This window comes from Dermabacter sp. HFH0086 (genome assembly GCF_000413375.1).
Classification (GTDB): Bacteria; Actinomycetota; Actinomycetes; order Actinomycetales; family Dermabacteraceae; genus Dermabacter; species Dermabacter hominis.
In genome coordinates this window covers 1,469,844-1,527,014 of sequence record NZ_KE340308.1, presented here as the reverse complement: position 1 = coordinate 1,527,014, position 57,171 = coordinate 1,469,844, and the positions used below count along the sequence as shown (strand labels likewise).

Below are 57,171 nucleotides of genomic sequence, written 5' to 3'. Positions count from 1 at the left end.
GTAGTTCACGAGAGCCGCGTAGTAGTAAAACCAGCGTTTCGGATCTTTTTCGACTCCGCGATAGTTGAGCGGATTCTTGACGCGCCTCGCTTTGAGTACGCGCTTGAGGATCGCGCGCGATTCGGGATCGCGGGTGTAGTGCTTGACGAGGGCCACCGGCACCACGGTGTAGAGCGTTTCTGGCTGGTCCTGAACAATCTCCCCCGTCTCTCCGAGGGCATCGAGGATGTGCTCGTTGACGTAGTAGGTGACGGGGTTGTGGCCGGCTGCGGTGATGTAGTAGTTCGATCGGCCAAGTCGGGGGTTAAGCTCAAAGAACACGGTTCGGCCCGTTCGCGGATCATACTTGAGGTCGAAGTTCGCGTAGCCGGTCCAACCGAGTTCACTCACAATTTTTTGGGCCTGTGCCACGGCTTCGCGATTGACGCCCGAAACGATCGCTGCGGGATTACCAATGGCGCCGGGAGTGTGCTCCTCGAGCAGCGTCCGCCCCCACGAGGCAAATCGGATACGGGAGTTACGGTCGCAATAGGCGGTGAGGATGCGCATGTTTTGATCGTCGCCGGGAATGAGGTCCTGAACGATGATCGCCTTGCGGTAGCCGGCCCCGTGGATCTTGGCAAAGAGTGAACGAAGATCCTGTTCGTTCGCTACCGTGTGGACCTTGGATTTCCCAACAAAACTCGTTCGCTTCCATGCCGAAACGTCGGCTGGTTTCGCGATTACGGGGTAGTTAAAGGGGAGGTCGAATGATTCAGGCACCCCCGCTGCGAGGTCGACGATCACCGTTTCGGGGTGGTCAACACCGAGCTTTTCGCACAGGCGCGTGAAGTTGTTCTTCTCGGTGCCGGCCTCGAACGCCTCGAGGCCCACGTACGGCACGATCCACGCGGGATCCATTGCTCCCAGCTCATCGCGGACACGGATGATGGATTTGACCGTGGCATCGGCGGAACCCAAAAGGATGACCTGAGCGTTCGGCCGCTCAGCCCCGATTTTCTCGGCAATTGCTGTGAGCGACGGTGCGAGCACGCCAGGGTCCATGGGATCCTCGCACAGCACGTTGTCGATAATCGCGCTCCTCGCGATCTGCCATCCAAGTTTCGCGCTCACAACGATCGACTTGACCCCGTACGCCTCGTGAAAGGCTCGCGCGAGTGAGTATGCGCCGATGTCACCCCCGACGATGACCGGTTGTATATCGAGCGCGGCCGCCGCTTCCGGCGAATTTTCCGTGTGCACCATAGCCGCGACTATATCGAGCCTCAAGCCCTCAGTTGCGTTCCCGCGCGCGTGACTTCGCGCAACTGAGGCTTTTCTCCCCGCACGCAATTCCGGGAAAACTCCGGGATGGCGTTCACCGCCCCGAAACACAGGGCACATAGTCTCGAGGTGCGAAGCGTTGTGGCCATGCGCCCGCCTGCGGGTTTGCGGGCCTCGCTTGCCGGCGGGGCCTCAGCCCCGTGGCTCGAGCAATATCAGTCTCGAGGATGATTGAGTCGATCCTCCAGACCGATGCGTCCACAGGCCTCCGCGACTCACGATGGAGACATGATGATGCACAGAAGTGAACGAGCACCCCTCAAGGTCCTCATTACAACCGACTGGTACGAGCCGGTTGTCAACGGGGTCGTGACGAGCGTTCTCACGCTCAAAAAGCAACTCGAGATGCTCGGGTGCGACGTACGAGTGCTGACTCTCGCAGAGTCCCTACGGTCGTCGTCGCGCGATGGCGTGTATCGCCTCGCATCGCTCAACGCTTCCATGTTTTACGATCACGCCCGCATTTCTGTGCTCCCCAACCGGAAGATCCGCCGGGAGATCGAGCAGTGGCACCCGGATGTTATTCATTCGCAGTGCGAGTTCTCGACCTTCCTATGGGCCAGAACGATCGCCAAGGCGCTCGACATCCCGATCGTGCACACCTATCACACGATTTACGAGGATTACACCCACTACTACGCGCCCACGAAAACCATGGGCAAGAAGATGATCACGGCCTTCTCGAAGAAGTTTTGCGAGCAGGTCAGTGCGGTGATCACGCCGACGGCAAAGGTCGAGAGGCTTCTTCGCGGCTACGGCGTCACACAGCCCATCGCCGTGATCCCCACGGGTCTCGATCTCTCGCGTTTCCACGCCGCTGAGACGAACGAGGACCTCGAGCGCAGCCGCGAGATTCGCCGCGAGCTTGGTATCGCTGAAGGCACGAAAGTTCTCCTGTCGGTGTGCCGTCTTGCGAAAGAAAAGAGCGTCGACGACGTGCTGCGCCACCTTGCAAAGGCCCGCCCCGCCGAAACCGTTTTCGTGCTGGTCGGTGACGGCCCGTCACGTAACGAACTCGAGGACCTCGTCGACCACCTCGGGATCAGGGATATGGTGCGTTTCGCGGGTTTCCGCGCTCCCGAGGAAGTCGCCGACTACTACCGCATGGCAGATCTCTTTGTTTCTGCCTCGCTCAGCGAAACCCAGGGCCTCACGTTCATCGAGGCCATGGCATGTGGAGTCCCGCTCCTGTGCCGCAAGGATGACTCGCTCGACGGCGTGATCCTCGAAGGTAAAACTGGTTACACCTACGGGGACTCGACCCAGTTCGCCGCGCGCCTTGCCGACATCCTCGAAGACGATGCGCTGCGTGCCCGCATGGCAGCCTGCGCCGCCAAGCGCGCCGCCACAGTTTTCTCGGCGGAAGCTTTTGGACGATCCGCCAAAGAGGTCTACGAAAAGGTGCTCGCAAGCGTCGGAACCGGGCGCCGCCGCAGCCCGCTGAGCCTGAAGATTTCCACCCACCGCGAGAGCGTTACAAAGACGCCTCACCCCACGACCAATGGAGAAGAGCGCCTGGCCGCATGAGTGCACACGAGGACACCACGACCGCACCGACCGAAGACTCCTCGCCAGCGTTCCCGGGGGCCGAGAAACTTCCGTTCACTCCTACGGAACGTTCACGCACCAATATCGCTCCCGCGATCGAACCGCGTGAGGGGATGAGTGCGAAAGAGCACCATCAGTCGCGCTTCGGTGAGCACACCGCCGAACGCGTCACCGCCCACAAGAAGGCCATTCAGATCGCGGTCAAGGTCATGCCGTTCGTAGGGCTCGCGTTCTCGATCGGCCTCGTTGCGTGGGGTATCAAGACCGGCACGCTCGAGTCCCTCGATTCTCTTCAGGCGTACATCGACTCGCTCGGGATCTGGGGACCGATAGGTTTTATGGCAGCGAGCTTCGCCTCGGTGATGTTTCCCATCATCCCTGCCGGTCTCCTCGTGATCGCTGCTCCGATCCTGTTCGGGCCGATCGAGGGCACAATCTATAACTGGCTCGCGGTGTGCGCCGGCTCGCTCACCAATTTTATTGTGGCGCGCCAGGTGGGCATGGCTCTCATCGAGGCAATGTTTAGCGAGAAGACGATCGAAAAGTACCTCGGGTGGACGCGAAAATCCGGTTTCACGACATTATTCGCAGCTGCGATCGTGCTGCCCATCGCCCCGGATGACCTCCTCTGCTACCTCGCGGGCACGACGAAAATGAAGTTCTCGACGTACACGTGGATCATCCTCCTGGGTAAGATCCCCACCCTCGTGGCATACGGGCTCGGCATTAGCGCGCTCGTGACCAATCTCCTCCCCTGGTAAGAGGGCACGTACATGGCGAAACCACGCATTCACGCATTTTCAAAAGCCGACTCCGTCGCGGGCCAGGGGGTGGGAAGCGCCTATCTTGAGCAGGTTGCACTCATCAGCGCAGAGCTCGGCGACGAATTCGACATCAACCCGCGAGCCCGCCTCGGAAGCTTCGGCGACATCAACCATTTCCATTCCATCAATCCGGAGTATCGCGCTGCGATCCCCCTCGCCAAGCGGCGTGGGGCGACGCTCGCCCACGTGCACTTTATTCCGGAGACCGTCGATGATTCGATCGCGATGCCGAAGCCGGCGCGCTGGGCGTTCTACCGCTACATGCTGAACTTCTACCGCGCTACGGATACGCTCGTCACGGTCAATCCCTGGTTCATCACAGCGCTCGAAAGCACATACGGATTCGATCCGTCCCGCATTACTTTTATCCCGAATTTCGTCTCGGAGGAACAGTTCCATCCTCTCGAGAGAAACGAGAGCATCGCCCAACGACGACGGGCCTGGGGCGCAGACGACACTCGCTTCGTGGTCATGTGCGCAGGCCAGCTGCAAACCCGCAAGGGATTCTTTGATCTTCTCGACGTTGCACGCGCAATGCCTGAGGTGCTCTTCGTGTGGGCCGGGGATTTTTCTTTCGGTCGCATCACGAGCGGCTACGAACAAATCAAAAAGGCAAAAGAGAATCTCCCCGCGAACGTCAAGCTCATTGGACTTGTGCCGCGCGAGGAGATGAATGAGTGCTTCAACGCCGCGGATGCATTTTTCCTGCCAAGCTACGAGGAGCTCTTTCCCATGACGATTCTCGAAGCCATGGCAACCGACACCCCCATCGTGGTTCGGGACCTCGTGTACTACGAAGGCGTGCTGTTCGATCACGCGACGCGCGTTCAGGCCGGGCGCGGCGAGATCGACGGGTTCGTCGAGGCCCTCACGAGGCTGAAGGACTCCCCCACCGTTTACGCGAAAGCCCAGCAGGCCGCGCGCGAAGGCGCCGCCCGCTATTCGAGGGCGTCGGTCGCCGAGCAGTGGCGCGAGTTCTACCGGAGCCAGCTCACGCGTTAGCGCGGACCTTCGGGTCTCCACACGACAAGCGCACCCGCTTGGCGGCGACGCGGCCGCTGACCGCGGCGCATCGCTTCGACTTCACCGGTTTGCGAGGTCGCGAAGATCCTCGTGTCGCGCTTGCGCTGTGCGTCGCGTTCCTCGGTCAGTTCGTCGAGTTGCGCGCGCAGCCGCTCCACTTCGTTTTGAAGCTCAAAGATGCGCTTGATACCCGCGAGGTTGATGCCTTCCTCTTGCGAGAGGGCTTGGACTTGCCTCAACTGCGCGATGTTCCATGCGCTGTAGCGTCGCCCGCGCCCGCTCGTACGCTGCGGCGACACAATCCCAAGCCGATCGTAGGTGCGTAGGGTTTGCGGGTGCATCCCCGTAAGCTCGGCCGCGACCGAGATGACGAAGACTCCCGCGTGCTCATCGAAACGTGACGGTGCCATGTCTCCTCCTTCTCGTGGCCGTCGGTCGTGGTGCTACCGGGTGGCGTTCTCCGCAAAATCCGCCCGGGGGTCGAACTCGCTCGTCGCCTCGGCGAAGTCGCGAAGGGCGCGCTCGGCGGTTTCACTGAGCGTATCGGGAAGCGCAATCGTAAGCGTCACGAGCAGATCACCCGTGCCCTTCTTGGCCCGTACGCCCTTCCCTTTGGCACGCAGGGTGCGCCCGGATGGAGTGCCGGCGGGCACCTTGAGCTTCACGTTTGAGCCATCGATAAGGGGCACGCTTATGGTCGTGCCGAACGCGGCTTCGGCGGCGGTGACAGGGACGTTTACCCGCAGGTTAATCCCGTCCATGGTGTAAAGCGGGTGGGGTGCAACCTTCGCGGTCAGCATGAGGTCTCCGGGGGCGCCACCGTTCGCCGACGCTTGCCCTTTGCCCCTGAGCCGAATCTTCTGTCCGTCGTGAACGCCCGCGGGAATACGGGTAGTGATGTTCCGACCGCCCGCGCTAAACGACACCTCGGTTCCGAGCACTGCGTCGCGGAAGCTGAGCTTAACGCTTGCGCTCACGTCGGCGCCTTTTTGAGGTGCTTGGCGCCCAAAGCCGCCGTTCGGCGAGAAGCCTGCACGGCCCTGACCCCCGCCGAAGCCGCCTCCGCCAAACATTCCCATGAGGTCTTCGATGTTGACGCCGCCCGCGCCACCACCGAAACCACCGCCGGTAAAGGCACCGAAGAGGTCCTCAAATCCGCCGCCGGCTGCACCACCGGGGCCCGAGGCGAAGCGCGCACTGCCCGCGCCCATCGCGCGGATCGCGTCGTACTGCTTGCGCTGCTCCGCGTCGCTCAGGATCGAGTAGGCCTCGCCCACTTCCTTGAAGCGTTCTTCCGCCGCGGCATCCCCGGGATGCCTGTCCGGATGCAGCTCCTTCGCCTTCTTGCGATAGGCCTTCTTGATTTCTGCTGCGGAGGCGTCCTGGGAGACGCCGAGGATCTTATAAAAGTCCTTGCTCAGCCATTCCTGCTGGCTCATGGTGTCTCCTCGTCAAAAGTTTGAATCTATGGAGCGAGGCGGCGGTGCGTGTGCCCGCCGCCTCGCGGTGTGCTGGTGGCGTCGGCCCGCCCCGTTCCACTGTCACGTGTCGGGAGGGGCCGACGTTTGCCCTGCCTTAGTTGGGGCCGACCGTGCCCACGCGCGCCGGGCGCAGGACACGTTCCCCCATCATGTAGCCCGGCTGCATGATGACCTCAAGGCTCGTCGCCTCGACATCACCGCTGCTTGAGTGCATGAGTGCCTCGTGCTTTTCGGGGTCGAACTCTTCGCCGACCTCGCCGTAGCGAACGAGACCGTGCGCACCGAGTGCTTCCTCGAGTTTGCTCGTGATCGAGGCAAACGGCGTGCCCTCGGCGATATCCCCGTGCTGCCGAGCGAGCTCGATGTCGTCGAGGACGCTAAGCAGCGATGTGAGGACCTTTGCGACGGCCTGCTGCTGACCCACGACGGCGCTCTGTTCGATGCGCCTGCGCGAGTTCACGTATTCGGCCTGGTCGCGCTTGAGCTGCTCTTCGAGCTCGTTCACTTTCGCTTTGAGGGCTTCGGTCTCGGCGACAGCACTCTCGTAGAGGGCTCCGGCCTCGGCGGAGAGATCGTCGACCTCGGCGCTCTCGGGCGTTTCAGTGCTGTTCGCGCCCGCCGCGTCGGGCGCAGGAGTTTCCTCCGGCGCGCCGTCGGTTGGCTGCTCGTTCATGTCTGGCTCCTCGCCTTTCGTGGACGTGCGCTTATCGGTGAACGTGAACGGTTTGTCGTTCTCGCTCACTTGTCGTCCTCATCGTCAACGATCTCGGCGTCGACAACGTCGTCGTCTTCGCCCGAGGCAGCGTCGGCCGAATCCGCGCCTTCGGCGTTACCTGCCTGCTCGGCCTGAGCGGCCGAGTAGATCGCGGTGCCGACAGCCTGGAGCTTCTCGCTCAGTGCTTCGCGTGCGGCTTCGAGGTCGCTCGTCGAGGCATCTTCCTTGGCGAGGGTTTCCTTGGCCTCCTTGATCGCGTCTTCAGCTGCGGTCTTGTCGGCGTCCTGGATCTTGTCGCCGTTGTCCTTGAGGAGCTTGTCGCCCTGGTAGGTGAGCTGCTCGAGGGTGTTGCGAGCGTCAGCGTTCTTGCGGCGCTCGGCGTCCTCGGCGGCGTGTGCCTCGGCGTCCTTCACCATGCGGTCGATCTCTTCGTCGGAGAGACCCGAGCCACCCGTGATCTGGATCGACTGCTCGTTGCCGGTGCCGCGGTCCTTCGCGGACACGTTCACGATGCCGTTGGAGTCGATGTCGAAGGTCACCTCGATCTGAGGCATGCCGGCGGGGGCCGGTGCAATTCCGGAGAGCTCGAAGGTGCCGAGCAGCTTGTTGTCGCGCGTGAACTGGCGCTCACCCTGGTAGACCTGGATCGCGACCGAGGGCTGGTTGTCGTCAGCGGTCGAGAAGACCTCGGAGGTCTTGGTCGGGATCGCCGAGTTGCGCTCGATGAGCTTCGTCATGAGCCCGCCCTTGGTTTCAATGCCGAGCGAGAGCGGCGTGACGTCCATGAGAAGCACGTCCTTGCGGTCGCCCTTGATCACTGCGGCCTGGAGCGCGGCGCCGTAAGCCACGACCTCGTCGGGGTTGACACCCTTGTTGGGCTCCTTGCCGGTGAGCGAGGTGACAACCTCGGTCACGGCCGGCATACGGGTCGAGCCACCCACGAGGATCACGTGGTCGATGTCGGAAACCGAAACGTCGGCGTCTTTGATGACCTGGTGGAACGGTGCCTTCGTGCGCTCGAGCAGGTCGCTCGTGAGCTCCTCGAAGTGGGAGCGCGTGAGCTTCTCGTCGAGGTGGATCGGGCCGTTTTCACTCATCGAGAGGTACTGGAGCGAAATGTTGGTCGAGGTCGAGCTCGAGAGCTCCTTCTTGGCCTGCTCAGCGGCTTCCTTGAGGCGGTGCAGTGCGATGCGATCCTTCGAGAGGTCCACGCCGTCCTTGTTCTTGACCTGGCTCACGAGATAGTCGACGACGCGCTGGTCCCAGTCGTCGCCACCGAGGCGATTGTCACCCGCGGTCGCCACGACCTGAATGGCCGAGCCGTCCTCATCCTTCGAGATCTCGAGGAGGGAGACGTCGAACGTGCCGCCACCGAGGTCGAACACGAGGATGCGCTCGTCGTCCTTGCCCTTTTCGAGACCGTACGCGAGTGCGGCGGCGGTGGGCTCGTTGATGATGCGCAGGACGTTGAGGCCCGCGATCTGGCCGGCGTCCTTCGTGGCCTGGCGTTCCGCGTCGTTGAAGTAGGCGGGAACGGTGATGACCGCGTCGGTCACGGTCTGGCCGAGGTAGGACTCAGCATCACGCTTGAGCTTGCCGAGGGTTCGGGCCGAGATCTCCTGCGGGGTGTATTTCTTGTCGTCAACTTCGGTCGTCCAGTCGGTGCCCATGTGGCGCTTGACAGACGAGTACGTACGGTCAACGTTGGTCGCGGCCTGGCGCTTAGCGACTTCACCGACGAGGACTTCGCCGGACTTCGAGAAGGCCACAACCGAGGGGGTTGTGCGAGCGCCTTCGGCGTTCGCGATAACGGTGGGTTCGCCACCTTCGAGAACGGCGACAACAGAGTTGGTGGTGCCGAGGTCGATTCCTACTGCCTGTGACATAAGTGTTCTCCTTCCGCGTGTGCGGCCGGTGGATTCCTGTGGTGGCCGCACCGCTATCAACTTGGCTGTGCTCAAGAACGCGATTAGTCAACGCTCCCCAAAGTTGGGTTGTCAATCGACGTATCACTCAACTTGAGTTCACTAGACTCAACTCTTCTGCTGGCGAGCTTATTCCACAGATTTCTACATATGCCTCACGTCACATTGTGTGCGCGCTTGCGCCCATAAAAGGGTTCCAAGGCGCGCGTGCCACAATCGAGGTTGCGCCTTTGCGCCAACCCCGCCCTCGAGCCACGGAAAGAAGCGGTCATGCCCACACACTGCGCCGACCCCCTCTCGCTCGAATTCGTCGAAACCCCTTCGCCCATAGGCACACTTCTCTTCGCGGCAACGTCACGCGGGCTCGTGCGCATCGCCTTCGAAAGTGACGACCTCGAGGCCATGAAGGCCCTTACCGAAGCACAGCTACGCAAAGCCGCGCACGCCTCAGTTCAGGCACCCGCATTCGAGCCCCACGAGGTGCTTAGCGCGGCTAAGGATCAGATCCTCGATTTTCTCGACGGCAACCGTCGGACCTTCAGCTTCCCGCTCGACCGCTCCCTTTCCCAGGGGTTTCGCCGCGCGGTGCATGAGGCAATTGAACAGATTGGCTTCGGCGAGCGGCAAAGCTACAAGTGGGTCGCAGAGCGTGCCGGCAACCCTAAAGCGGTGCGCGCAGTGGGCACGGCTTGCGGCACAAATCCCCTCCCGATCGTGGTCCCGTGCCACAGGGTCATAAAATCCAACGGCAGCCTTGGCGGCTTTAGCGGCGGGATCGAGAAAAAGCGTTTCTTGCTCGCGCTCGAGGAGGGCGGCGCGCCACGTGCGTGACGCCGAGAAAGTGGCAACCATCGGCCCTTCCCCTACCGTTTCGAACTCCTAGACGGACCCCACGACGCTCACAAAACGCTTGAGGCGCTCATCCTCAGAATTGAAGAAGTGCTCGGGATCGCCGTTGAAGAGGATCTTTCCTTCCTCAACAAACACGACGCGGTCGGCAACGCTTCGCGCAAACTGGAGCGAATGCGTCACAACGACGAGGGTGCGGTGCTCGCTCGCGAGAGACGAGAGCACCGCGATAACCTCGGCGGCAAGCTCCGGATCAAGCGCAGACGTCGGTTCGTCGAACAGGAGATAGTCGGTGCTCAAAGCAAGAGCGCGGGCGATTGCAACCCGCTGCTGCTGACCGCCAGATAGTCGCGCGGGATAGGCGTCGATCTTGTCCGCAAGCCCCACGCGCTCGAGGGCGCGAATACCCCTCTCACGAGCGTGGGCCTTCGACATCCCGCGCGACGTGATCGGCGCAAGCGTCACGTTCTGAAGAGCCGTGAGGTGCGGAAACAGGTTGAACTGCTGGAACACCATGGTCGAGTGACGCCTGATTTCGCGGACCTTCTGATCCGAAAGCTTGCCGCTCACGTCTATCGGGCCGCTTCCGAAATCAAGCGTGCCCTCATCCGGCTTTTCGAGAAGGTTGATGGAACGCAAAAGCGTGGATTTACCCGAGCCCGAGGGGCCGAGCAGAACGGTCGTGCGCCCCGGCTCGATGTCGAGGTCGATGTGATCGAGTGCGGTAAGCGCACCAAAACGCTTCGTGATCGAGCGCAGCCTCAGTGGGCTGCGTGCCTCACCCGCATTGAGGTCAGCAGAGGTCTCAGTCGCGCTCAACGTACACGCTCGCTTTCTTTTCTAGCCACGCCTGCACGAGACTCAGCACGGAAATAAGGACAAGGTAAATCGCCGCTACGAGGACGTAAAGATAGAACGGCTCGAACGTTGCGGCCGCTCGCTGCTGCGCCACCATGAACATGTCGAGCAGCGTAATCGTCGAGACGAGGCTCGTGCCCTTCACGAGGTCAATGAAGTCATTACTGAGCGGCGGGAGCGCAATGCGGAACGCCTGCGGGGCAATCACCTTGAGGAACGTCGTGCGGCGATCGAGATCGAGCGTCGCCGCCGCCTCGTACTGGCCGCGCGGGATTGAGAGGATTGACGCGCGCACCGCCTCGGAAGCGTAGGCCCCACTGTTCAAGGCGAGGGTTCCGACGGCTGCAGTCCACGGGTCGAGCACGAGCGATGGGACGAGCTTCGGCAGTCCGTAAAACACGATGAAGAGCTGCACGAGCAGAGGTGTTCCGCGAAACACCCACACGTACAGCCACGCGATCGCCTTGAGCGGACGGAAGCGCGAAAGTCTCGCGCTGGCCGTGATGATGGCCAGCACGAGGGCGATCGCAAAAGCGATGAGCGAGAGAGGGATCGTGACCTTGAGGGTCGCGAGGAGCATGGGGCCAATCGCCCCTGCCCACACCTCTAGGGCTCGCGAAAAATCAACATTCACGAGGGAATCTCCGTGGGGCGCTTAGTTCTTGGGAGTGAGGTCAAGCCCGAGCCAGTCCTTGTCGATCTTTGCGATCGTGCCATCGTCGAGGAGCTCGGTAATAGCCTTGTTGATCTTCTCGGTGAGAGGGCTGCCCTTCTTGAGCGCCCCGGCGATGAGAACCTCGGTTTCAAGCTTCTCGTCCAGGACCTTGATCGGCGCGTCGGGGTGTTCCTCAAGATAGGTGTCGAACGCAACGACCTCGTTCGCCGTGACGTCGGCTCGGCCGGTCGAGACAAGTTCGACCGATTCGGCGAAGCCCGGGGATGCGACAATTTCGGCGCCGGCGTCCGTCATGACCTGCCCCCAGTTTGAGGTTGTCGTCTGCGCCGCGCGGCGCCCCTTGACATCGGCGAGAGACATGATGTCCGAGCCCTCCGGGACGCCAAGGCGACCCTGGGTCTGTGCATAGGGAACAGTAAGGTCAAAAGCTTTCTTGCGCTCATCGGTCACAGCGACGTTGTTCATGACGACGTCGTACTGCCCGGCATCGAGGCCAGCAAGCAAGCTGTCCCATTTCGCCTCGATGTATTGGACCTTCTTGCCGATCTTCTCGGCGATCGCCTCGACGATGTCGATCTCGAAGCCCACGAGCTTTCCGGAGTCATCGTGGAAGTTGTACGGCTTGTACACGCCCTCAACACCAACCTTGAGCACGCCCTCTGCGGAGCCCGAGCCACCGGCCTGCTTTCCATCATCGGACGAGCCGCATGCGGCAAGGGCCAGGGCGGCAGCAGAAATGCCGGAGGTCGCAAGGATTGAACGGCGCGAAATGGAACGAGACATAGTGAGCTCCTTTATGAGAGTGATGGGGAAAGTGGCTACTTCTGCGCGGCGTCGAGCGCCTTGGCAAAGTCAGCCAGGAGGTCGTCGATATTCTCGATGCCCGCGCTGAAGCGCACGAGGCCATCGGTGATGCCAGCACGGTCGCGTGCGGCTTGCGTCATGCCGTCGTGGCTCATCGTCGCCGGGATCGACAGAAGCGATTCGACTCCTCCGAGACTCACGGCGAACGAGGGGATTTCGAGCGCATGGAGGAATTTCTTGAGGTCGTAGCCTTGCGCGAGTTCGAATGAGAAGACGGCGCCGATACCTTTGGCTTGACGCTCGTGAACCTCCCGTTCAGCCTCGCTGAAGGACCCGGCTGAGAGCACCGTCTGGACTGCGGGGTGATCGCTCAAGAAGGCAACGAGCTTCTCAGCGTTTTCTTGCTGACGGGCGATGCGCAGCGGAAGAGTCTTGATGGCCTGGAGAAGCCGGAAAGAGGTCAATGGCTCGAGCACCCCACCGAAGACCTTCTGGCTGAGGCGAATATTCTCGGCGAGCTCGTCATCATTCGTCGTGACAGCACCCGCAAGGAGGTCGCTGTGGCCGCCGAGGAACTTGGTCGCGGACTGAACGACGAGGTCCGCGCCGAAGTCGAGGGGCCGCTGGAGGACCGCGGTCATGAATGTGTTGTCGATGACGAGGAGAGCGCCGTGCGCGTGCGCGAGCTTCGCGAGGCGCTCGATATCGACGACGCGCAGCGTGGGGTTGCCGGGTGATTCGACGAAGATCATGCGCGTGTTCTCGCTCAGGTCTTCGCTCGTAATAGAACCGAGGTCGTCGAAGAACGTGCCCGTCAAGCCAGCGCGAGGGAAGATCTTTTCGACGTAGCGGAAGGTGCCGCCATACACGTTGGATGAAAAGAGCACTTCGTCACCCGGGCTCAAGAGGCTGAAAACCGAACTCACTGCGGCCATCCCGGTCGCAAAAGCGAATCCGTGCTTCGCTTCCTCAATGCTCGCAATGACCGACTCGAGGTCGGCTCGCGAAGGATTCGAGCCGCGCTGATAGGCGTAGTCTCCGCTCACTGAGTCGATATCGAGTTCGAAGGTCGAGGAGAGGTGGACGGGCGGCACAACCGCCCCAAACTCGCTCTTGCGCGGCGCAAGAATGGCCCGGGTGTCAATATGCATGTCTCTCCACAGTCCTTCCGTAACTCGGGTTGCTGGGCACACAAGCGCTAACAATAGCTTATGTACCCCATAAGCATGTCAATACTAGGGGTCCCGCTGGCGAAAACCAAAAAATCTGTGACGAACTATGACGCTCCAAAAGTCGCAATCCCCCTCAATCTCACGTATGAGATCCCCTCGGAACATCCACGCCTCGAGACTGTTGCCTCAGCGCATATGCTCGCGAAGAATAAGAGATGTCTGACCGATCACATCATCCCGGACATCCAGAGGAGTACCCATGTCCACAACCGTTCCCCCCTCTCCCGTCGCCGTCAGCGCGCGCGAGGTCACCAAAACCTACGGAAGCGGCAGCAACCAAGTGACCGCTCTCAACGCAGTCGGGCTCGACATCCGTGCCGGAGAGTTCACCGCGATCATGGGAGCCTCGGGCTCCGGAAAATCGACTCTTCTCCACTCACTCGCCGGTCTCGATTCAATCGACTCCGGGACGATCGTGGTTGAGGGCGTCGACATCACTCAGCTCTCGGACTCGCAACTCACAACCCTCCGCCGCGACCGAATCGGATTCGTCTTCCAATCGTTCAACCTGTTGCCCATGCTCACGGCGAAGGAGAACATTCTTCTCCCGCTTGAACTCGCCGGTCGCAAGGTGGATGAGCAGTGGTTCGGGATGCTTGTGCAGCGCTTTGGCCTCGCCGAGCGCCTCGGGCACCGCCCCAGTCAGCTCTCGGGTGGCCAGATCCAGCGCGTCGCGCTGACGCGCGCACTCGTCACGCGCCCCGCCGTGATTTTTGCCGATGAACCCACCGGCAACCTCGACTCGGCCTCGACCGAGGCCGTACTGAGCTTCTTGCGTGAGAGCGTCGACGTTCTCGGCCACACCGTCGTCATGGTGACGCACGAAGACGACGCTGCACACAGGGCAGATCGAATCCTTCGCATGCATGACGGCCGAATCGTCGCCGATGAGTACGTCGGCCAGAAAGCGGTGCAGGCACAGTGAGTACCCTGAAACTTCAGCCGCGGCGCAGGCACCTCGCCGCCACCATCACGATTGCGCTTACGAGCGCCTTCATTGCCATTGCTGTTCTCGCCGTCGGATTTGTGGGCGAAGCTGTCAAAGCCCAGGTCACGGGACCCGTTCAGGGGGCTAGCGCCCTCGTACAGCCAGCTTTTACAACGGAGGGCGATGCCGCTTCCGCCTCGCCCGAGGCCATTGGGAAGGTGGACGGTGCCGACGGCGCATTTTATAAGACTGACAACACGTTCGCGATCGCACTCGACGAGGGGGAGACAGGCAAAGAGAACCCACTCGATTCCAAGGGGACGTTTGTCAAGGTAGACACGGTTCGCCCCGGCGTTGATGCCCACTACGTCGAAGGCAAAGCCCCCAGTGGAGACCACGAGGTTGCCGTCGATACGTCGTTCGCCAAAAAACGCAATCTGAAGGTTGGAAGCCAGATTGGGGTCCAGTCGCTCGACTCCGGCCAGACGCTTACCTTCACCGTCGCTGGCATTAGCAGGCCGCAGCTCGCGCAGGTCCTCAATCCCGGGGGCACCCTCACATTCGGCACCGCGGGCATCGACACCCTCACGGCTCTTGGAGGGGATGCCTCCGAAAAAGCCTCCGACTACTACACGATCGCCGTCGTCGCCAAGCCCGGCGTGAGCGAAGAAGAGTTGGTGAGTAACCTCAAGGCTGCCGGGTACGACGCCGCGACTGTCACGGAATTCCTGGAGGAGGCGAATCTCATGGCGTTGACAGTCGTGACCATGCTCTCGGCTCTTCTCGCAGGATTCGTCCTGATCGCTATTGCGACGAGCGCGCTCGTCGTGACGAACTCGTTCGCCGTGACGATGGCGCAGCGCAGGCGATCGTTCGCTCTCGCGCGTGCGCTCGGCGCGAAACGCCGCCAGGCGATGTGGGCGATCGTTCGCGACGCACTACTCGTCGGGATTATCGGCTCGATTCTCGGCATTGTTCTCGCGTACCTCGCCTGGTGGGCGCTCCTTCTCGTGGGCCGCTTCACCTATTCCGAGGCTTTGCCTGTCGTCCCGGGATTGAATATCTTCGCGATTCTCATCCCGATCCTCGCCTCTCTCATCCTCGCGGTCTGTGCATCGGTGTTCCCGGCTATCAGCGCGTCTCGCGTGAAGCCTCTCGAGGCACTGCGCCCCGCAGAGATCGCCTCCGGTAAGCACGCGTCGCTGATTCGCACGATCTTCGCTTCGGCGGTTGTTGCGCTCGGTGTTGTTGTCTCACTCGGCTCGTTCGTCGTCGAAATTGTCCTCAAAGACAGCGAGTTCATGATCCTGATTTCCATGCTGTGCGCGTTCTTCGGATGCCTCACGATTCTTGTCGGTGTGATCGGGCTGCTGCCGGCGCTCATCCCGCCGGTGGCGAAACTCGGCAACGCACTCGCCTCCGCCCTCGGTTTCACGAGCGCACGCTTCGCATTTTTGAACCTTGCGCGACATCCGAAACGCACGGGCATCACGATGTCGGCGCTCATCATTGGCACCACTCTCATGGCGACAATGGCCTCCGGTGCGGTGACCGCTCAAAACACATTCGAGCATGACATCACTGACCGCGTCCCTGTCGACACCATCATTGCCGCCACCGACCTTCCCGCTGGTTTCCTCGAGAAGGTTCAAAAGACCGAGGGTGTGGACACCGCACGCCAGGTCCCCACGGCAGAACTGCCATTCGACGCGGGCGCGATGACCGTATACGCCCCCTCGGCGGAGGACCTGCAGGAGGTTGCGACGTCGGACTCGATCGAGGTTCCACCGCCCGGAGAGCTGCACATGGGCAAGGCTCGCGCGGAACGGTTCCATGTTCACGACGGCGAGACGGTCACTGTCAACGCGAATGATGGAAGTGCACGCGAAGTCACCGTCCGTGTCAAGGGGAAACTGTCAATTTCCCTGGTGGCCCCCGAAACCCTCGATGGGCTTGGGATCGATGTAGGCAAAGCGGTCTTCGTCAAGTTTGCCGCTCCTGATTCTCCACAGAGGGCTCACACCACGTCGATCCAACTCACCGGCGCGCTGAGTGAACTTTCTAATCAGCTGCCTCCCGAGACCGTCACGGCACAGTCCTTCGATGGGGCTCAGCGCGAGGTGATGGCAACGGTGATCCAGACGCTCCTCACGATCACCGTCGCGCTCCTTGCGGTTGCCGTCGTGGTCGCGATCGTCGGCGTCGCGAACACTCTCAGCCTGAGCGTGATCGAGCGTTCAAGCGAGTACGCCCTGATGCGTGCGCTCGGCACCTCGAAGGGCGCGATCCGCGCGATGCTCGTATGGGAAGGTATTTTCATTGCCTTCCTGGGCTCACTCGTTGGCGTGCTTCTAGGTACCGCTTTCGGAATGCTCGGCGTGCGCTCACTTCTCGCGGGTGAGTTCGACTTCTACCCGGCAATTCCGTGGCTGTATCTCCTCATGATTCTGCTCGCCGGGCTCATCGCAGGCGTTCTCGCTTCAATTCTGCCCGGAATGCGGGCGAGCGCGACGGCACCGGCCCAGGCGCTCGCGCAGCGAGACGAGTAGGCATCAGCGTCACACCATAGGGCGGCCGCTCTCATGCGCGGCACGGGCGGGAAGCAGTGCGTGCACACTGGTTCCCGCCCGTCTTTTGCGTCAATGCGGAAACGCCCAGGGGCAAAACCACAACGAGGCCACTCGGCACCTATCTACCCCCGAGGGAGGGAGCAACTCACGAGGCGCCGAATCGCTCAAGCACCGCCAGGGCGAGCTGCGCCAAATCTTTCTCGGTAAACCCCGGCCAGCCGTTGAGCGCACGCCGCCACACGGGATCGATGGCCTTGTAACCCACCACGGCGCCCGCGAGCGCACCCGCGATCGCCGCAACCGTGTCGGTGTCGTTTCCACTGCGCACCGCCGCTTCGACGACGCGCGTGAAGTAGGCGCGGCGCTCGAACTTGTCCTCGGGAACATCCCCCGCGTGGCACAGGGCCGAAACCGCTCCTTGGAAGGCGTGAATGACCCACCCGTTTCGGGCGAAATATGAGGGCGGGGCACTGTGTGCCTCGGCGATGAGGCCCCTCCAATAGTCACGGCGTTCAGGCGTGAGCCGGCCAATGCCAGCATCGATCGTGAGTTCGCCGGTGAGAATCGCGTGACGAATAGCGAAGCTCCACAGGACTGCCGCCTCGATCGTCTCGAGGTCGACGTGCGTAAGCGTGTTGACGAAAACAACGGCGCGCTCGAATTCGTCCTCGCTCGCGAGGAGATATGGCAGAACAACCGAATAGGCGCGCATGAGCCCGCCGTTGCCGGCGGTGTGATGCTGCGCTTTGTGTATCGCCCGGGCCGCCTCGTGCATGTCGCGGCCAGAGGGCACGCTATTGCCGTGTGATTGCGCGGTCTCGAGGGCGGCGAGCAGCACGTTCGAGGTGAGGATCCCGATGTCGGGGGTTTCTCGCGACCACTGGTACCAGCCGGCGGCGATCGCGTCGAGGGAGCTTTCGCTCGTGAGCGAATCACCGTGGATCTCGTGGGCGGCTGCCCGCATGATGACGATTGCCATCGCCGTGTCGTCGGTCCACTCCCCCGGCTTCCAGCCGAGTTGCCCGCCACCGGTCATGGCCACGTCGTCGGAATCCGCAATGGGAGGCTCGAATTCGTAGGGCGCTCCGAGCGCGTCGCCCGTGGCAGCGCCGAGTACCGCACCGAGTGCGCGTTCGCGCTGCTGCTTGCTGAGACTGTGTGGATCGTTCGGCCGTTCAGGTTCCCGGGCCTCCGTAGCCTCGGTTGAAGGGGCGATGTCCGACAATTTCAATCCCCTTTCGTTGCCGTGAAAACTCGTGCGGCGTGTGCACGGGTGGTGTTGGCGCCGCCCTGCGCACACCGGTCACGCCAGTTTAAGCCGTGTTTCTCGCATTTTCCTGTGCCTCATGGGCAAATGCGCATCGGCTCACTACGCTTGGAAGGCAAATCCGGTACCCGGCTGACCAAGGAGATTGTGTGAGTACAGCGCCTGAGCCCGCCCACGACGTGGATCCCGGCACTGATCATTGCTCGTGCGGCAGCGACCACGACCACGGCCCCACGGGCAACGACATCGTTCACGCGCTCGGGCGTGGTTTCGCCATACTTTCGCTGCTCACCCCCCTTCTCGCTCTCGTGCTCGCTGCAGCGAGTCTCGCGGCGACACCGACCTCACCAGGCGTGGTGTTCCTCGGCATAGGCCTTGGCCTCGTTCACCTCGCTCTCATGCTTGTGGCGGGCGTGGTGGGAACTAAGAAGGGCGCGGCGATGACCCGCTCGCCATGGTTCCTCGTGGGCCGTGTGGCGATTGAGGAACTCGTGAGACTGCTCGTCTGTCTGATTGCCCTCGTGACCCTGAGTTGGCAGTGGACTGGTGCGCTCGGCCTGTGGATCGGTGTGGGAGCAATGTTCGTGTGGGCGACCCTCGCGACCGTGCAACTTGCCGCCTCTCGCCGGCGGATCACGCAGCCCTCGGACTGGTCGAAGGAGACTGTCCTCAGCGTTCTCGACGGCGGCATTTCGGTGCGGAGCGCGATGTGCGTACGCTTCCTCGACATCGCAGGGTTGTTCCTGTTCCAGCTTGGTGCCTGCACGCTCGTGACAGCGGCCCCCATCATGACGGTCGCGACGATCGTTCTCTCGATCGCCTCGGGCCTTTCAACGCTTATCGTGCAGAGCCTAAGCCCGCAACGCCGCAAGAACTCCCCGTGGGCGTTCGCCCCGTTCGCTATCGGCATCGTGACGGCCGCGCTCGCGGTCATTTTCGTGCTCGCGCCAGGAATAGCCGCGCTCGCCTAAATTCCCCTGTCTCATCCTCGCCGGCTCGGGTGGAGAAAAGCCGGGCGCGGAAGGGGCTGTTCCGACGCTTGCTACGCGCCCATCGCTCCCGAGAACGCAACCATGGCGAGCGCCAGCAGGGCAATCCAGACGGTGCTCATGGCACCGAGGAGAACGGGCTTCCCGCCGACGCTGATCAACCCCTTGATTTTCACCCCGAGCCCAAGGGCAAACATCGCCGCCGCGAGCAGCCCTGTCTGCAGAAGCTTGACTCCCGCAAGCGCCTGCGAGGGCATGATGTGGAGCGAGCCGAGACCAACCATCACGAGGAAGCCCACGACGAAAAGTGGCACGACCGGTGGGCGCTTTGTGCCCTCGCGCAGCGTGCCGCGTGAGCGTGCTGCGAGGGAGAGCGCGACCGCGACGGGAGCGAGAAGCACCACGCGCGTGAGCTTGACAATCACCGCGACCGAGAGGGCCGAGGCACCGTAGGCTCCTGCGGCGGCGACGACCTGCGCGACCTCGTGAGTGCTCGCCCCTATCCACGTGCCGCCCGCGCTTTCTCCCATGCCCATCGCGTGCGCGGCAAGCGGCGCGAGCGGAATCATAAGGGTGCCGAACAGCACGACGAGCGCGATCGCGGTGGCTACTTCCTCTTCGTCGGCGTCAGCGATATCTTCAACGCCGGCAACGGCGGCCGCACCGCAGATCGAGAAGCCGCACGCAATCAGGATCGACAGTGGGCGGCTGATGCCCAGGGCGCGTGCCATGGCGAGAGTGCCGAGGATCGAGAGGGTGACGACGAGGATGACGCCCACGATCACGCGCCAGCCGAGCGAAAGGATGTCCCCTACCGCGAGCTGCAAACCGAGCAGCACGATCCCGACGCGCAAAAGCTTCTTCGACGTGAATTGGATGCCCGCGTTCCACGACTCCGGAATTGTCCACAGGTTCGTGAGGAGCGCACCGAGCAGAATCGCGATGAGCAACGGGCTCGCTGCCGGCAGGGCACGATTCACGGCGACTGCAAGGATCGCAACAAGCACGCACGGCACGAGTCCGGGCACGAGAGATAGTGAAGAGACGCGGGAAGAAGATGAAGCTGGCACGGCCTCATTCTAGGAATCCAGGCACGCTCGCTCAGATTTTCGGGACCGTAACGTGACACATCCACCCTTCCCAAACCGCGGATCGCTAGGGTGGAGGCAACCGTCGGACATTCCGATTTTCCCTATCCCGGAGGAGACACATGACCTCGCCCGCATCCCAGACCGGCCTCGATCTCACCCAGATTGATGAGTCCGTTCGTCCGCAGGACGACCTCTTCGGCTTCATCAATGGCGCGTGGCTCGCCTCGGCTGAGATCCCAGCCGATAAGCCGAGCTACTCGGAGTTCACGCGTCTTCACGACCTTTCCGAGGAGCGCGTGCGGAGCATCATTGAGGAAGCAGCGGCCTCTGGCGCCCCCGCTGACTCTAGTGAGGGAAAAATCGGTGCGCTGTACGCGCTTTTCATGGACGAAGCACGCCTCAATGAGATCGGCGCTCGCGACCTCGAGCCGCAGCTCGAGCGGATCCTCAGCCTCGCCGACCGTTCAGCGCTCACGAGCTTCACTGGCGAAGCAACGGCCCCCACCGGCATCATCGCTCTGTACGTGTGGACAGACGCCGATGACCCGGAGCGCTACCAGGCACAGATCGCTCAAGCGGGCCTCGGCCTTCCCGATGAATCGTTCTACCGCGATGAGCAGTACCGGGCGATCCGCGAGGCCTACGTTGACTACCTGGCGACGCTTGCCGACCTTGCGAAGCTCCCGGGACGCGCCGGGCTGCCCGAGGGCGATGCGCGTGCCCTCGCCGAGGTGGTCATGGATCTCGAGACCCGCATCGCGAAACAGCACGTCGACGTCGTGCGCCGGCGCGACAGCGAGAAATCGAACAACCCGATGGGCGTCGCCGAGCGCGCCGACGCCTTCCCGAGCTTCGACTGGGACGCCTACTTCGAGGGCGCCGGTGCGAAGGCCGAGTGGGTAGAGACCATCAACATCAACGAGCCGGAATACACGGCGGCCATTTCGAAGCTGTGGGGCAGCGAAAACCTCGAGAACCTCCGCGCGTGGCTCGCCCTCCACGCGATCGACGCCGCGGCGCCCTACCTGAGCGATGAGTTCGTCGATGCCCACTTCAGCTTCCACGGCACCGTGCTTTCCGGGACCACGAAGATCCGCGACCGCTGGAAGCGCGGCGTGAGCCTCGTCGAGGCTGCCCTCGGCGAGGCCGTCGGCGAGACATACGTGGCGCGCTACTTCCCGCCCGAGGCGAAAGAACGCATGGAGCACCTCGTGGAGGCCCTCATCACCGCCTACCGCGAGTCGATCTCCTCGCTTGAGTGGATGACCCCGGCGACCCGCGAAAAGGCCCTCGCGAAGCTCGAGAAGTTCACGCCGAAGATCGGCCACCCCGAAACCTGGCGGGATTACTCGAGCCTCGCCATTGATCCCGATTCACTCCTTGCCACCGTCGGAAACATCGCGACGTTTACCCATGACTACGAGATCGCAAAGCTTGGGCGAAGCGTGGATCGCGGCGAGTGGCACATGACCCCGCAGACGGTCAATGCCTACTACAACCCTGGCGCGAACGAGATCGTGTTCCCCGCGGCGATCCTCCAACCCCCGTATTTTGGGATCGATGCGGATGATGCCGTGAACTTCGGTGGGATCGGCGCGGTGATCGGCCACGAAATCGGCCACGGCTTCGACGATCAGGGCTCCAAGTACGACGGTGACGGCGCACTCAAGAGCTGGTGGACCGAGGCGGACCGCGAAGAGTTTGAGAAGCGCACGCGCTCGCTCATCGCCGACTACGACGCGATGAGCCCGCGCGACCTCTCAGATGAGCATCACGTGAACGGCGCCTTCACGATCGGCGAGAACATCGGCGACCTCGGCGGTCTCACGATCGCGCTCAAGGCCTACCTCAATGAGGTTGGCGAAGCGGCACACGAGGTGGGGTCCGACGGTTACACGGGCATCCAGCGCCTCTTCCTTTCGTGGGGTGCGGTATGGCGCGGCAAGAACCGCGAGGCCGACGCCATTCGTCGCCTCGCAATCGACCCGCACTCGCCCATGGAGTTCCGCGCGAACGGGGTCGTGCGCCATGTTGACGCGTTCCACGACGCCTTCGGCGTGAAGGAGGGTGACGGCCTGTTCCTCGCTCCCGAGCGCCGCGTGAGCATCTGGTAGACGATGGCACACAAGCACGAGTACCTCACTCCGTATAAGGGCAGGGTGAGGCCGGGGCGGGTCGCGTGGACCCGCGTCATCCTCACCCTCGTGATCGGCGCGGCAATCTGCCTGTTCGTGTTGCTGACCTTTGGCGACCCCGGACTCAGCACCGCCGCCCTCCTCGCGATCGGATTCGCGGGGTATGCACTATGGGCGTGGATGCGCACGACCATCGGGTTCGTCGTAGACGAGCGCGGCCTCACGCCGAAGCTCGGTGGTTTCCTCGCGCGGCCCACGTGGCCGCTCGAGGATTTCCGCACGGTGCAGATCCGCGTCGTTGCACCGGAACGGGTCGGCTCCCTCGTGGGCAACATCGGGCTCGGGCGCGCCGAAGTCGCGGTTTCCCGCATGGATGAGGTACGCCCGGTGGCGCCGCTCAAACCTCGCACGCTTGTGGGGCCGCAGGCCGACACTCGGTTTGCGGTCACCCGCGGCGGTGAGCTCGTGGAGATCATCGGCCGAGACGGAGGGGCATACCTGCTCAGCCCCGAGCACCCGCGCGAGGTCGCCGAGGCGATCGCGAAGGCCATCACATTTGCGCGCTGAGCACTCGCGGCCCTGCCCTCACCTGCCTGTACACTTGTGGGCGTCATCCAACAGACAGGGGAGCACCGACCGGTGCTGAGAGTGCGCAAAGGGCGCTGACCCTCGAACCTGATCCGGTTAGCACCGGCGTAGGGAGTCGGGATTTCTCGCATGCCGCGGCCACGCCGCTTCACGGGCATGCCCCTTCCGAGTGGAAGGAGTGGTGATGACTGATCAACGCACAGCGCGAGCGGGCTTTTCCCAGCGCATTAAGTACCGCACGATTGATCTCGTCGTGATCGTCATGGTCGGCGTAGCCTTCGGCGTCGCCTTTGCCGGCTACGCGCATCTGTACAACCTTGTGGCCCCTCTCACCGCGGGTTTCCCCCCGCTCGAGGGCCTCCTCACTGGCTTCTGGTGCCTTCCTGCTCTCGTCGCGATGTTGATCGTTCGCCGCCCAGGCGCTGCCTTCGGCGCGGAAATTATCGCGGCGTGCCTCGAGGCTCTCCTCGGCAGCCATTTCGGTGTCGGCGCGCTTATCTCCGGCCTCATCCAGGGCGCGGGTTTCGAGATCGCGTTCGCGCTCTCGGGGTGGGCGAGTACGAGCGCAGCGGTCGTGATTGGCGGCTCGCTTCTGTCGACCCTCTTCGAATGGCTTTACGAGATCACCGCGTACTACCCCTCGTGGTCTGCGGGCTACAAAGTCATGCTTCTCGTATTCTTCTGGATCAGCGCCCTCACGCTTCTCGCGGCTCTCGGGCGCGCTATCGTCACGGCACTCGCGAAGGCCGGTGCACTCAATCAGTTTCCGGTGGGCAGGGACTTTGCCGTCTCTCAAGCCCCGCGTGGCGGTTCTAGAATCGACGCATGATGACGACAGCTGCTCCTGATAACCATTCTGCTTTTCGCTACCGCACCATTGATCTTCTCGTTGTTGTATCAATGGGCCTGATCGCGGGCGTCGCGTTCTTCGCCTACGCCGCCGGGCTCGGCGCGCTCAAGCCCGTCTTCTCGCTCTTCCCGCCCAGTGAAGGCATCGCCGCGGGTCCGTGGGCTCTGCCGGCGGCGCTCTCGATGCTCATCGTCCGTAAACCCGGCTCGGCACTTGGCACGATGTGGATTGGCGCGATCATCGAGGCACTTCTCGGCTCGCACTTCGGGTGGACGGTGCTGATCTCGGGCGCGATCGTTGCGATCGGCTTCGAGGTCATGGGTGCCGCCACGAAATACGCGAAGCCGTCGTTTAAGTGGGTTCTCGCAGGCGCCTGGATCTCGATGGTTTTGCAGTGGATTTGGGAGCAGTTCGTGTTCTTCCCGAGTTGGGCCATGCCGTTCCGATTCGCCCACCTCGCACTGTTCATCATTTCTGGCGTCATTCTGCTTGCGTTGCCGGCGCCGGCAATCGTGCGCGCGCTTGCGAAGACCGGGGCTCTCGGGAATTTCGCACCCGGGCGTGAGGAGGCCGCACAGCGGTGAGTGAGAGCCCGACGCTTGCCTCCACCCGCCGTGCCGTGGGTGTGGGGATCGATGACTTCACCTATACACCACCGGGGCGTAGGGCCCCGGTTCTCTCTGGCCTTTCCCTCCAGATTGCTGCGGGTGAACGCGTTCTTCTCACGGGTGCGAGCGGCTCGGGAAAATCGACGATTCTCAAGGCCCTGAGCGGCCTCATCCCCGAGGACCCACCGGAAGGGGTCGCCCCCTCGGCACCACTTCCCGAAGCATCTCCCGTGCCGGGCGTCGCCCTCATGGTGCAAAATCCCGTCCACTCGTTCGTGGGCGCGACGACAGGAATCGATACCGCTTTCGGCCCGGAAAATGCGAGCGTTGATCCTGCACGCATGCCCGCAATGGTGCGCGATGCACACGCCGCGGCCGCGTTTTCCTCTCCGCTCGATGCCAACCCCTACCACCTTTCTGGTGGGCAGCAGCAGCGCCTCTCCCTCGCGGGCCTGATCGCCACGGGTGCCGGGGCAATCGCTCTCGACGAGCCGCTTGCAATGCTCGACGCCAAGACGGCACTCGCGGTACGCGACGCCATTTGCGAAGCAACCGAGGGCCTCACCCTCGTCGTTGCGGATCACCAAGTGGAGCTCTGGCGCGCCCACGTCGACCGCGTCATCCGCATAGGTGCGGGCGGTCAGATACTTGAGGACGCTCCCGCGGGGGCATGGCGCGCGGACGGCTCTCGTGGCGAAAGTGCGCTCGGCAGCGAACAAAAATCGCTGCGAGGAGGCAGCGAGAGGGTCGCTCTCATTGACCTCGAGGTTCCCGCGACGCTCGAAGGCCGCACTCTGTTTGCCGGCCCCGTTCACGTCGAGCTTTACAACGGAGAGCTCGCCGCGCTCACGGGTCCAAGTGGCATCGGCAAGTCCACCTTGATCCGCTACCTTCTCGAGGAGACCCGCGAGCGTACGGGTAGGGGTAAGCGCGCAGCGAAGAAAGCGCCGTTTCGAGCCGCATGGCTCCCGCAAAACCCCGAGCAGAGCTTCGTCGCCCGCACCGTCCTCGACGAGGTGAAAGCTGGCGCCGAGGATCCGAACGACGATGAGGCCGCACGGGCGTGGCTCGAGGCGACAGGCCTCGCTCACCTCGAATCCGCCGGCCCCTTCACGCTTTCAGGGGGTGAGCAGCGTCGCCTCGCCTTCGCGACGGCACTCGCCTCGGGCCGCGACATTCTCGTGCTCGACGAGCCGACTGTGGGCCTCGACGACGCGGCGTTTGGTGCGGTGGCTGAGCTCATTGCTCGCGCACTCGTCAGCGGCCGCGCGGTCCTTGCGGCCACGCATGACGAGCGGCTCGTGCGCGCGTGCGACCGAGTCATTGCCCTCGAGGCAGCGCCGGGGCGTGACGATCTCCGAGAGAGTATCGCGTGCAAGCAACCGTCGGACCCGTCCCCCGCTCCCCCGATCCCGCGCGTTCCCCACCCGCCGCGCGCCGTCGCTGCCGATAAGCTCAATCCACTCACGATCCTCGCGATCGCCGCTTTAGCCTTCGCGGGATCGTTCGGAATGCACACGCTCGCGCCGACGCTCACGGGCACCATTCTCACGCTCACGCTCATCCCTCTCGCCTGGCGCACTCCAGCCCGGCTCATGACGCGCCTTGCACCAATCGTGCTCGCGGCGCTCACCATCGCGTGGTCGGCCGGAATTCTTTCCGGCAGGCCACTCGGCGAACTGTCGACATGGCAGAGCGCCGGCGTCGAGGGCCTGAGAATCTTCGCCATGGTCGGCCCCGGCGCGATCCTTCTTGAAGGTCTGGACCCGACCCGCTTCGGTCAGGCTCTCGCCCAAAAGTGTCATGTTCCCGCGCGTTTCGCGGCAGCAATGAGTGCGGGCCTCGCGCGGCTCGGACACGTGTTTTCGCAGTGGGGCGACATCGTCTTTACGCGCCGCATCCGCGGCATCCAGCAGCGCAACTCCTTCGCACTCTACGCCGGTGCAACGTTTGCGCTTCTCGTCTCGACGCTGCGCGGCGCGGAGATCCAAGCGCTCGCGATGGACGCGCGCGGTTTCGCGACGGCGCAACGGCGCACGTGGGTCCATAGTGCGCAGTTCACGTGGCACGATGCGTGGGGCGTGGGACTCGGGATCGTCCTGCTGGCCGCGCCCATCATCGCTACGCTTGTGGCATGAGTGAAAACACCGCGCCCCAGCCCGGCACCGACGCCGACGCCGATGAGGCCGCCGCACTCGCGCGCGCCCTCATGGACGCTGCACGCGAGGGGAACCTCGAGATTCTCCGCCCCGCTATCGAGGCGGGAATTCCCCTCAACATGCAAGATGCAGACGGCAACACCATGCTCATGCTTGCCGCCTACCACGGCCACGCGGCACTCGTGAAGCTGCTTGCAGAGCACGGCGCGGACGTCGACCTTCTCAACGACCGTGGGCAAAGTCCGCTCGCGGGCGCCGTATTCAAAGGCTTCGACTACGTGGTCGAGGTGCTCGTTGAGGCCGGCGCTGACCCGGATGCGGGAGTGCCCAGCGCGCGCGAGAGCGCTCGGTTCTTTTCCCGCACCTACGACTTCTGAAGGCGAGTTTCCGCGCGCGCTAGCGCAAGCGCGCCTTCGAGCGGCGAGGCAGCCTCACGCACGTCGAACCCCTCGCGTTCGAGCGCATAGCGCATGAGATCCCCAATCGGGCCGCGAGCGGTGAGGACACTACCGGCGAGAACGACACTCACGGGTGAATTGCCGCGAAGAGGATCCGCGAGCACAAGGGCCCCCTCGAGGAGGCTGTCCACGGCTTGCGCGACGATCTCGCGCGCGACCTCGTCGCTTTCGCCCTCGCCGAAGTGACCGAGCTCGGTCACGATCGGGGCGAAACGCCCGTACTCGGCCGGGGTCAGGTCGTAGGCTTCACGGATGAGCGCTTGGCGCGGGTCGAGCTGGGCCGCGGTGTCACGTGGGTTGAAGCCCAGCGCCGCGCATACACGGTCGGTGAGGGCTGTCGAGCTCCCGCGCGCGTCGAGGTCCGCCGCCACTGCCTCGAGAGCGCGCTTTCCGAGCCACACGGCTGAGCCGACGTCTCCTAGCAGCCATCCCATGCCATCGCGGCGCACCGACTCCACGCCCCGCACATAGCTCACGCTTGCCGCGCCGGTACCTGCGAGAACGAGAACGCCGGTGGGTCGTGACGCGGATGCCGGGAAGGCACTCGCGAATGCCGTGCAGAGGTCATCGACGACACGAACGTTGGCGGGATCGACCTGGATGTGGTGAGAGGCCGATTGCGAGACAACGGCCTCACGCACGAGCGCCTCGATGCGCTCGTGGCGGGCGGGCCCCGCTCCAGATATGCCGAAGACGGCCTTTTCCAGGGTGCTGCCGGTGTCGAGTGGGGCGAAGGCGCGCGCAAGTGTCTGCTCGAAGTGCTCGAGCGCGTCGGGCCCGGAGGATCTCACGTTAAACCCCGCGCCCTCGACGCGGACCGGCGTGAAACTCTCGCCACTTCGCCCATCGGCTCCCTCGATTGCGAGGCGCGTATGGGTCGCTCCGACGTCGGCCCCCAGAATCACGGAAATCGGCATGTCAGCAGTCCTTTCGGTCTCGCCCAGTATGTCATCCACCCCACAAGTTGTGGTAAGTTTCATCTTGAGGCATACGGATGAAATATTTTTTCACGACGGTGCCCGTCCCCCATAGCTCAAAGGAGACACTATGATCACCCGCAGGAACCTCATCGCCACCGGAGCACTCGGCGCGGCCACCGTGGGCCTCGCCGCGTGCGGCAATTCGGGCGGTTCCTCCTCCAACCCCACCGATAAGGCCGCCAATGACGGCAAGACCATCACCCTGTGGATCATGGAGGGAACGAACGCCAAGACTGACGAATACGTCAAGGCCCTCCAGGAGGAGTTCACCAAGCACACGGGCGCGACCCTCAAGGTCGAGGTCCAGCCGTGGGATGGCGCGCACGACAAGTTCGTGACCGCCATGGCGGGTGGCACCGGCCCCGACGTTGCCGAGATCGGCACAACCTGGACTCCCGAGTTCGCGGATGCAGGGGGCCTCGACGACCTCACGGAAGACGTCAAGAAGGCCGGAATTGACTCGGACCTCATCGATGCACTCAAGGAAGCGGGCACGCTTGACGGCAAGCTGTACGGCATGCCGTGGTACGCGGGCATCCGCTCGATCCTCGCGAACAAGGAGATCCTCGAAGCTGCGGGGGTCAACTCCCAGCCCCAGTCGTGGGATGACCTCCTCGCCATGATCGAAACCCTCAAGGCGAAGAATCCCGACGTCATCCCGTTCCCGGTCAACGGCGGATCCCCTTTCGCTCTCCTCCCCTTCATCTGGGGAGCAGGCGGCGACATTGCCGAAGGCTCCGGCAAAGACTGGAAGGCCACCATCAACGAAGCGCCCGCAGTCGAGGGCCTCACGTGGTACACCGACCTCGCCCTCAAGCATGGCTCGTCGACCGAGGCGGCCTCGACCTGGAAGGAGACCGACTCCCTCAAGCAGTTCCAGGAGGGCAAGGTCGCCATGTTCATCACCGGTTCGTGGGTGCCCGCAACCGTGAAGGCAAGCGACGAAGAGCTGTTCAATAAGCTCACGGCTTTCACCATCCCCGCCAAGGACTCGGCGATTGCCGGCAGCTTCGTGGGCGGTTCCCACCTGTGCCGGTTCCTGGACTCCGAGGAGCCGGAGCTCGCCTTCGAACTCATCAAGCTCATGACAACCGGCGAATTCGCGACCCGGTGGAGCGAAGAGACGAACTTCTTCCCCGGCACGAAGTCAGCGCTCGACGAGACGATCAAGAACGGCACCGACCTCACAAAGGTTTTTGCTTCGCAAATGACCGAGGCCGGCAAGTCCGTACCCGTTACTCCGATGTGGGGCCAGATCGAGGGCAAGAAGACCCTCCCGAACCTCCTGAGCAACGTCCTCGCTGGTGGCCAGGCTCCGCAGGCTGCTGCTGATGCTGCCGCTAAGGAAATGGACGGAATCTTCGGCGCCTAAGCCGTATTTTTGTTCACCGACCATCGCTCGGGACCCACTCGCTGAGGGCTGGGTCCCGAGCCCCCAGCCCACGTTCGAAAGCTTCCTCGATGACCACCATGAACGACACTCACGAGAGTGCGCTGCCCCCGGCTGACACGAGCCGCTCGTCACGACTGTCGATGTGGGCGCGCCGACACCTGCCGCCGTGGCTGCTCCTCGCACCCGGGCTCCTCACGCTCGCGGTCCTGTTGATCTTCCCCCTGTTTCGCGTATTCGACCTCTCGCTTCAGGACTACGGCCTGCGTAACCTGCTGAAGGGCACCACCAACTACGTGGGCTTCGCCAACTATTCGGCGATCCTCAGCGACCCGCATCTGTGGACAACCGTGCTTCCCAACACCGTCGGATTTGCGGCCGTGTGCGTGGTGCTGACGATGCTCGTGGGCGTTGCCGTTGCGCTGTTTCTCAATACGCTCTCGCTCACGTGGCGCAACATCTGCATCGGCGCGATCATGGTCGCGTGGGCCGTTCCCGCGCTTACCGGCACCTACGTGTTTGTGTGGCTTTTCGACCCCACGAGCGGGTTCGTGGCGAGCGTCCTTGAATCACTCGGGCTTTTCACTCCGGGCAGTGCCAACTGGTGGGATTCTCGCCTCGCGTTTTACGGAATTGCCGCGCTCAACGTCGTGTACCACGGCTTTCCCTTTATCGCCGTGACGACCCTCGCCGGTCTCCTCACGATCCCGGAGTCCCTGTATGAGGCCGCGAAGGTCGATGGCGCGAGTGCGTTCAAGCGCTTCACGAACGTCACCATCCCGATGATCCGCCCGATCCTCGCCGTGTGCATCATCTTGTCGACGATTTGGGACTTCAAGGTTTTCACGCAGATCTATCTCATGCCCGGCGGTGATGGGTCGAACCGACACATGATGAACCTCGGCGTGTGGTCCTACACCGAATCGTTTGGGCAAGGGAAATACGGTATGGGCTCTGCTATCGCGGTGCTTCTCACTCTCGTCCTTCTCGCGATCTCCGTGGTCTACATGCGCGCACTCATGAAGGAGGATGAACTGTGAGCACCACCGCTCCCACCGGCGCCACACCCGCCAATAAGAAGAACCCGCTTCGCCCCGCAAATATCGCGAAGGCTCTCGGCATCGCCCTTCTGCTCCTCTACGCGCTCTTCCCGTTTTACTGGATGCTCACGACCGCGGTCGATACGCACGCCAACTCGCGCGGCGCGGGCATTCTTCCCACGAGCTTCACGCTCGACCACTTTAAAACCGTCCTGATCGACGCGAACTTCTTCGAGTACATCAAGGTCTCGCTCATCGTCGCGGCCGGCACCGTACTCCTGTCGGGCGCAATCGCGCTGTTCGCCGCGATTGGCGTCGCCCGCTACCGCTTCCGCCTTCGCACCGTCGTGCTCGTTCTCGTGCTCATGGTGCAGATGGTGCCGCTCGAGGCTCTCGTGATACCGCTGTTCCTCCAGGCGCGCACCCTCAACATGCTCAACTCGCTCCTCGGGCTCGTGATCGTCTATCTTGCCTTCTCGCTTCCGTTCGCGATTTGGAACCTCAAGGGTTTCGTCGCCGCGGTCCCGAAGGAACTTGAGGAAGCCGCCTACATCGATGGCGCCGGATGGTTCAGGATGTTCTTCTCGATTCTCCTGCCGCTCGTCGCCCCCGGTCTCGTCGCCACGAGCGTGTTCGCGTTCATCACCGCGTGGAACGAGTTCATTTTTGCCCTCACGTTTATGACGGACTCGTCGAAGTACACGGTAGGCGTTGGTCTGCGGACGTTCTTCACGCAGAACACGGCCGACTGGGGGCCGATTATGGCCGCCTCGACCATCATCGCGCTTCCCGTTGTGATCTTCTTCGTCCTCGTTCAGCGCCAGCTGTCGTCGGGGCTCACGGCAGGCGCGGTCAAAGGTTAGAAGGTGACCATGTCTCAGTCTCGTTTTGATGCCGATGCTCTCGCCCCGCTTCTCGCGTCTTTTCCCGGCACGGACGTCCCTGAATGGCTCGCGCAGGCGCTCGAGGCCGGACTCGGCGGTGTGTGCCTGTTCGGGTACAACACGCCGAATACGCGCGAGGCCCAAAGGCTTATCGCCCAGGTGCGTGAGGCGAGTTGCACAGAGCCGATCGTCACGATCGACGAGGAGGGCGGCGACGTCACTCGGCTCTATGCGGCGCGCGGCGGCGCGTTTCCAGCAGCCCGTGGTTTCGGGGACATCGATGATCCCGAGCTTTCACGCGAATACGGCGAGGCCATCGGGCGGGTTCTCGCCGCGATTGGCGTACGCATGAACTTCGCCCCCGTCGCAGACGTCAACACGAATCCTTCCAATCCCGTGATCGGTGCCCGCAGTTTCGGCACGTCGCCGGGGCCGGTCGCGCGGCATGCGCGGGCGGTATGCGAGGGGCTTTCGCACGCGGGGGTGCTGAGCTGTGCGAAGCATTTTCCCGGGCACGGAGACACTGCGGTTGATTCGCACCTGGGGGTTCCGACGGTCGCCCTGTCGCTCGAGGACGCCCTCGCCCAGCACGTCGCGGCCTTCCGCGAGCTCGGCAGCGCGCCCGATGCCCTCATGACGGGCCACATGTGTGTGCCGTCGCTCGGTGATGGGCCCGCGACGATTGCCCCGTGGTCGTATGCTCTTGCTGCGCAGATCAACCCCGATGCACTCCTCGTGACCGATGCTCTCGACATGGGGGCGATCACCGAATCGGTGGGCTACGCGGAGGCAACCGTGCGGGCGCTTGAGGCAGGCGCGCACCTGCTGTGTCTTGGGACGTCGATCCGGCGCGATGGCGAGAACATGCTTGTCGAGGCCCACGACGCGATCGCTGAGGCTATTCGTTCGGGGCGGCTCGATCGCGGTGAGCTGCGCTCGCGCGCCGAGCGCGTGCGCACGACATTCGCGGGCCGCGCGAGCGCGTCTGCGTGCACCGCGGAGGCACTCGAGAGTGCGGAGGCTCATCTCGAGGCAGTTGGCGAGCGTGCCTCTCGACGTGCGGTGCGGTGGGCACTCGAGTCGTCGCCTGTCGCGGGCCACGTTTCGACCGCAGCCATCGTCGATGCGCGTTTCGCGCACGATTACGCGGCGGGTAAAGGGCGCACCTTCCTCGCGCCGGTACTCGAGCATCGAGATATTCGTCTTCTGCCCGCAGACCCGCCGCCGGGCTACGAAAGCCCGCAGGTGACGTTCGTGCTCACGCGGCTTGGCTCGGCGAGTGACGCGGAAACGGCTCGTCTCGATCAGGCCGCCGCGAATGCACACGAGTTGGGCTCGCGCCTGATCGTCCTTCACACGGGTGTTCCGGAAACGGCACCGCTCCCCCACACGCTCTCATCGCCCGCAGCCGTTCTTCTCACCTATGGTGCGAGTCGGGGCGTCATGAACGCCGCAGCCGATCTCGCTCTGAGAGAGGTCGCGCGATGAGGATCCTCGGTCTCATGACGGGCACGTCGGTTGATTCGGCGGATTTCGCCCTCGTCGATTTCTCCCGCGACGGCGACGTGCTTCACGCACGTGTGAAGAGCTCGGGTGAGCACCCGTGGCCCGAAGCCCTTCGCGGCCGCGTCCTCGAGGCCGTGACCAGTGCGAGTGTTCCCTCGCTCGCAGAGCTCACACTGCTCGATGCGCACGTTGGCGAGTTCCTCGCTGGCGTCGTTACAAGCGTGCGCGACGATGCCCGCGAACGCGGATCCGACGCACCACTCGATCTTGTCGTCTCGCCCGGACAAACGCTCTTTCACAACGTCGAGGGCGGGCGCACCCTCGCGACCCTCGCCATTGGGGATGCCTCCCGTATCCACGCTGCAACCGGGATTGCGGCGCTGAGCACCGTGCGCAGCGCCGACATCGCCCGTGACGGGACCGGCGCGCCACTCGCCCCTCTCCTCGACCAACTCCTGCTCGGCCCCGACGGCGGATGCGCGGTGAACATCGGTGGGATAGCCAATACGACGCTGTGCACCCCGGCAGCCGTCGGACCAACCGCTCCCCCGCTCGTGCGCGCGGGCGACACGGGCCCCGGTAACGGGCTCATTGACGCGGCCGCCGCCCTTCGCACGGGAACGGCGTGCGATACGGATGGCGCCCGAGCCGCCGCCGGACGCGTGCACGACACTCTTCTTTCATCGCTGCTCGCCGACCCTTACTTCGCGCTTCCCTTTCCGAAGTCCACGGGCAGGGAGTATTTTTCGCCGGCGTGGCTCGATGCTCGCGCACGCGAAGCGGGCATCGACCTGGACGTGCTTAGCACGGAAAACCTGCTCGCGACGCTCACGGAACTCACTGCCCGTACACTCGCCGATGCGCTCAAGGCCGAAGTGGGGCACGAGCCTCGCACGCGCCTTCACGTGACCGGCGGCGGCGCCCACAACCCGACCCTCATGGCCCGCATCGAAGCCCTCCTACCCGGATGTACGGTGACTACGGGGCCGCTTGGCGGCCTCGACCCCGACATCAAAGAGGCGTTCCTCATGGCCCTCATCGGCTACTACTCTGCGCACGGCCTGCCCGGTGCTCTGATCGATGCCACCGGCGCGACAGAGCCCGCTGTCCTCGGTCAGCTCACCCCGCCGCACGCGCTGCGCACCGTCCCGCTTTCGACAACCGCACCCCGCCAACTTCTCGTGGAGGATTCCCGTGACTGATTCACAAGGCCCGCTCACTCCGCTCGTCCAGGTGCACTCGCCTACAGAAGAGCGCAATCCCCGCTCGCGCGACATCGATACGCTCGCATCCGAGCAAGTTGTCTCGCGCATCCTCGCGGAAGATGCCACGGTCGTCGCGGCCGTGCAAGCACTGACCCACGAGATCGCGCGCTTGACCGACCTGTGCGTGGACGCTCTCACGAACGGGGGCCGCGTGCACTACGTTGGCGCGGGCACCTCGGGCAGGCTCGGGGTTCTCGACGCAGTCGAACTTCTGCCCACCTATAACGCTGACTCCGACATGTTCGTCGCGCATCTCGCGGGCGGAGATGGCGCGATGATGAAAGCTGTCGAGGGCGCCGAAGACAGCGAAGAACTCGGCGCGAGTGTCATTGCGGACCACGCGGGTGAGCACGACGTTATCGTGGGCCTTGCCGCGAGCGGCCGCACCCCGTACGTGAAAGGCGCCCTTGCGGCGGCCCGCGAGCGCGGGCTCGCGACAGCGCTCGTGAGCGCGAACCCGAATGCGCCGCTCGCGGCGCTTGCCGATGTGCCGCTTCTCGTGAACACTGGCCCCGAGGTTGTCACGGGGTCGACCCGCATGAAGGCTGCGACCGCGCAAAAGGTGCTCCTCAACGCCCTGTCGACGTCGGTGATGGTGCGTCTCGGCAAGACCTTCGAGAACCTCATGATCGATGTTCGCGCGACGAATGAGAAGCTCGTGGCGCGCACGGTGCGCATCGTGCGCGAAGCAACGGGTGCGAGTGAAGACGACGCGCGCGCGGCACTTGGCGCGACCGAGAACAACCTGCGCGCTGCCCTCGTGCTCCTCCTCGCTGGAGCTCCGCTTGAGCACGCTCCGGAGGCCCTCGAGGTGCTCGCGCAGTTCCCGCCTTCTGCCACACGCCCGGGGGATGCCTCGGGGATTCGTTCGGCAAGCGAAGCCTTGCGCGCCCGCGTGGGCTCTCCGACGGTCGCCGAGGAACGATAGGCACCCCACCATGACCGCCGAAGACTTCCAGCGCCCACCGGCACGTGTCCTCGATGCTCTCGAGGATGCCGCCAAGAGCGAGTCGCGCACCCTCGCGCGCGCGAGCCGCTACCTCTTGGATCACCCCGACGAGGCCCTCGCTCGGCCCATTGCCGAGATCGCCGCGGCCTCTCGCACGTCGCCCGCGAGCATCGTGCGGCTCGCCACGAGCCTCGGCTTCAGCGGCTTTAGGGAGTTGAGGGCCGCGTTCCGTGAAGACCTGGCGTTTTCGCGCGGGCGCGCGACAACCATCGCGGGAGGCGATGAGCGTGCCGCGAGCGCGCTTGCCGCCGACATCGATCCGCAGGACTCTCTCGAAGCGGTCGTCAAGAAGGTGGCGTTTGCCGATTCGCGCGCGGTTGCCGATACCGCCGATGCCGTGAGCATCAGCGAACTCGAGCGTGCGCGGACGTTGTGCACGAGGGCCCGCCAGGTAGTCACGTTCGGCGTGGGGGCCTCCGCGTTTGCGGCGATGGACCTCGAACAAAAACTCGCTCGCATCGGTATGCGCGCCACGAGCTACGTGGATGCGCACCAGGCCTTGCCTGCGGCGTCGCTCATGGGCGACGGTGATGTCGCGGTCGGTATTTCGCACTCCGGCGAAACGCTCGACATTCTTGATTCGCTCGCGATTGCGCAGGATGCGGGCGCAGCCACGATCGCGATTACGAATGCACCGTCGAGTGAGATCGCCCGCCTTGCCGATATCACGCTGCTGACTCACGCCCACGAGTCGGAGCTGCGCTCGGGAGCGACGGCTTCAAGGATTGCGCAGCTTACCGTCGTAGATTTCCTCTTTGTCGCCATTGCGCAAATGCGCATGGACGAGGCTCACGAGGCGCTCGCGCGCACGTATTCCGCGGTCTCGGCAAGGAGGCGGTAACCTACTCCACCGACGTTCCAGGCCCTCCGTCCAGGGTGCAACACCTCTGCATCGTCAGGGACGGGGCCCTTGACGGGGACACTAAGTCGTTTTTCGTCATGCTCACGAGATTCTCAACGAGGAGACCCCTATGACTAACCTTTCACGTCGTTCATTCGTCACGCTTTCCGGCGCCGCCAGCGCGGGCGCCTTCGTCGCCGCGATCGGTGCGGTCCCGGCCGTCGCGTCGCCTTCACCGCAGGGGCCGAGCGCCTCCGACGCAGCAGTGGCCCCACGCACACGCGAGTTTCGCGCGATGTGGATCGCCTCCACCGACAATATTGACTACCCGAGCCGCACCGGCCTCAGTGTCGAGGAATCCAAAGCGGAATTTATCGCGTGGCTTGATCTGGCGAAGGAGCTCAACCTCAACGCGGTGATTTCTCAGATCCGCCCTGCTGCCGATGCCTTCTGGCCCTCGCCGTATGAACCGTGGTCGCATTTCCTCACGGGCGAGCAGGGGAAGGATCCGGGGTTTGACCCCCTCGCATTCCAGATCGAGGAGGCCCACAAGCGCAACCTTGAGTTCCACGCGTGGTACAACCCGTTCCGGGTGTCGATGACCGAATCCGTCGATCACCTTGTCCCCGACCACCCCGCACTCGTCAACGAGGGGTGGGCATGGGCGTACGGCACGAAGACCTATTTCGATCCGGGTATCCCTGAGGTTCGAGAGCACTCGCTGCGCGCGATCATGCATTCGGTCGAGCATTACGACATCGATGCGGTCCACTTCGACGACTACTTCTATCCGTACAAGGTTGAAGGCAAGGACTACCCGGACCAGGCGACCTATGAGCGCTACTCGGATGGCACGTCGTCGCTTGATGATTGGCGTCGCGAGAACATCACGATCTTTATCCGCGAGATGCGGGAGAGGATCCGCTCGTGCAAGCCGTGGGTGAAGTTCGGGATCAGTCCGTTCGGCATTTGGCGCAACAACACGAGCGATCCCGCCGGTTCTGCTACGAGCGGGTCGGAGAGCTACGAGATCATTTGCGCGGATTCGCGCGCGTGGGTCAAGGATGGCCTCGTCGACTACATCAATCCGCAGATCTACTGGCCGATCGGGCTCGAGGTCGCCGACTACGCGGCACTCGTTCCCTGGTGGAACGATGTCGTCGAGGGCACAGACGTCGCACTCTACATTGGCCAAGCGATGTACAAGCAGGCCTCGGGCGCAATCGAGGATCCGGAAGAGATGGCACGCCACCTCGACTTCAATCGCGACTACCCACGTGTCGAGGGCGATGTGTACTTCTCGGCGAAGTCAGTACGTGATGAGCGAGACGGTGCGATGGGCGAGGTTGTTCGCCGCCACTACGCACATCCCGCGATCGTGCCTGTCATCGCTCACATGGGAGGTGCCGCGCCGCGCACGCCGAACGGCCTCAAGGTGCGCTGCTCGCGCGGCAACGCCGTGGTCGAGTTCAATCGCCACCCTCATTCTGAGGCGACGAGTTTCGCGATCTACCGGGTCTCGGGTGCGCGATTCAATCCCGCCGAACTCGCAGATGGCCGCAACCTTCTCGCGTGTGTGCGCGCCGATGAGCAGGTCGTGCGCCAGAGCGTTCACGTTGAGGGGGTCGCGGGCGGTGACTGGATCGTCGTGACGGCGCTCGATCGTCTGTGGAACGAGTCTGATCCCTCGAAGCCAACTCGCGCACGCTGACCGGAGCATCTATGCATCTGGATGAGGGTGCAGAAAACGGGCGCATCGCGTCGTTTTCTGCACCCTCGCCGTTTAGAGCGTGCGACGAAGGCGCGATTGTTCACTAGAGGTGGACGCGCACCTCGGCCCCGTCGCGGTACGCCGAAAACATCATGGGCGAGTTATGAGCGATGACCATTTCCCCGGTGGGCACCACTGCGATGAGGCCTCCGCTCGAGCCCTTTTCGGTGAGTGTCTCCTCGATGGTGGCCGCAACGGCGGAGGGAAGGTCGCAGCCCGCATACCTCATGCGTGCAGCAACGTCGTAGGCCACAACTCCGCGGAGGAAGGCCTCGCCCTCCCCCGTGCATGACAGCGCCGCGAGTCCATCGCGCGCGTACGTGCCCGCCCCGATCACGGGGGTGTCCCCGATCCGACCGACATCCTGCGCGCTGATTCCTCCGGTCGAGGTTGCGGCGGCGAGGTGGCCGTTCGCATCAAGGGCCACGGCTCCGACGGTGCCGTGCCTCGGGCCGCTCTCACTCTTGTCGAGCAGCCGTCGCAGCTGTGCGAGGCGCCGCTCGGTCACAAACCACTCGGGGTTTGCGACCTCGAGGCTCCACTCACCCACGAGCTGCGCTGGCGGATCGACGATCATGACGTGATCGGTGTGTTCCATGACGGCGCGCGCCGCACGCACCGGGCTCTTGGCATGCCGACTCGCGAGAACGGCCCCCGCGAGACCGCTTGCCCCGTCCATGACCGACGCGTCGAGTTCGGCACGGCCATCTTTCGCGAGCGCCGCGCCACGACCCGCGTTGAACAGCGGGTTCTCCTCGAGCGATTGCACAGCAGCGCAGCACGCCTCGAGGGCGCTTCCGCCGCCCGACAGTACCGCTTCACCGGCCGCGTGTGCCTCGCGCAAACCGCTCTCGTAATCGGCCTGTTCACCGAGCTCGAGAATGCGACCGCCGGCACCACCGTGGATCGCAAGTGCCCACGGCTCGGCGCTCGCCCGGTGAAGCGTAAGGGTGGCTGGTGGCTGGACGTTCTCCTCGCCGGCTGCGCGCGCGGCAGACACACTCGTGTTCATCGTCGCTCCTCCTCGAAACACTTACGGGTGGTGGTACTCCATCGTGTAATGCGCGATCCCAGCTTCGTAGAACTCGTCGCTCACGGTCACGTATCCGAGCGATTCGTACCAGTCTTTGAGGTAGGACTGTCCGTGGATCACGATCTTCTGGGTGCTCTCGCGCTCCTTGCACAGATTGATCGCCGCGGCCATGAGGGCGCCGCCATAGCCGCCACGGCGGGCACTCTTTGCGCACGCGAGGCGACCGATCCTCATGCATCCTTCACCGGGGAACACGCGGATCGTGCCGATCACATCGCCGTCTTTTTCCCACCACACGGTGATGGTGGAATCCTCGCGGTCGAGCCCGTCGAGCTCTTGCTCGCTCGAGACGCCCTGCTCGATGATGAACACGCCCTGGCGGAGTATGCACATCGAGTACACGATCTCGGGATCCATAAAGCTGAGGTGCGACGCCTTGAGGGTGGAACCGTCGGGCCTTTCGGCGAGCACGCGCAGATCAAACTTGGGGTGTGGGGTCATCTCATTCACCCTCCGGAGTGTACGCCCAGCCGGCTGCACTGTTCAGGTCCGTCCACCCGGCCTTGCGAACGCGGCGCCTTTGGCAGCGGGGACACCAGTACAGGGCGCGCCCGGCAAGGTCGGCATCGCGAATGCTCGCCTCGCACAGGCGGCACGGGAACCCCTGACGGTGATACACGTAAAACGACTCCTCGCGAGGAACACTCGCGGGGTCATCATCCCCGTTTTGGTACACGGGAACCGTGCGTTCGTTGAGCTCGCGGTGAATCTTCCGATGCTCGGGCTGCGTCGTGACGATGCGGCCCGTCCGCTCGCCGTACGCCATGAGAGGCACGAGATCCTCCCACAGCGCCTCGATCAGCGGTGTCGTAAGTTCGTTGCCGGGCACGTAAGGGTCGAGCCGCGCGCGAAACAGCAGTTCGGCGCGGTAGATGTTGCCGATGCCCGCGCATACGCGCTGGTCCATGAGGAGCTGACCGATGCTCTGGCGTGATTTCTTGATGCGCCGCACGAACTCACGCGGATCGGCGTCCGAGCGCAGCGGGTCAGGCCCGAGACGTTCGAGCACCGCTTCCCGCTCGGCCTCGTCGATCACGCGGCACTGGTTGGGACCGGTCAGGTCAGCAAGCCCCTCTGCTCCGCGAATGCGGAGCCTGACGTTGACCCCGGGCACAATCGAAGCCCAGGAGCCGTCGGATGTCACCTCAAGTCCCTTGCGGGGCGCACCAATCGCGCGCACTTGATGGAAGCGCTCACTGCCCGCGAATGTCCACGAGCCGTACAACCCCAAGTGAATATGGATGAACCGAAGCGGTTCGGTGTCCTCGTGCGGAGCGAAGCCCATGAAGAGGTGCTTGCCCGCCGCCTCGGCTCGCGCCATGACCCAGCCGTCGAGTTCCGTGGCTCCCGCCTCAAACCGGCCCTGCGGCGACGAAAGCCGCACCCGGGTGTTTCCGAATGCGGCGTTCATCGCGCGTGCGAGCCGGTGAATCGTATGCCCCTCGGGCATCGCTCACCGCCCTTTCGTTAGCGCTCCTGGTACGTGCCAGTCTTCTCGTATTCGGCGATCTTGCCGATGCGTCGCACGTGACGCTCGTCGCCGGAGAATGGTTCGTTCACGAACGTCTCGATAAGGGCGATGAGCTCCTCCTCGCTGTGTTGGCGCGCACCGACCGCGATCACGTTCGCGTCGTTGTGTTCACGCGCAAGCTTCGCTGTCGCCTTATTCCACACGAGTGCCGCACGCACGCCCTGAACCTTGTTCGCGGCGATCTGCTCCCCGTTTCCGGAGCCACCGATCACGATTCCAAGGCTTCCGGGGTCCGCGACGACCGCCTCACCGCAGTCCGAACAAAACGGCGGGTAGTCGTCGAGTGGATCCACCTCGAACGCGCCGTGGTCGATCACCTCGTGTCCCTTACTCTCGAAGACGGAGATGAGCCGGTTCTTGAGGTCATAGCCGGCGTGGTCAGTGGCGATGTGGAGGCGCATGAGCAGCCCTTTCTTCTGGAATCGAAATTGAGGAGGCGTCAGGAAAAGTCGAGGCCGCCGGTGCGGGCCCGCTTGAGCTCGGCGAAGCCGCGCACGGTCGACATTGCTGCGAGACCATCAAGCAAGGCGCCCGCCTCTTCGCCGCGAGGCGCACGGGTAAGCACGGGGCCGAAGTACGCGGTTCCGGAACCGAAGGAGATCACGGGCGTCCCCACGTCGTCGCCCACCATCTTCTGCACCTTCGCTTGTTCCTCTCGCAGCTCACCCTCGTAGGTGCGGCCCTCCCAATGCTCGAGGTACGAGGCATCGATTCCGGCTTCCTCGAGCGATTCGCGTGCAACCTCGAGGTAGTCATCCTTGCGGTCCTGCACGTGGAAGCGCTCGCCCCACGCGGTGTAGAGCTTCGAGAAGGCCTCCTGACCGAGCTCACGCTGCACGGCCATGAAGAGGTGTGCGGGGCTCAGGGTCTGGTCAATGAGGGCGCGGTAGTTCGGGTCGAGATCGCGGCCCTCGTTGAGCACATACAGCGACATGATCGAGAAGCGTGGAGTGAACTCAGGCCGCTCCTTCACGGCGTTGAGCAGCCAGCGGCTCGTCACCCACGCGTACGGGCACGTGGGGTCGATGTAGAGAAGGACTTCGCGATTCGTGGTGCTCACGCGGTACTCCTTTCGTAGCGGATCAATACCGGCCCATTGTGTCAGACGCCACCGTCCGTTTTCCGAGAAGCCGTTGCGGAACCTCGCGTTTCTTCGTTGACTTTAACGGATGAGCGAAAAGCCCATGAGCACTACAAATACCCGTGCTCGCACAAGAGACAAGCGCCATGCTTCGGAGGCCCACCTCAGCCGAACCGAACTTCGTGAGCGCTCGGTGATGCGCGCAATGGTGCGCCGCAATGCGCGCCCACTCACGTGGTTCATGGTGCTCGCGATGGCGAGCGAAGCGATCAACATGTTCATCCCCATCGGGATCGGCCTCGTGATCGACCACGGCATCTTTAAAGCCAATCTTTGGCTCACCGCGGGCGGTGCCGCGGGTCTCGCAGGACTCCTGCTTCTCTCCAACTGGTGCTGGGCGCGATTTTTCGAACCGATCATGGAGATCCGAGCGCGCGAGCAGCACAATCTGCGCCTCGCCGTCACCGCGGCTGCCCTCGACCCCGCGTCCCGACAGATCGATCGCCCCGCAGGGGAAATCCTTTCAATCGCGACCTCGGATGCTGATCGCGCTCCCGATGTCTTCGACATGATGACGTGGGCCGTGCCCGCGTCGATCGCCGTCGTGGGGGCAGGTGTGTGGCTCACGGTCATGAATCCCCTCGTGGGGCTCATCGTTTTTGCGAGCCTCGCCCTGCAGGTGGTGATCTTGCGAGTCGTCACGCCGATTCTCTCCGAAAAGTACGACAACCAGCAGTCACGCGCTGCCGACGCCGCTTCGACCGCAACGGATCTCGTGCACGGCCTTCGCGTACTTCAGGGGCTGGGGGTGCAAACCCGCGCGCGCTCGACTTACCGGGCGCGCTCACGCATCGCACTCGACGCTGCCCTCACGAACGCGCGTTTCTCGGGCCTTTCCGACGGCCTGATGCTCTTTACCTCTTCGATCATGATTGCCGCGGTCGTCGTCGCCTCGGGTACGCTCACGCTCGAGGGCGCGATGTCGGTAGGCGTGTTCATCTCGATTGCGGGTCTCGTGCGTAATCTTTCGGGCATGATGGCGGGGCTCGCGGGCGTTCCCGTGTGGTGGGCGAGCTTCTCGACCTCGGCGCGCCGCATCCGCCACCTCCTGAGCGAAATGGGGCGAAGCATCACCGAGCCCGCGCTCAATTCTCTCGTCAGGGCCGGCTCGCCCGAGGCCCTTTCGGCACGCACGGAGCCCACTGCTCCCCCACGTCTTCCGGGCCTCGGGGAGATTTCCACCCCTCTTCTCGGCACCGTGCGCGATTCTCAGATCGTCGCACTCGTTCCCGAATCCGCTTCCGACGCCCGCCTCGCCCTCATCGAACTTTCTTCGCTCGACATTCCGCGCGAAAGCCTCCTTATCGAGCCGCACGCGGTCGACCTTTTCGATGGCACGCTGCGCGAGCAACTCGACACAAAGCGCCCCGCTCCAGACGCTTCACCCGACACAACGAACGATCCCGATACCTGGGCGCACGCGGCTCTCAAATCCGCAGGCGCAGATGATCTTTTGAGGATCCTGCCCGAGGGGCTCGACACGCGCATCCTTGACCGCGGCGCGAACCTCTCTGGTGGCCAGCGCCAGCGCCTGGCTCTCGCACGCGCACTCGCGGCGGATGTTCCCGTGCTTGTGCTCAACGACCCGACGACCGCGGTCGACGCCGTGACGGAATACAAAATCGCCCAAGGGGTGCGCGAGGCGCGCAAGGTCGAGGACCGCATCACGGTGCTCATCGCGAAGGCTCCGGCGCTTCTAGATCAGGCCGACCGCGTACTCTTCGTGCGAGGCGGCGAGGTAAGCGCCGAAGGCCCCCACCACGAGCTCATGCACGCCGAGGCATACCGGAAGGTGGTGCAACGATGAGCGAAAACGCCACTCGTACGGCAAATAGCGCGAGCGAGGCAGAACGCGACCTGATTGCGTCGATGGAGGCCGAGGGCGACGTTGCGCGCCAGCTTTCACGGCACGCCGAGCTACTCCCGATCGCATCCTTCGGTGAGACCGGCCGATTCGTACTCGGCCGGCTTCGCGACTTCACTCCTCTCGCCCTCGGAATGCTTGCGGCAACCATCATGGCCGCGCTTGCAGGTGCGCTCGGCCCGTACTTCATGGGGCGCGCGGTAGACGTGGTCACGGCCGGAGGAACTACCCAGGCGCTCTGGACCATCGCCGGGATGATCGTCGCAGCGGGCGCCGTACAAGCGCTCGCCTCGGCTCTTTCACGCGCCCTCATCTCGGGACTCGGCCAGCGCCTCCTTGCGGGAATGCGCGAGGACGTCATCGACCGCGCCCTCGATCTACCCACGCAAACGATGGAGCAGGCGGGCATCGGCGACGCACTCTCGAGAGTCGCCGACGACGTCGACGTCACCGCAAAGGCCGTCAACAACATCGTGCCGTGGCTCGTCACGGTGATCTTCCAGATCACGGTGACGTTCATCGCGCTCGTCGTGATCAGCCCGTGGCTGCTCATTCTGGTTGTCGCGATCATTCCCTTTTACGTATGGGCACTGCGCTTTTACCTTCCGCGCACGAACCGCATCTACCGCGTCGAACGCATCGCGAAAGGCGCCCGCGCACAGGGACTGCTCGCGGCGATCAATGGTGCGCCGACCGTGCACGCCTACGGCATCGAAGAGCGCGAGACGCGGCACGTTGGCTCGCTGAGCGCCGCCGCCTACGCGCTCGTGCTGAGGATCTTCCGCCTCATCGTGCAAGTCGTGTGGATCATGATGATCCCCGAAACTCTCGCCGTCATTCTTGTGCTGCTCATCGGGTACGCGACCGTTCAGGCAGGGCTCATGCCGGTGGGGCTCGTGGCCTCAGCGTGCATCTATATCGTGACGCTTTTTTGGCCCCTTCAGTCGCTCATCTTCTCCCTTGACGACGTTCAGTCAGCCGCGGCGAGCCTTACGCGCATGGTGGGGGTCATCACCTCGATCGACCCCGCCGCTTCGCCTGGAGAGGAAACACCCGTGGATGGGTCGATTCGAATCGAAGGCGTCTCGCACGCCTATAGCGATAACGGTCGCATTGTGCTCGCGCCGATCGACCTGACGATTCCGGAAGGCGAGACGGTCGCACTCGTTGGAGCATCCGGTGCGGGCAAATCGACCCTCGCGTCGATCCTTGCGGGAACGCTCACCCCGCGCTGGGGTCGCGTGTTCCACGGCGGCGCCGATCTCGCACACGCCAACCTCGAAGCCGTGCGCTCGCACGCGTCAATCGTGTCGCAGGACGTGCACGTGTTCCACGGAACGCTCCGTGAGGATCTGAGCCTTGCGATCGACGAAGCAAGCGATGACGAGCTGTGGGACGCCCTCGCGCGCGTCAGCGCGGAGGAATGGGCACGACTCCTCCCCAAAGGTCTCGATACCGAGGTCGGGGAGAAAGGCGCGAAACTTTCTGCTGAACAGGGCCAACAGCTCGCGCTCGCACGCATCGTGCTCCAAGACCCGGCGATCCTCATCATGGATGAGGCGACGGCCGATGAAGGCAGTTCAGGCGCGCGAGTGCTCGAACGTGCGGCCCTCGAGGTTGCGCGCGGGCGCACGACGGTCATCGTCGCGCACCGCCTCTCTCAGGCGAGGGAAGCCGACCGGATTTTTGTCATGGACGATGGCAAGGTCGTGGAATCGGGAAGCCACGACGAGCTCGTGGCGCTCGACGGACGGTACGCCGAGCTGTGGAGCGCCTGGTCACGCTAAGGACGCTCCACATTTCAAGGCTGAGACCACCCTCCACCTCATCGTCGGCTTCTGGCGTTCTTTGACGCACCGTGAAGGACGGCACTCGCGTAAGTCGCCCGCGCTCCGGTAGGCTCGGGGCATACTCGTTCCCCTCCCGGGGCACATATGACTTCGCGAAAACGGCCCGCCGTGGAGCATCCGGGAGGCTTATGGGCCACGGAAGAGTCATGAATACCCAGAAGCGTTGGTCCGCTGGGGACCACGTGACCTGGACGTACTACACGCACGCGCACGAGACCATCACCGTGCGACCGGGAACCGTCGTCATTGATGATGACCGCGGGATTGTCGTGTGGATCGCACCGGGCACGGAGGTTCTCCTCCCCGTTCTTGAATCGGGCGCGCCACTCAGGCGCGCCGGCGACGAAGGCATGTTCACCGCCCCCCGCACCCAATCGAAACAGCTGTGGACAGGCAACGGCATCCTCATGATCGGTCTGCCCGATAAGCCGTATTCCGTGTGGCTGTTCTATAAAGACGACGGCACGCTTGGCTGCTACTACGTCAATCTTGAGACTCCGCTCGAGCGCACCGAGGAAGGCGTTCGCACGCGCGATCTCGTTCTCGACCTCGTCGTGCTCCCCCGCCACGACTACCACTACAAGGATGAGGACGAACTCGAGGGCGCCGAGCGGATCGGCTACTTCAGCCCCGAAATGGCTGAACAGATCCGGGCATGGGGTCGCGAGGCCGAACGTGACATTGAGGCGTGGGGATATCCCTTCAACGCCGGCTTCGAGTATTTCTTCCCCAATCCAACTTGGGGTCTTCCGAAGCTTCCCGAGCACTATTCGTGGGACATGGACCTCACACGCGCGCGGCGCCGCTAGCCCTCGCACCCCACCGGCCCAGTAGTATGTTTCTACCCCGGGCGTAACCGCGTCCGCGTTTACCGCGCAAGGATGCGCACTTTCCCCTTGGAGTGATACGTCTTGATGAAATTCTTCCAACGGCTCGGCAGGTCACTCATGCTGCCGGTCGCCGTCCTCCCTGTTGCCTCGATTTTCTCGGGCCTCGGCTACTGGATCGCTGGCGCGACCGGAGACCCGAACAACATCATCGGAGCATTCCTCGCGGCAGCGGGTGGCGCGCTGATCGATAACATCCCGCTCCTATTCGCGATCGGTGTCGCGATCGGCATGCCGAAGAAGGCCGACGGCGTCGCAGCGCTCGCGGGCCTTACCTCGTGGCTCACGGTCACCAGTCTCCTCAAACCAGAGACGATCATGAAATTCCAGGGCCTGAGCGATGTTGCGCAGGTCGACCCCGCATTCAGCAAGGTCAATAACGTTTTTGTGGCCCTCATCTGCGGCCTCATCGCAGCGTGGAGCTTCGAAAAATTCAAGGACACGGAGCTTCCTGACTTCCTCGCGTTCTTCTCGGGTAAGCGCTCGGTTGCGATCATCTCGGCCCTCCTCTCTCTCGTCGCCGCACTCGTGCTCATGTTTGTGTGGCCGCTCGTCTTCGGTGGCCTCGTGGCCTTTGGCGAGTGGATGCTCACGCTCGGCCCGGTCGGAGCCGGGCTTTACGGCTTCTTCAACCGCCTGCTCATCCCGCTCGGCCTGCACCACGCTCTCAACGCCGTGTTCTGGTTCGATATCGCGGGCGTGAATGACCTCAACAACTTCCTCGCAGGCCAAGGCACTCGCGGCGTGACCGGCCAGTACATGACCGGGTTCTTCCCCGTCATGATGATGGGCCTTCCCGGTGCTGCCCTCGCGATGTATGTGACGTCCAAGCCTGAGAAGAAGAAAGCCACGGGCGGCATCCTGATCGGTGCAGCGTTCGCGGCGTTCCTCGTCGGCATCACGGAACCGCTCGAATTCCTCTTCATGTTCCTCGCTCCGGGCCTTTACCTGATCCACGCGATCTTCATGGGGATCTCGATGGGCGTCACTGCCGCCCTTCCCGTCCGCTCGGGCTTCGGCTTCTCAGGTGGCTTCATCGACCTGGTCCTCCAGTGGGTCAACCCGCTCGCGATGAACCCGTGGGCCATCTTCGTGATGGGCGCGTTCTGGTTCGTGGTCTACTTCCTCGTGTTCCGTTTCGTGATTCTCAAGTGGAATCTCAAGACCCCCGGTCGCGGCGCAGACGAAGATGATGACGAGGCGAGCGATTCCACGGCCACCGGCGCCGACAAGTACATCCTCACCGCCGACCGGTTTATCGAGGCCCTCGGCGGCAAGGGCAACATCGACGAGGTCGAGAACTGCGCGACGCGCCTTCGCCTGAGCCTCAACGACGTGTCTCTCGCCGACGAGCAGGCTCTCAAGGCCGCGGGCGCAACCGGCGTCATGAAGCCCGGTGGCAACCTCTACCAGGTGATCTACGGACTCAACGTCCAGTTCGTGAAGGACGCGATGGACGGCCTCATGGATGGTTCGATCGAGCCTCCCGCGCGCGCTGAGGTCGAGAGCAATGCTGCTGCGGCAACCGTCGGAGGCTCCGAGGGCTCCACTGCCGCTCCTGCCGCCACTGCCGTCGCCGAAAAGACCGAGTACGCGCTCGTGCGCATGCGTCAGCCACTTCAGGGAACGATCGTCCAGCTCGAGAATGTTCCCGATTCAACGTTCGCCGACCGGCTCCTCGGTGGCGGCGTCGCGATCGACCCGAGCGGCAGTCAGGTCGTGGCTCCCGCCGCTGGCGTGGTATCGCAGGCTTTCCCAACGGGACACGCCGTTGCGCTCACGCTCGACGACGGAGCCGAGGTCCTCATCCACGTAGGCCTCGACACTGTGAAGATGAACGGTGAGGGCTTCACCGTGCACGTGAAGAACGGCGATCGCGTCACCGCGGGCCAGCCGCTCGTGGATTTCGATCGCGCGAAGATCGAAGCCGCGGGCTACAAGGCGATCACGCCGGTCGTGATCCTCGGCCACGCAGATTCAACAATCGAGTTCGTCTAACCACGCGCTCCATTTCCACGTCGCTCTCCCCTCCCGGGTCCATCTCGGTGCGGGGAGAGCGCTTTTAACGTACGATTCTTGCTCTGAGTGAAGGGAGCGCAAAGTCGTGCAACGTGAGAATACGGAACGACGGCTCCTGCGGTCCCTCCAAGTTTCTAATGCGAGTGACGCCGTCGGTCGTGAATTCATTGACTCCTCCATAGCGATTATCGCGATTTCGCTCCTGGGGTTTTCTACGACGCAGATCGGCATCTTGGATTTTCTCGAGTCGGGAGCTGCCCTTTTTCTGGCGCTCCCCATCGGACTTCTGGTCGACCACTACAGACCGCAAACGATTCTGACGATTTCTCTTGCTCTCAAGGTTCTGCTCGGCACGCTCTTGTGCCTCGGTCTCACTTTTGAGCTCACGAGTCCCGTGTTCTTTATGCCACTCGTCTTCTTTCTCGGTTTATCCGTTATCGCCTCGGAAAATGCCCAAACGAGCCTGGTCCCGTTCGTCGCCGGAAGCAGCGGCCAGATAGAAACTGCCATCTCAAGAATGGCAATGGCGGACTCCATTGCAGGAGTCATCGCACCGGCAGCAGCCGGATTCACCTTGGCGTTCCTAGGTCCTACTCCGGCTACAGGAGCAGCCGCACTCTTCTTCGTTCTAGCTCTGGTCTTCGCTTGGCGTACTATGCAGCGCCTAACCCAGATGAACAGCACGACTCATCACGCCAGCGCCCCGCACGTCGCAGACGATCGCAGTGATGAGTCTCAACTCGAGAACGACACACGGACTCTCTCTCAGAAGCTCACCGACGGTTTCCGCATCCTTGGTCGTAATCGCTTTCTTTTCGGCGCCGTGTGTCTGATTTCAGCTGGCAACATTGGGCTCGCCTTGGGCGACTCGATGGTAAACGTCGTCATTCTGAGGGTTTTGGATCTTGGCATGCCCTTCTTCGGCATCCTCGGAACGGTGTCGGCGATCGCAGGAATCCTCGCAGCATCGCTCGCTCCCGCGATCGTGAAGTCCCTCCCGGTACGAACGCTCTACATTTCAAGCTCCATTATTCAAGCGCTCGTGGCGTGCCTTCCACTCCTGGCACTCATGACCCCGAACTGGGCTCATGTTCTCTTCCTCATTCAATCTGCGTGTTGGGCTTTCACCCTTACCGTCGCCAACATCGCGGGGTTCTCGTACATAGCGAAGGTCGTCGACAAGAAGTTCCTTGGTCGTGCGAGCGCTGCGATGCGCATGTTGACAATGGGCACTGTCCCCTTCGCTGCACTTCTCGGGGGTGTACTCGCGGATATCGGCGCGATCACCGTTCCCCTTATTGTTTGGCCGCTTCTCACCGCCACTGCTGTCACGGTGTACATCTTCCTGACGCGCCCCGCGGCCTCAGGACGCGCTTGACCTACGAGCCTTCCAGAGAAAAGTCTCGGTGCGGGGAGAGCGCTGTTAGCGGACGATCTCGCGATGCCCCGCGTCGAGGCGGCGCGTCCACCCCTTTTTATCGAGATGCTCGAGGAGCGGAATCACGGTGCGTCTGGTCGTGCCGAGCGCCCGGCGCGCCTCAGAGGTCGTAAACGGCTGCGGTAACGCTGCGAGTTCGCGCATCGCGAGTGCGGGCGCGGTGGGTAGAAGAACGAGGTTGTCGCTCGGCAGGCCGATCCTCAGGAGCCGCCCTTGTTTCGCCGCGGCCGCGAGCTCTTTCGCGCCGAGACCAAGGTCAGCGAGATCGCCGAGTTCGGGCGCGTTGAACGGATCATTTTTGAGTTTCGCTTCGAGCGCGGCAACGCTCGCTTCTGCCTCGCCGAGCCCCGCTTCGATCGCCGGATCGACAATGAGCCCATCGCGTTCGATGAGCGCCGACTTCTTCACGACCATCGGAAGGAGTTCGAGGGCGGGAAGCGCGAGGGCTTCGACCGCTTCTTTTCGGGAAAGCCCCGGACGAAGGGGATTTGTCTTAGCGGCAGCCGCAACGCGTTCTCTCAGCGCGCGGGCACCGCGGTCGAGGAAAGCTGCGCTCACAAGCCAGCCACCGTCGGACACACACCCTTCGAGCGTGCCTGCCACCTCAAAGCCCATTTTCCTGAGGTCTGTTTCGCGCATGGCGCCGCGCCGCTCGATTTCAGCTCGTGCGTCCCCGCTCTCGCTCATGTGCTCGAGCTCGCTTTCACGCGCGCTCCCCGCGCCGCGCCTGCGCAGTTCCGGCGGGTCCACATCGAGAACGCGCACGCCCCCGAGAACAGCCCGCTCACCTGTGCCGCGCATGACGAGGCGATCGCCGATCACGAGCGGAAGAGGAACATCAAACGTGAGGCGCGCGTGCTCCGCGCCGAGGGGGCGCACGCGTGCGGTCACGGCCGCGCTTCCCACGTGGATCGTGGTCTCGCGCGGCACATCGTCGAGGCTGTCTCCGCTCACGCTGCGCACATCCACGACACGCGTGAGGTGGAAAGCGCCGGGTGTAAGGAGCACGTCGCCGCGATGGATCTCGCTCGCGGAAATTTGGCGAAGGTTGAGGGCCGCGCGGCTCACTGGCTCGACGACCTCCTCGCTCGCGCCGCGCGACTGCACGCCGCGCACGCTCACTTCTCGCGGCTCGCTCTCGCCGTGGCGGGTGCTCACGAGCTCGAGCTCATCGCCCGCGCGCACGCTCCCGGAACCGAGGGTTCCCGTCACGACCGTGCCTGCGCCGTCGATCGTGAAGGACCGATCAATCCACAACCTCACGTTTTCATGCGGGGATGCAGCTGCGACGCTTGCCACGAGTTCATCGAGCACGCGCTTCAGCTCATCGATCCCCTCACCGGTCACACCCGAGACACCGCATGCCGGTGCATCAGCAAGGCCTGTGTCGGCGAGTTCGCGCCGTGCTTCGGCAATCACGGTAGTGACGCGTTCGGGGGCGCGATCGGCGCGCGTCACGACGATGATGCCGTGGGAAATACCGAGGGCCTTGACGGCGTCGCGGTGGTCGCTCGACTGCGCGCTCCAGCCCTCATCTGCGGCAACGACGAAGAGCACAATGGGCACGGGCCCGAGTCCCGCGAGCATATTGCCGATGAAGCGCTCGTGGCCGGGTACGTCCACGAAGCTCACGCCGCGCCCCGAGGGGAGCGTGCACCACGCGAAGCCGAGGTCGATTGTGAGCCCGCGGCGTTGCTCTTCTTCCCAGCGGTCTGTTTCAATGCCGGTGAGCGCGCGGATCAGTGTGCTTTTGCCGTGGTCAACGTGCCCAGCGGTCGCGATGACGTGCATGCGTCCCTCCTAGCGTTTCATGAGCGCGGCGATCACGCTCGCAAGCTCAGCATCCTCGAATTCGGGAATGCAACGCACGTCGATAAGACAGGCGCCGTCGCGCGTGGTCGCAATGATTGGTCGTTCGAGCGCGCGCAGTTCGCTCGCCAGATGCTCGGGCACGCGCAGTGCCCATCCCGGGATCGGAACCTCTGCACCGCCTCCCCCGCCGACGCGGCCGTCGTGCGGAACAACCTCGCACGTCACGTTCACGCGCTCGTCGATTGCACGCGCAAGCTTTTCGGTGCGGGCTTTGAGCGCGTCGGGGTCGGTGTGAAGCGCTTCAAGCACGGGCGGCGTGGGTCCTCCGACGGTAGCCTCGAGCGCGGCGAGCAGGAGTTTATCGGCGCGCATCGCTCGCGCGAGAGGGTGGCGGGCCACGCGCTCGACCCACTCCTTCTTCCCGAGGATGAGCCCCGCTTGGGGGCCGCCCACGAGCTTGTCGCCGCTTGCGAGCACGAGGTCCGCGCCGCTTTCAAGGGCCTCGGTGAGCGTTGGCTCATCAGGAAGCAGCGGCTCCGGGGAAAAGAGCCCCGAACCGATGTCGACGATGAGCGGGAGATCGTGGGCGTGCGCGAGATCGGCGAGTTCAGCGATGCCAACAGCGCTTGTGAAGCCTTTGATGACGTAATTGCTCGCGTGAATCTTGAGGAGCGCGGCTGTGTTTTCTCCGAGGGCCTTTTCGTAGTCGGCAAGATGCGTGCGATTCGTCGTGCCGACCTCGTGGATCACGGGACCCGTCGACTCGATGAGCTCGGTGAGGCGAAATCCCGCGCCGATCTCGATCATCTCACCGCGGCTCAATACAATCTCGCGCCGCTTGCCCGATCCTGGACCGGCGAGGGCCGTCGCGATGAGCGAGAGCGCCGCAGCGCCATTGTTGACCGCAAGCGCGTCCTGCGCTGCAGGGCACGCCTTGAGGAGCGCCTCGCGCGTCGAAACGCCGCGCTTCCCGCGAAGGCCCGTTGCCAGATCGAACTCGACATCAACGTAGCCCGCAGCGGCTTCCAAGGCGTTGATCGCCTGAGGTGAAAGAGGGGCACGCCCAAGATTGGTGTGGACGATGACTCCCGTTGCGTTGAGCACGGGCGTGAACGCGCACGCGTGCACGCCCTCGAACGCGGCGATCACCGCGCCCTCGACGTCTTCCGGCGCGATTTCCCCCGCCCGGGCACGACTCTGCATGTCACGCACAACATCGCGTACGCGCTCTTCCCCAAGGCGTTGCTTCGCTCGTTCGACCTCTTCAAGCGCGAGTAAAGCATCGGTCCGTGGGATCCGCCGTCGTGGATCGTCGCCTGCTACCGGGGACGCGGTTCGTGACATGTCGCGGGGCACCTTCGCTCAAAACTCGGGATCGCGGTGGCGTGGCAGGCGTCGGACCAAAACTCCACGTGCCACGCGCGCCCCGCCCACAAAGGCGAGGCGCGAAAGCTTGGCGGAGGCGGACGGGAATCGAACCCGCCATACCGAGCTACTCGATATCACCGGTTTTGAAGACCGGGGCGCCCACCAGGACACGTACGCCTCCAAGCACGAATTTACCAGTGAAAATGCCTAGAGTGGAATGCATGACCATCGACGACGATACCCAGGCCACAGAAACACCAGACTTCAGCAACTACCCACGCCTCACCACGATGGCGCACGGCGGCGGTTGCGCGTGCAAAATCCCACCGGGCGAGCTCGAGGATGCCGTGAAGGCGCTCACGGGGCAAACGTTCGACTCGGTGATCGTGGGTCTCGACGACGGCGATGATGCCGCCGCGGTTAAGGTGCGTGGCGACCTCGCGGTGCTGTCGACTGCGGATTTCTTCACGCCCGTCGTCGATGATCCTTACGACTGGGGTCGCATCGCTGCGGCGAACGCCCTTTCAGATATTTACGCGATGGGCGGAGAGCCGGTTGTCGCGATCAACCTCGTGGGGTGGCCGCGCGAAAAACTCCCCATGGAGATGCTTTCGGAGGTGCTGCGCGGCGGCCTCGACGTGGGGCGCGAGGCTGGCGTTCCCGTGATCGGGGGGCACAGCGTCGATGATCCCGAACCGAAGTACGGCCAGGCGGTCACGGGCATCGCGAAGCCCGACGCTCTCCTGCGCAACGATGCGGCCGAGGTTGGCCTGCCGCTTACGCTCACGAAACCGATCGGCGTGGGTCTTTTGAACAACCGCCACAAGGCCACCGGCTCCAGCATCGACGAAGCCGTGAAATGGATGACGACGCTCAACGCCGAAGCCTCTCGGAAGGCACTTGCAGCCGGCGCCAAGGCCGCAACCGACGTGACCGGATTCGGCCTGCTCGGGCATTTGCACAAAATGGCGCGCGCCTCGGGCGTGAGCGCCGTTCTCGAGCGCGCGGCCGTGCCGGCGATGGGCGATGCTCTCGACGCGCTTGCGGGGGGCTTCATCTCCGGCGGCACTCGACGCAACCTCGACTGGGTGCGCCCCTCACTTCGTGCAGGAGCGGGCATCACGGAAGAGGATCTGCTGTTCCTCGCCGACGCGCAGACCTCGGGCGGCCTTCTCGTCGTGGGAGAGATCCCCGGGTACCCGGTCATCGGTGAGATCGTGGCCGCGAGCGACGACGCGCCCGCAGGCAGCGTCCAGGTCCGCTAGGCGCCGTCGGAAGAAGCTGAGCGAAAGGCCCGCACCGTGTACGAGTCCGCCCTCGATCTTCCGTGAATTGCATAGGGGTTACGGGGGTTTGAGCTGCCGCGACTCGATCTAAGCCGATGCGGCTCACGAAAAAGTGGGGGCTATGGCACTTGGCCATAACCCCCACAACTTCTATGGAATCCAGAGGACGCTAGTCGGTTTCGGGGCCCGTCACGATCGAATCGTCCACGATGCCGTGCTTACGCCGACGCTCGAGGCGTTCCTTCTGCGGGATCACGGTGTACTTCGGATCGCGAGCAGACTGGAAGCCCGCATCGAGAATGCCGAAGCGCGTGAACGCGCTTGCCGCGGCAAGGCACGCACCCGACGCAATCGCAATCGCGCGATGCTTCTTCGCGAACAAGCCCGTAACGGCGCCCGCGATGAGGAGCTTCTCCGCGATATGCATCTTCTTGCCGCCATCGCCGATCTCGAGCGGCTCGGCTTCGAGGGGGTGCATTTCTTTCTTCATCGCGCGCAGCGAAAGCATATCGCCCGCAACGCCCGCAAGCGCGAGACGCTGAACCGGGCCGATCTCGTCGAGCGGAGTCGAGAGCATCGCGGTGCCCGACGCGGCGAGGCTCGCCGAGGATGCAAACAGGAACGGAAGCGAGAACTTTCCGCCGTTCCAGGCGGGAAGCGCCGAGTCACCGAGCAGCACCGCGGTGTACACCGCGAGCGGAGCACCCGTCGCCGCCTGGCCCCACGCCGCAGGCTTCTCGAAAGCGCGCGCAACCTTGCGAAGCGGACCGAGGGGGAGCTTCTCCCCCGTCATACGGTCAAACTCATTCGCAAACGTCACACCAGCGTTCACGCCGTACGCCGAGATGATCCACGTACCGAGGTTCATGGGGCTCGTCGGCTTGAACGTGCGCATCATGTTCAAGAAGCGGTCTGGTCGGCCGAGGTCCTCGATGAGGCTTACGGTGCCGATGCCGAGCGCGATGATCGAGCCAACGCGCGCGTTACGGCGCAGCGTCTCACGCCCCGTCGCCCCCGCGGCAAGCGCGATGAGGCCCGACGAACCGGCGACACCGCCGAGGAACAGGTACACGCCGATCGGGTACTCCCACGGCGGCGCCTTGACGATCTGACGACCGTAGTAGCTCGTGAACTGGACGTCCTCGACCATCGAGACTTCGCCCATACGGTTCTGACCACGCTTACGGGCGCCGTCATACTTGGTTGCTTCAGGCCGACGCTTGCGGCGCATCGGCTGCGGCGGGCGGTAGCTATCGAACTCGTTCTGGCTCATTTCCTCTTACCTCCCACAAACATGAGGGCGGTCGTTGCGATCATTGCACCGGCTGCGAGGGCTGCGCGACCATACATCTTCGGCAGGTCCATCGTGCCCACGCGCGGGTCCGGCGGAAGACCGTAAACCTCCGGTTCGTCGAGGAGAAGGAAGACGGAGCCGAGACCACCCACGCCGTCGTTCGAGTTTGCGCCGTAGAGGCGGGCTTCGGTCATGCCCTCCTCATGGAGCTTCTTCACGCGTTCCTTGGCCTTCGCGACCATGTCTTCGCGATCACCGAACTTGATCGACGTCGTGGGGCAGGTTTGGGCACACGCGGGCTGCTGACCGTCTTTGAGGCGGTCGTAGCACAGCGTGCACTTGTTGGCCGTGCCCTTATTCGGGATGTCCTGTTCGAGGTGAGGGCGGTCGTCGCGGTCGGTCTTCGGTGACACGGTGCCGTCGTCGCGGCGCTCGATCACACCGAACGGGCACGTGTACACACACGTACCGCAGCCGTTGCAGACGTCGGCCTGCACAACCACCGTGCCGAACTCCGTGCGGAACAGCGCACCCGTGGGGCAGGCATCGAGGCAGCCCGCGCGCGTGCAGTGCTTGCACACGTCCGAGGCCATGAGCCAACGGAATTCATCCGTGTGCTTTGGCTGCTGCTCACTCGGCGGTTTCTGCCCGATCTTCGGCATACCGAGATTGACGAGCTGACGGCCTGATTCGCGGGCCTGCTCGATGCGCTTTTCCGACTGCTCGATGAACGCAACGTGACGCCACGTATTCGCGCCGAGCGAGCCCGTGTTGTCGAACGACGACCCGAGCAGCTCGAAGTTACCGTCCTGAGGGTTGCGGTTCCACTCCTTACACGCGACCTCGCAGGCTTTACAGCCGATACAAATCGACGTATCGGTGAAGAAGCCTTTGCGGTCGTGTGTGTGCTCCCATCCCGCAACGGAGATGGGGTCAGCGGTCGTGTTGAGAAGGCTCATCACACACCTCCATTCTCGTCGTGGGAAGCTTGGGAGTTGTCGTTGACCATGCTCGTGCGGCCGGTTTCGCCGTCGGGACCATCGTTCCCCGAGGCCATGTTGACGTCGGCCTTATCGGCGCGGCGCTTCGCCTCCTTCGAACCAGGCTTCGACGCGGCAATCCCCGTGAAGCCCGCGGTGTTCGAGCCGCGGGTCGTCTCCTCGGCGACCTTTGCATCCTGCTCCGTGCTGGTCTCGGCCTTGCCGGTGTCATTCGCAGGGACAGTCACGCGTTGCATGCCGGTCTCGAGAGTGATCCCGGCTTCGCGCTGATACTTCTCCACGAGATCCACGAGCTCAGGACCGCGGGGCCTGCGACCCGGAATCATCGCGACCGAAGAGTACTTCGAGTCTTGGATGCCGGTGTTCGGGTCCATCGTGATGCCCAGCAGATCGTTCGCACCGTCACCGGTAATGATCGCGTCCTCGCCAACACCCCAGTGGTATGGGAGGCCGATCTGATGAACGGTGTGACCGTTGACGTTCAGCGGCTTGAAACGCTTCGTCACAAGTACGCGCGCCTCGATCGCCGCTCGCGGCGAGATGAGGGTGGCCCATTCGCCGTTCTTCACGCCAACTTCCTCGGCGAGTTCGGGAGAAATCTCCGCGAACATCTCCGGCTGAAGTTCCGCGAGATACGGGAGCCAGCGACTCATGCCACCCGCCGTGTGGTGCTCGGTGAGGCGGTAGGTCGTGAACACGTACGGGTACACCTCTTGGAGAGGCTCGCCGTAGCCGGGTGCGGTGAGGTTCTCCTCGCGCGGCATGACGACGCGGGTCGGCTGGTTTTGCTGCGGGTACATGATGTTCGGCAGCTTCGATTCCACAGGCTCGTAGTGAGTGGGAATCGGGCCGTCGAGCATGCCCTTCGGCGCGAACAGCCAGCCCTTACCGTCGGGCTGCATGATGAACGCATCGTCACCCGCGAGCGCCGCGGGACCACCCACGGTCGCATCGGGACGTGCCTTCGGGTTGAGGCCCACGGGGAAGTCTGGAACGTCGT

48 protein-coding genes, 1 tRNA gene, 1 pseudogene and 1 riboswitch (2 of these 51 running past the window's edge) are annotated in these 57,171 nt (G+C 63.6%); of the genes and pseudogenes, 27 read left to right on the top strand and 23 right to left on the bottom strand.

The window, feature by feature from the left end; all coding sequences use genetic code 11:
* Positions 1-1,245, bottom strand: partial view of a hypothetical protein gene (locus HMPREF1484_RS06705; RefSeq protein WP_016664278.1) — the 5' portion only. The gene continues 66 nt to the left of window position 1, outside the view; the window shows 1,245 of its 1,311 coding nt (coding positions 1-1,245); it begins with the start codon at positions 1,243-1,245; its stop codon lies off the left edge, out of view.
* 306 nt (positions 1,246-1,551) lie between these two features.
* On the opposite strand from HMPREF1484_RS06705, the gene HMPREF1484_RS06700 reads away from it, so the two are divergent.
* From HMPREF1484_RS06700 to HMPREF1484_RS06690, 3 genes are read left to right on the top strand one after another with little or no spacing between them, the layout of a single operon-like run.
* Positions 1,552-2,850, top strand: a complete 1,299-nt coding sequence (locus HMPREF1484_RS06700; protein ID WP_147594903.1) for a glycosyltransferase family 4 protein — start codon at positions 1,552-1,554, stop codon at positions 2,848-2,850.
* On the top strand, positions 2,847-3,632 hold the full coding sequence (locus tag HMPREF1484_RS06695) for a TVP38/TMEM64 family protein (protein ID WP_016664276.1): 786 nt from the start codon (positions 2,847-2,849) through the stop codon (positions 3,630-3,632). The genes HMPREF1484_RS06700 and HMPREF1484_RS06695 overlap by 4 nt, the downstream gene beginning before the upstream one ends.
* 12 nt (positions 3,633-3,644) lie before the next feature.
* Positions 3,645-4,697, top strand: coding sequence for a glycosyltransferase family 4 protein (locus HMPREF1484_RS06690; RefSeq protein WP_016664275.1), 1,053 nt, complete (start codon positions 3,645-3,647; stop codon positions 4,695-4,697).
* On the opposite strand, the gene HMPREF1484_RS06685 is transcribed toward HMPREF1484_RS06690, so the two are convergent.
* From HMPREF1484_RS06685 to dnaK, 4 genes are all read right to left on the bottom strand, one after another.
* Positions 4,694-5,128, bottom strand: coding sequence for a heat shock protein transcriptional repressor HspR (locus HMPREF1484_RS06685; protein ID WP_016664274.1), 435 nt, complete (start codon positions 5,126-5,128; stop codon positions 4,694-4,696). The two genes, HMPREF1484_RS06690 and HMPREF1484_RS06685, sit on opposite strands and share 4 nt — an antisense overlap.
* Positions 5,129-5,161: 33 nt before the next feature.
* Positions 5,162-6,157, bottom strand: a complete 996-nt coding sequence (locus tag HMPREF1484_RS06680) for a DnaJ C-terminal domain-containing protein (protein WP_016664273.1) — start codon at positions 6,155-6,157, stop codon at positions 5,162-5,164.
* A 136-nt stretch (positions 6,158-6,293) separates the two neighbouring features.
* Positions 6,294-6,941: a nucleotide exchange factor GrpE gene (locus HMPREF1484_RS06675; protein WP_016664272.1), complete on the bottom strand. Its 648-nt coding sequence runs from the start codon at positions 6,939-6,941 to the stop codon at positions 6,294-6,296.
* On the bottom strand, positions 6,938-8,800 hold the full coding sequence (gene dnaK, locus HMPREF1484_RS06670) for a molecular chaperone DnaK (RefSeq protein ID WP_016664271.1): 1,863 nt from the start codon (positions 8,798-8,800) through the stop codon (positions 6,938-6,940). Before dnaK ends, HMPREF1484_RS06675 begins: the two co-directional genes overlap by 4 nt.
* A 309-nt stretch (positions 8,801-9,109) precedes the next feature.
* On the opposite strand from dnaK, the gene HMPREF1484_RS06665 reads away from it, so the two are divergent.
* Complete coding sequence (locus HMPREF1484_RS06665) at positions 9,110-9,670, top strand: methylated-DNA--[protein]-cysteine S-methyltransferase (RefSeq protein ID WP_016664270.1); 561 nt, start codon at positions 9,110-9,112, stop codon at positions 9,668-9,670.
* A 48-nt stretch (positions 9,671-9,718) separates the two neighbouring features.
* On the opposite strand, the gene HMPREF1484_RS06660 is transcribed toward HMPREF1484_RS06665, so the two are convergent.
* Genes HMPREF1484_RS06660 through HMPREF1484_RS06645 form a run of 4 tightly spaced genes read right to left on the bottom strand, consistent with a single transcriptional unit; the run spans position 9,719 to position 13,177 of the window.
* Positions 9,719-10,507 carry an amino acid ABC transporter ATP-binding protein gene (locus tag HMPREF1484_RS06660; RefSeq protein ID WP_016664269.1) on the bottom strand — a complete coding sequence of 263 codons (789 nt, stop codon included), beginning with the start codon at positions 10,505-10,507 and terminating at the stop codon, positions 9,719-9,721.
* Positions 10,494-11,180 (bottom strand): amino acid ABC transporter permease, encoded by a 687-nt coding sequence (locus HMPREF1484_RS06655; protein WP_016664268.1) that lies wholly within the window; start codon positions 11,178-11,180, stop codon positions 10,494-10,496. The genes HMPREF1484_RS06660 and HMPREF1484_RS06655 overlap by 14 nt, the downstream gene beginning before the upstream one ends.
* 21 nt (positions 11,181-11,201) lie before the next feature.
* The gene (locus HMPREF1484_RS06650; protein ID WP_016664267.1) at positions 11,202-12,005 is read right to left on the bottom strand and encodes a transporter substrate-binding domain-containing protein; all 804 of its coding nucleotides are present in this window, start codon (positions 12,003-12,005) and stop codon (positions 11,202-11,204) included.
* Positions 12,006-12,040: 35 nt separating this feature from the next.
* Complete coding sequence (locus HMPREF1484_RS06645; RefSeq protein ID WP_016664266.1) at positions 12,041-13,177, bottom strand: PLP-dependent aspartate aminotransferase family protein; 1,137 nt, start codon at positions 13,175-13,177, stop codon at positions 12,041-12,043.
* Positions 13,178-13,457: 280 nt separating this feature from the next.
* Here HMPREF1484_RS06645 and HMPREF1484_RS06640 point away from each other — a divergent pair, with 280 nt between their 5' ends.
* On the top strand, positions 13,458-14,183 hold the full coding sequence (locus tag HMPREF1484_RS06640) for an ABC transporter ATP-binding protein (RefSeq protein WP_016664265.1): 726 nt from the start codon (positions 13,458-13,460) through the stop codon (positions 14,181-14,183).
* On the top strand, positions 14,180-16,735 hold the full coding sequence (locus tag HMPREF1484_RS06635; protein WP_016664264.1) for an FtsX-like permease family protein: 2,556 nt from the start codon (positions 14,180-14,182) through the stop codon (positions 16,733-16,735). Before HMPREF1484_RS06640 ends, HMPREF1484_RS06635 begins: the two co-directional genes overlap by 4 nt.
* A gap of 166 nt (positions 16,736-16,901) precedes the next feature.
* On the opposite strand, the gene HMPREF1484_RS06630 is transcribed toward HMPREF1484_RS06635, so the two are convergent.
* Complete coding sequence (locus tag HMPREF1484_RS06630; protein WP_016664263.1) at positions 16,902-17,981, bottom strand: ADP-ribosylglycohydrolase family protein; 1,080 nt, start codon at positions 17,979-17,981, stop codon at positions 16,902-16,904.
* Between the two features lie 191 nt (positions 17,982-18,172).
* Between HMPREF1484_RS06630 and HMPREF1484_RS06625 the strand changes: the two genes are divergently transcribed.
* Entirely contained in the window at positions 18,173-18,994 is an 822-nt protein-coding gene (locus HMPREF1484_RS06625) for a hypothetical protein (RefSeq protein WP_016664262.1), read from the top strand.
* Positions 18,995-19,065: 71 nt separating this feature from the next.
* On the opposite strand, the gene HMPREF1484_RS06620 is transcribed toward HMPREF1484_RS06625, so the two are convergent.
* Positions 19,066-20,082, bottom strand: coding sequence for a YeiH family protein (locus HMPREF1484_RS06620; protein ID WP_040386513.1), 1,017 nt, complete (start codon positions 20,080-20,082; stop codon positions 19,066-19,068).
* 140 nt (positions 20,083-20,222) lie between these two features.
* On the opposite strand from HMPREF1484_RS06620, the gene HMPREF1484_RS06615 reads away from it, so the two are divergent.
* The 6 genes from HMPREF1484_RS06615 (at position 20,223) to HMPREF1484_RS06590 (ending at position 26,820) form a co-directional block, all read left to right on the top strand.
* Complete coding sequence (locus HMPREF1484_RS06615; RefSeq protein WP_016664260.1) at positions 20,223-22,217, top strand: M13 family metallopeptidase; 1,995 nt, start codon at positions 20,223-20,225, stop codon at positions 22,215-22,217.
* Positions 22,218-22,220: 3 nt separating this feature from the next.
* Positions 22,221-22,805: a hypothetical protein gene (locus tag HMPREF1484_RS06610; protein ID WP_016664259.1), complete on the top strand. Its 585-nt coding sequence runs from the start codon at positions 22,221-22,223 to the stop codon at positions 22,803-22,805.
* 46 nt (positions 22,806-22,851) lie between these two features.
* Positions 22,852-22,957, top strand: a riboswitch (TPP riboswitch).
* 53 nt (positions 22,958-23,010) lie between these two features.
* On the top strand, positions 23,011-23,655 hold the full coding sequence (locus HMPREF1484_RS06605; RefSeq protein ID WP_016664258.1) for an ECF transporter S component: 645 nt from the start codon (positions 23,011-23,013) through the stop codon (positions 23,653-23,655).
* Positions 23,652-24,260: an ECF transporter S component gene (locus tag HMPREF1484_RS06600; RefSeq protein WP_016664257.1), complete on the top strand. Its 609-nt coding sequence runs from the start codon at positions 23,652-23,654 to the stop codon at positions 24,258-24,260. The genes HMPREF1484_RS06605 and HMPREF1484_RS06600 overlap by 4 nt, the downstream gene beginning before the upstream one ends.
* The gene (locus tag HMPREF1484_RS06595; RefSeq protein ID WP_016664256.1) at positions 24,257-26,422 is read left to right on the top strand and encodes an ATP-binding cassette domain-containing protein; all 2,166 of its coding nucleotides are present in this window, start codon (positions 24,257-24,259) and stop codon (positions 26,420-26,422) included. The genes HMPREF1484_RS06600 and HMPREF1484_RS06595 overlap by 4 nt, the downstream gene beginning before the upstream one ends.
* Entirely contained in the window at positions 26,419-26,820 is a 402-nt protein-coding gene (locus HMPREF1484_RS06590; RefSeq protein ID WP_016664255.1) for an ankyrin repeat domain-containing protein, read from the top strand. Before HMPREF1484_RS06595 ends, HMPREF1484_RS06590 begins: the two co-directional genes overlap by 4 nt.
* Here HMPREF1484_RS06590 and HMPREF1484_RS06585 read toward each other — a convergent pair.
* A complete protein-coding gene (locus HMPREF1484_RS06585; protein WP_016664254.1) occupies positions 26,808-27,818 on the bottom strand; it encodes an N-acetylglucosamine kinase in 1,011 nt (336 codons plus the stop codon). The genes HMPREF1484_RS06590 and HMPREF1484_RS06585 overlap by 13 nt on opposite strands.
* Positions 27,819-27,948: 130 nt before the next feature.
* On the opposite strand from HMPREF1484_RS06585, the gene HMPREF1484_RS06580 reads away from it, so the two are divergent.
* The 8 genes from HMPREF1484_RS06580 (at position 27,949) to HMPREF1484_RS06545 (ending at position 37,527) form a co-directional block, all read left to right on the top strand.
* On the top strand, positions 27,949-29,253 hold the full coding sequence (locus HMPREF1484_RS06580; RefSeq protein WP_016664253.1) for a sugar ABC transporter substrate-binding protein: 1,305 nt from the start codon (positions 27,949-27,951) through the stop codon (positions 29,251-29,253).
* A gap of 89 nt (positions 29,254-29,342) precedes the next feature.
* A complete protein-coding gene (locus HMPREF1484_RS06575; protein WP_016664252.1) occupies positions 29,343-30,311 on the top strand; it encodes a carbohydrate ABC transporter permease in 969 nt (322 codons plus the stop codon).
* Positions 30,308-31,174 carry a carbohydrate ABC transporter permease gene (locus HMPREF1484_RS06570; RefSeq protein WP_016664251.1) on the top strand — a complete coding sequence of 289 codons (867 nt, stop codon included), beginning with the start codon at positions 30,308-30,310 and terminating at the stop codon, positions 31,172-31,174. Before HMPREF1484_RS06575 ends, HMPREF1484_RS06570 begins: the two co-directional genes overlap by 4 nt.
* A 9-nt stretch (positions 31,175-31,183) precedes the next feature.
* The gene (locus HMPREF1484_RS06565) at positions 31,184-32,683 is read left to right on the top strand and encodes a glycoside hydrolase family 3 N-terminal domain-containing protein (protein ID WP_016664250.1); all 1,500 of its coding nucleotides are present in this window, start codon (positions 31,184-31,186) and stop codon (positions 32,681-32,683) included.
* Complete coding sequence (locus HMPREF1484_RS11805; protein ID WP_016664249.1) at positions 32,680-33,903, top strand: anhydro-N-acetylmuramic acid kinase; 1,224 nt, start codon at positions 32,680-32,682, stop codon at positions 33,901-33,903. Before HMPREF1484_RS06565 ends, HMPREF1484_RS11805 begins: the two co-directional genes overlap by 4 nt.
* The gene (gene murQ / locus HMPREF1484_RS06555; RefSeq protein WP_016664248.1) at positions 33,896-34,894 is read left to right on the top strand and encodes an N-acetylmuramic acid 6-phosphate etherase; all 999 of its coding nucleotides are present in this window, start codon (positions 33,896-33,898) and stop codon (positions 34,892-34,894) included. Before HMPREF1484_RS11805 ends, murQ begins: the two co-directional genes overlap by 8 nt.
* Before the next feature lie 10 nt (positions 34,895-34,904).
* The gene (locus HMPREF1484_RS06550) at positions 34,905-35,816 is read left to right on the top strand and encodes a MurR/RpiR family transcriptional regulator (RefSeq protein WP_016664247.1); all 912 of its coding nucleotides are present in this window, start codon (positions 34,905-34,907) and stop codon (positions 35,814-35,816) included.
* A gap of 130 nt (positions 35,817-35,946) precedes the next feature.
* Positions 35,947-37,527, top strand: a complete 1,581-nt coding sequence (locus tag HMPREF1484_RS06545; protein WP_016664246.1) for a glycoside hydrolase family 10 protein — start codon at positions 35,947-35,949, stop codon at positions 37,525-37,527.
* 103 nt (positions 37,528-37,630) lie between these two features.
* Here HMPREF1484_RS06545 and HMPREF1484_RS06540 read toward each other — a convergent pair whose 3' ends face one another.
* Genes HMPREF1484_RS06540 through HMPREF1484_RS06520 form a run of 5 tightly spaced genes read right to left on the bottom strand, consistent with a single transcriptional unit; the run spans position 37,631 to position 41,271 of the window.
* Positions 37,631-38,599, bottom strand: a complete 969-nt coding sequence (locus tag HMPREF1484_RS06540) for an isoaspartyl peptidase/L-asparaginase family protein (RefSeq protein WP_016664245.1) — start codon at positions 38,597-38,599, stop codon at positions 37,631-37,633.
* A gap of 21 nt (positions 38,600-38,620) precedes the next feature.
* Entirely contained in the window at positions 38,621-39,121 is a 501-nt protein-coding gene (locus HMPREF1484_RS06535) for a GNAT family N-acetyltransferase (protein ID WP_016664244.1), read from the bottom strand.
* A 1-nt stretch (position 39,122) separates the two neighbouring features.
* Positions 39,123-40,130, bottom strand: a complete 1,008-nt coding sequence (locus HMPREF1484_RS06530; RefSeq protein WP_016664243.1) for an Fpg/Nei family DNA glycosylase — start codon at positions 40,128-40,130, stop codon at positions 39,123-39,125.
* 17 nt (positions 40,131-40,147) lie between these two features.
* A complete protein-coding gene (locus tag HMPREF1484_RS06525; protein ID WP_016664242.1) occupies positions 40,148-40,612 on the bottom strand; it encodes a ribose-5-phosphate isomerase in 465 nt (154 codons plus the stop codon).
* A 38-nt stretch (positions 40,613-40,650) separates the two neighbouring features.
* Positions 40,651-41,271 (bottom strand): hypothetical protein, encoded by a 621-nt coding sequence (locus HMPREF1484_RS06520; RefSeq protein ID WP_016664241.1) that lies wholly within the window; start codon positions 41,269-41,271, stop codon positions 40,651-40,653.
* Positions 41,272-41,395: 124 nt separating this feature from the next.
* Here HMPREF1484_RS06520 and HMPREF1484_RS06515 point away from each other — a divergent pair, with 124 nt between their 5' ends.
* The 5 genes from HMPREF1484_RS06515 to HMPREF1484_RS06495 all read left to right on the top strand — a co-directional run bounded on the left by HMPREF1484_RS06515 (position 41,396) and on the right by HMPREF1484_RS06495 (position 49,350).
* Positions 41,396-43,159: an ABC transporter ATP-binding protein gene (locus HMPREF1484_RS06515; RefSeq protein WP_172620175.1), complete on the top strand. Its 1,764-nt coding sequence runs from the start codon at positions 41,396-41,398 to the stop codon at positions 43,157-43,159.
* On the top strand, positions 43,156-45,003 hold the full coding sequence (locus HMPREF1484_RS06510; RefSeq protein WP_016664239.1) for an ABC transporter ATP-binding protein: 1,848 nt from the start codon (positions 43,156-43,158) through the stop codon (positions 45,001-45,003). Before HMPREF1484_RS06515 ends, HMPREF1484_RS06510 begins: the two co-directional genes overlap by 4 nt.
* Positions 45,004-45,212: 209 nt before the next feature.
* Positions 45,213-45,875, top strand: coding sequence for a DUF402 domain-containing protein (locus HMPREF1484_RS06505; protein ID WP_040386509.1), 663 nt, complete (start codon positions 45,213-45,215; stop codon positions 45,873-45,875).
* A gap of 105 nt (positions 45,876-45,980) precedes the next feature.
* Positions 45,981-47,951 (top strand): N-acetylglucosamine-specific PTS transporter subunit IIBC, encoded by a 1,971-nt coding sequence (nagE, locus tag HMPREF1484_RS06500; protein WP_040386508.1) that lies wholly within the window; start codon positions 45,981-45,983, stop codon positions 47,949-47,951.
* A 106-nt stretch (positions 47,952-48,057) separates the two neighbouring features.
* Positions 48,058-49,350 (top strand): MFS transporter, encoded by a 1,293-nt coding sequence (locus tag HMPREF1484_RS06495; protein ID WP_016664236.1) that lies wholly within the window; start codon positions 48,058-48,060, stop codon positions 49,348-49,350.
* A gap of 45 nt (positions 49,351-49,395) precedes the next feature.
* Here HMPREF1484_RS06495 and selB read toward each other — a convergent pair whose 3' ends face one another.
* The 3 genes from selB to HMPREF1484_RS06480 form a co-directional block, all read right to left on the bottom strand.
* Positions 49,396-51,201, bottom strand: coding sequence for a selenocysteine-specific translation elongation factor (gene selB / locus HMPREF1484_RS06490; RefSeq protein WP_016664235.1), 1,806 nt, complete (start codon positions 51,199-51,201; stop codon positions 49,396-49,398).
* Between the two features lie 9 nt (positions 51,202-51,210).
* A complete protein-coding gene (gene selA / locus HMPREF1484_RS06485; protein ID WP_016664234.1) occupies positions 51,211-52,566 on the bottom strand; it encodes an L-seryl-tRNA(Sec) selenium transferase in 1,356 nt (451 codons plus the stop codon).
* 110 nt (positions 52,567-52,676) lie between these two features.
* Positions 52,677-52,771 (bottom strand) — tRNA-Sec (locus tag HMPREF1484_RS06480).
* 40 nt (positions 52,772-52,811) lie between these two features.
* On the opposite strand from HMPREF1484_RS06480, the gene selD reads away from it, so the two are divergent.
* Positions 52,812-53,855 (top strand): selenide, water dikinase SelD, encoded by a 1,044-nt coding sequence (gene selD / locus HMPREF1484_RS06475; protein WP_016664233.1) that lies wholly within the window; start codon positions 52,812-52,814, stop codon positions 53,853-53,855.
* Between the two features lie 190 nt (positions 53,856-54,045).
* On the opposite strand, the gene nrfD is transcribed toward selD, so the two are convergent.
* From nrfD to fdnG, 3 genes and pseudogenes are all read right to left on the bottom strand, one after another.
* A complete protein-coding gene (gene nrfD, locus HMPREF1484_RS06470) occupies positions 54,046-55,149 on the bottom strand; it encodes an NrfD/PsrC family molybdoenzyme membrane anchor subunit (RefSeq protein ID WP_016664232.1) in 1,104 nt (367 codons plus the stop codon).
* On the bottom strand, positions 55,146-56,129 hold the full coding sequence (locus HMPREF1484_RS06465; protein WP_016664231.1) for a 4Fe-4S dicluster domain-containing protein: 984 nt from the start codon (positions 56,127-56,129) through the stop codon (positions 55,146-55,148). Before HMPREF1484_RS06465 ends, nrfD begins: the two co-directional genes overlap by 4 nt.
* A 248-nt stretch (positions 56,130-56,377) precedes the next feature.
* Positions 56,378-57,171, bottom strand: a pseudogene (gene fdnG / locus HMPREF1484_RS06460) (formate dehydrogenase-N subunit alpha) (its annotated part continues 2,389 nt past the right edge of the window); the annotation flags it as partial.

Coding starts and splice junctions, on each gene's coding strand:
- HMPREF1484_RS06700 (WP_147594903.1), top strand. CDS start 1,552: ATGATGATGCACAGAAGTGAACGAGCACCCCTCAAGGTCCTCATTACA.
- selB (WP_016664235.1), bottom strand. CDS start 51,201: ATGCACGTCATCGCGACCGCTGGGCACGTTGACCACGGCAAAAGCACA.
- HMPREF1484_RS06685 (WP_016664274.1), bottom strand. CDS start 5,128: ATGGCACCGTCACGTTTCGATGAGCACGCGGGAGTCTTCGTCATCTCG.
- HMPREF1484_RS06465 (WP_016664231.1), bottom strand. CDS start 56,129: ATGAGCCTTCTCAACACGACCGCTGACCCCATCTCCGTTGCGGGATGG.
- HMPREF1484_RS06515 (WP_172620175.1), top strand. CDS start 41,396: ATGAGCACTACAAATACCCGTGCTCGCACAAGAGACAAGCGCCATGCT.
- HMPREF1484_RS06615 (WP_016664260.1), top strand. CDS start 20,223: ATGACCTCGCCCGCATCCCAGACCGGCCTCGATCTCACCCAGATTGAT.
- HMPREF1484_RS06605 (WP_016664258.1), top strand. CDS start 23,011: ATGACTGATCAACGCACAGCGCGAGCGGGCTTTTCCCAGCGCATTAAG.
- HMPREF1484_RS06690 (WP_016664275.1), top strand. CDS start 3,645: ATGGCGAAACCACGCATTCACGCATTTTCAAAAGCCGACTCCGTCGCG.
- HMPREF1484_RS06545 (WP_016664246.1), top strand. CDS start 35,947: ATGACTAACCTTTCACGTCGTTCATTCGTCACGCTTTCCGGCGCCGCC.
- HMPREF1484_RS06600 (WP_016664257.1), top strand. CDS start 23,652: ATGATGACGACAGCTGCTCCTGATAACCATTCTGCTTTTCGCTACCGC.
- HMPREF1484_RS06650 (WP_016664267.1), bottom strand. CDS start 12,005: ATGTCTCGTTCCATTTCGCGCCGTTCAATCCTTGCGACCTCCGGCATT.
- HMPREF1484_RS06610 (WP_016664259.1), top strand. CDS start 22,221: ATGGCACACAAGCACGAGTACCTCACTCCGTATAAGGGCAGGGTGAGG.
- HMPREF1484_RS11805 (WP_016664249.1), top strand. CDS start 32,680: ATGAGGATCCTCGGTCTCATGACGGGCACGTCGGTTGATTCGGCGGAT.
- HMPREF1484_RS06665 (WP_016664270.1), top strand. CDS start 9,110: ATGCCCACACACTGCGCCGACCCCCTCTCGCTCGAATTCGTCGAAACC.
- HMPREF1484_RS06590 (WP_016664255.1), top strand. CDS start 26,419: ATGAGTGAAAACACCGCGCCCCAGCCCGGCACCGACGCCGACGCCGAT.
- HMPREF1484_RS06525 (WP_016664242.1), bottom strand. CDS start 40,612: ATGCGCCTCCACATCGCCACTGACCACGCCGGCTATGACCTCAAGAAC.
- HMPREF1484_RS06505 (WP_040386509.1), top strand. CDS start 45,213: ATGAATACCCAGAAGCGTTGGTCCGCTGGGGACCACGTGACCTGGACG.
- nrfD (WP_016664232.1), bottom strand. CDS start 55,149: ATGAGCCAGAACGAGTTCGATAGCTACCGCCCGCCGCAGCCGATGCGC.
- dnaK (WP_016664271.1), bottom strand. CDS start 8,800: ATGTCACAGGCAGTAGGAATCGACCTCGGCACCACCAACTCTGTTGTC.
- HMPREF1484_RS06580 (WP_016664253.1), top strand. CDS start 27,949: ATGATCACCCGCAGGAACCTCATCGCCACCGGAGCACTCGGCGCGGCC.
- selA (WP_016664234.1), bottom strand. CDS start 52,566: ATGTCACGAACCGCGTCCCCGGTAGCAGGCGACGATCCACGACGGCGG.
- HMPREF1484_RS06510 (WP_016664239.1), top strand. CDS start 43,156: ATGAGCGAAAACGCCACTCGTACGGCAAATAGCGCGAGCGAGGCAGAA.
- HMPREF1484_RS06575 (WP_016664252.1), top strand. CDS start 29,343: ATGACCACCATGAACGACACTCACGAGAGTGCGCTGCCCCCGGCTGAC.
- HMPREF1484_RS06695 (WP_016664276.1), top strand. CDS start 2,847: ATGAGTGCACACGAGGACACCACGACCGCACCGACCGAAGACTCCTCG.
- HMPREF1484_RS06530 (WP_016664243.1), bottom strand. CDS start 40,130: ATGCCCGAGGGGCATACGATTCACCGGCTCGCACGCGCGATGAACGCC.
- HMPREF1484_RS06640 (WP_016664265.1), top strand. CDS start 13,458: ATGTCCACAACCGTTCCCCCCTCTCCCGTCGCCGTCAGCGCGCGCGAG.
- nagE (WP_040386508.1), top strand. CDS start 45,981: ATGAAATTCTTCCAACGGCTCGGCAGGTCACTCATGCTGCCGGTCGCC.
- HMPREF1484_RS06680 (WP_016664273.1), bottom strand. CDS start 6,157: ATGAGCCAGCAGGAATGGCTGAGCAAGGACTTTTATAAGATCCTCGGC.
- HMPREF1484_RS06535 (WP_016664244.1), bottom strand. CDS start 39,121: ATGACCCCACACCCCAAGTTTGATCTGCGCGTGCTCGCCGAAAGGCCC.
- HMPREF1484_RS06585 (WP_016664254.1), bottom strand. CDS start 27,818: ATGCCGATTTCCGTGATTCTGGGGGCCGACGTCGGAGCGACCCATACG.
- HMPREF1484_RS06550 (WP_016664247.1), top strand. CDS start 34,905: ATGACCGCCGAAGACTTCCAGCGCCCACCGGCACGTGTCCTCGATGCT.
- HMPREF1484_RS06645 (WP_016664266.1), bottom strand. CDS start 13,177: ATGCATATTGACACCCGGGCCATTCTTGCGCCGCGCAAGAGCGAGTTT.
- HMPREF1484_RS06540 (WP_016664245.1), bottom strand. CDS start 38,599: ATGAACACGAGTGTGTCTGCCGCGCGCGCAGCCGGCGAGGAGAACGTC.
- HMPREF1484_RS06565 (WP_016664250.1), top strand. CDS start 31,184: ATGTCTCAGTCTCGTTTTGATGCCGATGCTCTCGCCCCGCTTCTCGCG.
- selD (WP_016664233.1), top strand. CDS start 52,812: ATGACCATCGACGACGATACCCAGGCCACAGAAACACCAGACTTCAGC.